Origin of the sequence: Haloarcula sp. CGMCC 1.2071 (genome assembly GCF_037078445.1) — an archaeon.
Taxonomy (GTDB): Archaea; Halobacteriota; Halobacteria; order Halobacteriales; family Haloarculaceae; genus Haloarcula; species Haloarcula amylolytica.
Map to the genome: position 1 here is coordinate 1 of NZ_JAYMGY010000013.1, position 57069 is coordinate 57069.

The 57069-nt window shown below is 62.4% G+C and carries 53 protein-coding genes, 1 tRNA gene and 3 pseudogenes; 35 read left to right on the forward strand and 22 right to left on the reverse strand.

Going from position 1 to position 57069, the window contains the following annotated elements:
• A pseudogene (locus VI234_RS17520) lies at positions 1–107 on the forward strand (radical SAM protein); the annotation flags it as partial.
• A 1135-nt stretch (positions 108–1242) separates the two neighbouring features.
• Here the strand turns inward: VI234_RS17520 and VI234_RS17525 are convergent.
• Positions 1243–1482 (reverse strand): antitoxin VapB family protein, encoded by a 240-nt coding sequence (locus VI234_RS17525; protein WP_008308973.1) that lies wholly within the window; start codon positions 1480–1482, stop codon positions 1243–1245.
• 369 nt (positions 1483–1851) lie between these two features.
• Here VI234_RS17525 and VI234_RS17530 point away from each other — a divergent pair, with 369 nt between their 5' ends.
• Entirely contained in the window at positions 1852–2373 is a 522-nt protein-coding gene (locus tag VI234_RS17530; protein WP_008308975.1) for a metal-dependent hydrolase, read from the forward strand.
• Between the two features lie 57 nt (positions 2374–2430).
• Positions 2431–3198 carry a hypothetical protein gene (locus VI234_RS17535; RefSeq protein WP_008308976.1) on the forward strand — a complete coding sequence of 256 codons (768 nt, stop codon included), beginning with the start codon at positions 2431–2433 and terminating at the stop codon, positions 3196–3198.
• A gap of 52 nt (positions 3199–3250) precedes the next feature.
• Here the strand turns inward: VI234_RS17535 and VI234_RS17540 are convergent, their stop codons facing one another.
• From VI234_RS17540 to VI234_RS17560, 5 genes and pseudogenes are all read right to left on the reverse strand, one after another.
• Positions 3251–3817, reverse strand: a complete 567-nt coding sequence (locus VI234_RS17540) for a hypothetical protein (protein WP_014040472.1) — start codon at positions 3815–3817, stop codon at positions 3251–3253.
• A gap of 210 nt (positions 3818–4027) precedes the next feature.
• Positions 4028–4513, reverse strand: a complete 486-nt coding sequence (locus VI234_RS17545) for a YbaK/EbsC family protein (protein WP_336330744.1) — start codon at positions 4511–4513, stop codon at positions 4028–4030.
• 57 nt (positions 4514–4570) lie between these two features.
• Positions 4571–4684, reverse strand: a pseudogene (locus tag VI234_RS17550) (transposase); the annotation flags it as partial.
• 129 nt (positions 4685–4813) lie between these two features.
• Complete coding sequence (locus VI234_RS17555; protein ID WP_336330745.1) at positions 4814–5602, reverse strand: succinylglutamate desuccinylase/aspartoacylase domain-containing protein; 789 nt, start codon at positions 5600–5602, stop codon at positions 4814–4816.
• 45 nt (positions 5603–5647) lie between these two features.
• A complete protein-coding gene (locus VI234_RS17560; protein WP_008308981.1) occupies positions 5648–6130 on the reverse strand; it encodes a DUF309 domain-containing protein in 483 nt (160 codons plus the stop codon).
• 206 nt (positions 6131–6336) lie between these two features.
• On the opposite strand from VI234_RS17560, the gene VI234_RS17565 reads away from it, so the two are divergent.
• The 4 genes from VI234_RS17565 (at position 6337) to VI234_RS17580 (ending at position 10666) form a co-directional block, all read left to right on the forward strand.
• Positions 6337–6420, forward strand: a tRNA-Leu gene (locus VI234_RS17565).
• 627 nt (positions 6421–7047) lie between these two features.
• On the forward strand, positions 7048–8322 hold the full coding sequence (locus VI234_RS17570; RefSeq protein ID WP_336330746.1) for a PGF-CTERM sorting domain-containing protein: 1275 nt from the start codon (positions 7048–7050) through the stop codon (positions 8320–8322).
• 328 nt (positions 8323–8650) lie between these two features.
• A complete protein-coding gene (locus VI234_RS17575; protein ID WP_336330747.1) occupies positions 8651–10321 on the forward strand; it encodes a PGF-CTERM sorting domain-containing protein in 1671 nt (556 codons plus the stop codon).
• Positions 10322–10525: 204 nt separating this feature from the next.
• Positions 10526–10666, forward strand: a complete 141-nt coding sequence (locus VI234_RS17580) for a hypothetical protein (RefSeq protein ID WP_008308986.1) — start codon at positions 10526–10528, stop codon at positions 10664–10666.
• A gap of 130 nt (positions 10667–10796) precedes the next feature.
• On the opposite strand, the gene VI234_RS17585 is transcribed toward VI234_RS17580, so the two are convergent.
• Positions 10797–11330 carry a metal-dependent hydrolase gene (locus VI234_RS17585; RefSeq protein ID WP_336330748.1) on the reverse strand — a complete coding sequence of 178 codons (534 nt, stop codon included), beginning with the start codon at positions 11328–11330 and terminating at the stop codon, positions 10797–10799.
• Positions 11331–11448: 118 nt separating this feature from the next.
• Complete coding sequence (locus VI234_RS17590; RefSeq protein WP_336330749.1) at positions 11449–12462, reverse strand: DUF1616 domain-containing protein; 1014 nt, start codon at positions 12460–12462, stop codon at positions 11449–11451.
• Positions 12463–12671: 209 nt separating this feature from the next.
• On the opposite strand from VI234_RS17590, the gene VI234_RS17595 reads away from it, so the two are divergent.
• From VI234_RS17595 to VI234_RS17625, 7 genes are all read left to right on the forward strand, one after another.
• Positions 12672–14747 (forward strand): hypothetical protein, encoded by a 2076-nt coding sequence (locus VI234_RS17595; RefSeq protein ID WP_336330782.1) that lies wholly within the window; start codon positions 12672–12674, stop codon positions 14745–14747.
• Between the two features lie 157 nt (positions 14748–14904).
• The gene (locus tag VI234_RS17600; RefSeq protein WP_336330750.1) at positions 14905–16593 is read left to right on the forward strand and encodes a sodium:phosphate symporter; all 1689 of its coding nucleotides are present in this window, start codon (positions 14905–14907) and stop codon (positions 16591–16593) included.
• Positions 16594–16691: 98 nt separating this feature from the next.
• Positions 16692–17393 carry an ABC transporter ATP-binding protein gene (locus tag VI234_RS17605; protein ID WP_336330751.1) on the forward strand — a complete coding sequence of 234 codons (702 nt, stop codon included), beginning with the start codon at positions 16692–16694 and terminating at the stop codon, positions 17391–17393.
• Between the two features lie 7 nt (positions 17394–17400).
• Positions 17401–20466 (forward strand): FtsX-like permease family protein, encoded by a 3066-nt coding sequence (locus tag VI234_RS17610; RefSeq protein WP_336330752.1) that lies wholly within the window; start codon positions 17401–17403, stop codon positions 20464–20466.
• 83 nt (positions 20467–20549) lie between these two features.
• Positions 20550–20825, forward strand: a complete 276-nt coding sequence (locus VI234_RS17615) for a hypothetical protein (RefSeq protein ID WP_008308996.1) — start codon at positions 20550–20552, stop codon at positions 20823–20825.
• On the forward strand, positions 20825–21919 hold the full coding sequence (locus VI234_RS17620) for a DUF4350 domain-containing protein (RefSeq protein WP_336330753.1): 1095 nt from the start codon (positions 20825–20827) through the stop codon (positions 21917–21919). The genes VI234_RS17615 and VI234_RS17620 overlap by 1 nt, the downstream gene beginning before the upstream one ends.
• Positions 21912–22922: an AAA family ATPase gene (locus tag VI234_RS17625; RefSeq protein WP_008308999.1), complete on the forward strand. Its 1011-nt coding sequence runs from the start codon at positions 21912–21914 to the stop codon at positions 22920–22922. Before VI234_RS17620 ends, VI234_RS17625 begins: the two co-directional genes overlap by 8 nt.
• Before the next feature lie 14 nt (positions 22923–22936).
• Here VI234_RS17625 and VI234_RS17630 read toward each other — a convergent pair whose 3' ends face one another.
• From VI234_RS17630 to VI234_RS17640, 3 genes are read right to left on the reverse strand one after another with little or no spacing between them, the layout of a single operon-like run.
• Positions 22937–23893 carry a hypothetical protein gene (locus VI234_RS17630; RefSeq protein WP_336330754.1) on the reverse strand — a complete coding sequence of 319 codons (957 nt, stop codon included), beginning with the start codon at positions 23891–23893 and terminating at the stop codon, positions 22937–22939.
• A complete protein-coding gene (locus VI234_RS17635) occupies positions 23890–24390 on the reverse strand; it encodes a hypothetical protein (protein ID WP_008309003.1) in 501 nt (166 codons plus the stop codon). Before VI234_RS17635 ends, VI234_RS17630 begins: the two co-directional genes overlap by 4 nt.
• Positions 24387–25832 (reverse strand): DUF58 domain-containing protein, encoded by a 1446-nt coding sequence (locus VI234_RS17640; protein WP_336330755.1) that lies wholly within the window; start codon positions 25830–25832, stop codon positions 24387–24389. The genes VI234_RS17635 and VI234_RS17640 overlap by 4 nt, the downstream gene beginning before the upstream one ends.
• Before the next feature lie 226 nt (positions 25833–26058).
• Here VI234_RS17640 and VI234_RS17645 point away from each other — a divergent pair, with 226 nt between their 5' ends.
• Entirely contained in the window at positions 26059–27045 is a 987-nt protein-coding gene (locus VI234_RS17645) for a hypothetical protein (RefSeq protein WP_336330756.1), read from the forward strand.
• Positions 27046–27073: 28 nt separating this feature from the next.
• Here the strand turns inward: VI234_RS17645 and VI234_RS17650 are convergent, their stop codons facing one another.
• Positions 27074–28288 carry a glycosyltransferase family 2 protein gene (locus VI234_RS17650; RefSeq protein ID WP_336330757.1) on the reverse strand — a complete coding sequence of 405 codons (1215 nt, stop codon included), beginning with the start codon at positions 28286–28288 and terminating at the stop codon, positions 27074–27076.
• Between the two features lie 894 nt (positions 28289–29182).
• On the opposite strand from VI234_RS17650, the gene VI234_RS17655 reads away from it, so the two are divergent.
• The 3 genes from VI234_RS17655 to VI234_RS17665 all read left to right on the forward strand — a co-directional run bounded on the left by VI234_RS17655 (position 29183) and on the right by VI234_RS17665 (position 31546).
• On the forward strand, positions 29183–29383 hold the full coding sequence (locus VI234_RS17655) for a hypothetical protein (RefSeq protein ID WP_004518094.1): 201 nt from the start codon (positions 29183–29185) through the stop codon (positions 29381–29383).
• A gap of 72 nt (positions 29384–29455) precedes the next feature.
• Positions 29456–30295 (forward strand): inositol monophosphatase family protein, encoded by an 840-nt coding sequence (locus VI234_RS17660; protein WP_336330758.1) that lies wholly within the window; start codon positions 29456–29458, stop codon positions 30293–30295.
• A 102-nt stretch (positions 30296–30397) separates the two neighbouring features.
• Complete coding sequence (locus tag VI234_RS17665; protein WP_008309018.1) at positions 30398–31546, forward strand: DUF63 family protein; 1149 nt, start codon at positions 30398–30400, stop codon at positions 31544–31546.
• 42 nt (positions 31547–31588) lie between these two features.
• Here the strand turns inward: VI234_RS17665 and VI234_RS17670 are convergent, their stop codons facing one another.
• The 3 genes from VI234_RS17670 to VI234_RS17680 all read right to left on the reverse strand — a co-directional run bounded on the left by VI234_RS17670 (position 31589) and on the right by VI234_RS17680 (position 36607).
• On the reverse strand, positions 31589–33298 hold the full coding sequence (locus tag VI234_RS17670; RefSeq protein ID WP_336330759.1) for a YcaO-like family protein: 1710 nt from the start codon (positions 33296–33298) through the stop codon (positions 31589–31591).
• 31 nt (positions 33299–33329) lie between these two features.
• A complete protein-coding gene (gene tbsP, locus VI234_RS17675) occupies positions 33330–34148 on the reverse strand; it encodes a transcriptional regulator TbsP (protein WP_336330760.1) in 819 nt (272 codons plus the stop codon).
• Positions 34149–34519: 371 nt separating this feature from the next.
• A complete protein-coding gene (locus tag VI234_RS17680) occupies positions 34520–36607 on the reverse strand; it encodes a hypothetical protein (protein ID WP_336330761.1) in 2088 nt (695 codons plus the stop codon).
• 153 nt (positions 36608–36760) lie between these two features.
• Between VI234_RS17680 and glyA the strand changes: the two genes are divergently transcribed.
• The 4 genes from glyA to VI234_RS17700 all read left to right on the forward strand — a co-directional run bounded on the left by glyA (position 36761) and on the right by VI234_RS17700 (position 40134).
• Positions 36761–38008, forward strand: coding sequence for a serine hydroxymethyltransferase (glyA, locus tag VI234_RS17685; protein ID WP_014040446.1), 1248 nt, complete (start codon positions 36761–36763; stop codon positions 38006–38008).
• Positions 38009–38091: 83 nt separating this feature from the next.
• Positions 38092–38682 (forward strand): hypothetical protein, encoded by a 591-nt coding sequence (locus VI234_RS17690; protein ID WP_023843272.1) that lies wholly within the window; start codon positions 38092–38094, stop codon positions 38680–38682.
• Positions 38683–38757: 75 nt separating this feature from the next.
• Positions 38758–39651, forward strand: coding sequence for a bifunctional methylenetetrahydrofolate dehydrogenase/methenyltetrahydrofolate cyclohydrolase (locus VI234_RS17695; protein WP_008309025.1), 894 nt, complete (start codon positions 38758–38760; stop codon positions 39649–39651).
• Positions 39652–40134: an NUDIX hydrolase gene (locus VI234_RS17700; protein WP_336330762.1), complete on the forward strand. Its 483-nt coding sequence runs from the start codon at positions 39652–39654 to the stop codon at positions 40132–40134.
• 4 nt (positions 40135–40138) lie between these two features.
• Here VI234_RS17700 and VI234_RS17705 read toward each other — a convergent pair whose 3' ends face one another.
• On the reverse strand, positions 40139–40858 hold the full coding sequence (locus VI234_RS17705) for a DUF7117 family protein (protein ID WP_336330763.1): 720 nt from the start codon (positions 40856–40858) through the stop codon (positions 40139–40141).
• Positions 40859–40917: 59 nt separating this feature from the next.
• On the opposite strand from VI234_RS17705, the gene VI234_RS17710 reads away from it, so the two are divergent.
• The gene (locus VI234_RS17710; RefSeq protein WP_004961170.1) at positions 40918–41064 is read left to right on the forward strand and encodes a hypothetical protein; all 147 of its coding nucleotides are present in this window, start codon (positions 40918–40920) and stop codon (positions 41062–41064) included.
• Between the two features lie 177 nt (positions 41065–41241).
• Here VI234_RS17710 and VI234_RS17715 read toward each other — a convergent pair whose 3' ends face one another.
• Positions 41242–41607, reverse strand: coding sequence for an amphi-Trp domain-containing protein (locus tag VI234_RS17715; RefSeq protein ID WP_336330764.1), 366 nt, complete (start codon positions 41605–41607; stop codon positions 41242–41244).
• 185 nt (positions 41608–41792) lie between these two features.
• Between VI234_RS17715 and VI234_RS17720 the strand changes: the two genes are divergently transcribed.
• On the forward strand, positions 41793–42068 hold the full coding sequence (locus VI234_RS17720; RefSeq protein WP_004518082.1) for a PadR family transcriptional regulator: 276 nt from the start codon (positions 41793–41795) through the stop codon (positions 42066–42068).
• 105 nt (positions 42069–42173) lie between these two features.
• Here the strand turns inward: VI234_RS17720 and VI234_RS17725 are convergent.
• Positions 42174–42392: pseudogene (locus tag VI234_RS17725) on the reverse strand (histidine kinase N-terminal 7TM domain-containing protein); the annotation flags it as partial.
• 1 nt (position 42393) lies between these two features.
• Entirely contained in the window at positions 42394–42720 is a 327-nt protein-coding gene (locus VI234_RS17730; protein WP_008309033.1) for a hypothetical protein, read from the reverse strand.
• Positions 42721–42878: 158 nt separating this feature from the next.
• On the opposite strand from VI234_RS17730, the gene VI234_RS17735 reads away from it, so the two are divergent.
• The 3 genes from VI234_RS17735 (at position 42879) to VI234_RS17745 (ending at position 46861) form a co-directional block, all read left to right on the forward strand.
• Complete coding sequence (locus VI234_RS17735; protein ID WP_336330765.1) at positions 42879–44744, forward strand: sensor histidine kinase; 1866 nt, start codon at positions 42879–42881, stop codon at positions 44742–44744.
• 126 nt (positions 44745–44870) lie between these two features.
• Positions 44871–45806 (forward strand): A/G-specific adenine glycosylase, encoded by a 936-nt coding sequence (locus VI234_RS17740; RefSeq protein ID WP_008309038.1) that lies wholly within the window; start codon positions 44871–44873, stop codon positions 45804–45806.
• 47 nt (positions 45807–45853) lie between these two features.
• Positions 45854–46861 (forward strand): sodium:calcium antiporter, encoded by a 1008-nt coding sequence (locus tag VI234_RS17745; protein WP_008309039.1) that lies wholly within the window; start codon positions 45854–45856, stop codon positions 46859–46861.
• Between the two features lie 103 nt (positions 46862–46964).
• Here the strand turns inward: VI234_RS17745 and VI234_RS17750 are convergent, their stop codons facing one another.
• Positions 46965–47504, reverse strand: coding sequence for a GNAT family N-acetyltransferase (locus VI234_RS17750; RefSeq protein ID WP_336330766.1), 540 nt, complete (start codon positions 47502–47504; stop codon positions 46965–46967).
• A 248-nt stretch (positions 47505–47752) separates the two neighbouring features.
• Here VI234_RS17750 and glmS point away from each other — a divergent pair, with 248 nt between their 5' ends.
• The 7 genes from glmS to VI234_RS17785 all read left to right on the forward strand — a co-directional run bounded on the left by glmS (position 47753) and on the right by VI234_RS17785 (position 53053).
• Positions 47753–48199, forward strand: coding sequence for a methylaspartate mutase subunit S (gene glmS, locus VI234_RS17755; RefSeq protein WP_008309041.1), 447 nt, complete (start codon positions 47753–47755; stop codon positions 48197–48199).
• 127 nt (positions 48200–48326) lie between these two features.
• Positions 48327–48497 (forward strand): hypothetical protein, encoded by a 171-nt coding sequence (locus VI234_RS17760; protein ID WP_167320672.1) that lies wholly within the window; start codon positions 48327–48329, stop codon positions 48495–48497.
• 109 nt (positions 48498–48606) lie between these two features.
• Complete coding sequence (locus VI234_RS17765) at positions 48607–49185, forward strand: NADPH-dependent FMN reductase (RefSeq protein ID WP_008309043.1); 579 nt, start codon at positions 48607–48609, stop codon at positions 49183–49185.
• A 152-nt stretch (positions 49186–49337) separates the two neighbouring features.
• The gene (locus VI234_RS17770; protein WP_336330767.1) at positions 49338–49970 is read left to right on the forward strand and encodes a YIP1 family protein; all 633 of its coding nucleotides are present in this window, start codon (positions 49338–49340) and stop codon (positions 49968–49970) included.
• Positions 49971–49996: 26 nt separating this feature from the next.
• Positions 49997–50260 (forward strand): hypothetical protein, encoded by a 264-nt coding sequence (locus VI234_RS17775; RefSeq protein ID WP_004592637.1) that lies wholly within the window; start codon positions 49997–49999, stop codon positions 50258–50260.
• Between the two features lie 64 nt (positions 50261–50324).
• On the forward strand, positions 50325–52523 hold the full coding sequence (locus VI234_RS17780; protein ID WP_336330768.1) for a DHH family phosphoesterase: 2199 nt from the start codon (positions 50325–50327) through the stop codon (positions 52521–52523).
• 41 nt (positions 52524–52564) lie between these two features.
• Entirely contained in the window at positions 52565–53053 is a 489-nt protein-coding gene (locus VI234_RS17785; protein ID WP_336330769.1) for a cupin domain-containing protein, read from the forward strand.
• Positions 53054–53056: 3 nt separating this feature from the next.
• Here VI234_RS17785 and VI234_RS17790 read toward each other — a convergent pair whose 3' ends face one another.
• Both VI234_RS17790 and VI234_RS17795 read right to left on the reverse strand, forming a co-directional pair.
• On the reverse strand, positions 53057–54949 hold the full coding sequence (locus VI234_RS17790; RefSeq protein WP_336330770.1) for a methyl-accepting chemotaxis protein: 1893 nt from the start codon (positions 54947–54949) through the stop codon (positions 53057–53059).
• Between the two features lie 148 nt (positions 54950–55097).
• Positions 55098–55232, reverse strand: coding sequence for a hypothetical protein (locus VI234_RS17795; protein WP_336330771.1), 135 nt, complete (start codon positions 55230–55232; stop codon positions 55098–55100).
• Between the two features lie 107 nt (positions 55233–55339).
• Between VI234_RS17795 and VI234_RS17800 the strand changes: the two genes are divergently transcribed.
• A complete protein-coding gene (locus VI234_RS17800; RefSeq protein WP_336330772.1) occupies positions 55340–56995 on the forward strand; it encodes a tRNA uridine(34) 5-carboxymethylaminomethyl modification radical SAM/GNAT enzyme Elp3 in 1656 nt (551 codons plus the stop codon).
• Positions 56996–57069: the final 74 nt, after the last annotated feature.

Below are 57069 nucleotides of genomic sequence, written 5' to 3' on the forward strand. Positions count from 1 at the left end.
TTCGGAAGGTGCGACGGCGGGCATCGGGGGCCGTGGACGCCCCGACCGTGACCCAACCGACCGCCCGAGGCTATCAGGCCGATGGTCGGATGGGAGTGTCCGACTAAACCACGGGAAGCCTCGGGGCTTGACCCCGAGGCGGTTCACTTACAGTAAACGCCGAACGACTGGCCGAGAATACACAGCTTACGTTCGGTTCATGATCCGCTCATGACGAGTATCTCTCTGTCAACGACGATCAGCGGTCAGTACACTCGGTACTTGGTGCGTGCCTGCGAGATCCATTTGTGGACTATTATAAAATGCAGTCGGGTTGCATATTCGATGCAACCCGCAACTTCACGGCTTTTGTCTCAGTCCGCTTTTCGTCCCGAAACCCGCTTACTTGCCGCTCATCAGAGACGCTGTGGAGATCCGATCTTTCACTCGGTGTGGGGTGTGTCTGAGACGAGAATCTATCGGACAGACAATGACAACCAGCCAGTACACTCGGTATCAGGTGTGTCCGGGACAAGCTTTCCGCCAGTCAGGCAGGACCAGCACACCTGTACCAACGGCAGATCCACCCCAAAGCACCACCCACGGCAGCAGCCGCGTAGTCCATATGAGAGCTCACGAGGGAAGCGATACGACAGTCCGGACACGAGCGATTCGAGCGCGGTACGACGTCATTCACCACCGGGCGGTGACAGGTGCACTCTTCCCTCGGTGGATGCAAGGTTACCTACACGAGCTCGCCATGCTGGGAATCACCAGTTGGGTTGAGTAGGATACAGACGACGTTGGAGGACGGTACTACGAGTACGCTCTTGCTGCGAATCCACTCCCTGTATCGAGACAATCAGCAAAACGGTAGGCCACATGGGTATCTTCAAGGAAGTACAACAGCATCTTGATCGGAGTCACTGAGCTGTCCTCGATACGAGGTCGTCCGGTTCATCACGGCCAACAGCAATCCCCGCGATCATTGCCTCGACAGCACCAATCTGTTCCCCGGAGCGAGCAAGATCACGTTGAACGTCCACGGCACGACGCGCAGCTTCGCTATCGTATGGCACTAACGGACTGTCGTCGAGAATCTCATCGAACTGTTGGCCAGTCGTTGTCGTTGGGTCGATACCGATCCCGACGTCGGTATAGACTAGGGTTGGACAACAAGTAGTTCATCGGAGATCTCATCGAGTTTTGCAACTGCTCCGGCGTCCTCAGCGAGTAAATCAGTCAAAAAGCATACATCGAGAATTACTGTTCAATCTGGCTCTCATCGTTGATGCGTCTATCGACATCATCACGGAATGAGCGGGATTTCTCTTGAATCTGCGCTACTTCGTCATCTTCTGCCAACCCGACCAATCCATACAGTGGATGTTCCTCTTCGGTAAGGATACGATCAATAACGTCGCTAAAGCTCTCACCTTCGCCTTTCTTACGACGCAACCGCTCGTACGTTTCCTCTTTGAGATTAATTGTTTTACTCGGCATTTGTGTATGACTTTCTGTGAATATATCTATTCGGACGACTGTGTACTGTCGTGGAGGTGGCTGAGGGGTCTACTATTCTGCGACAAGGTTGTGATTGCAGTACTACGCTACGTCGTGTGTCCCGGGTTCAGATACCAATACAGGGGACATTCGAGACACTCGACGAGACGGCGACTGGGTAGGAGAGCGATAGAGTACCGCTTCCCACGAGGTCCGTATGAATCAATTGGAACGCACTCGACACGGTGGGGAATCACTACCGCGGGCGCACTGGCTGTTCGTTAAGAGAATGCCATGCGACACGCAGACTTCTCTCCCACACAAGGTATTTCCTCCCACATCAACGTAGCACTACTACCGAGTCAGAGAATGGTCCTCCCAATCGAACATTTCATCATCGCCCTCCTTCCCGTCGCAGTATACGCCCTTCTCCGCGATCGACAGCTCCCAACGCTTCACTTACTGGCAGTGACGTTCTTCGGCAGCCAGTTCCCGGATCTCATCGACAAGCCACTGGCGTACGAACTCCATTTGATTCCCTCTGGACGGGTGTTTATGCACTCGCTTCCGTTCGCGATTCCGCTCTCGATTGCCGTCGTCGCCTATGCGGTCCGAACGGATCGGACTAGACTTGGGGCGGCGTTCGCGTTCGCCCATCTCTCACATCTGGTGGCTGATAACCGACAGCTCCTTCGCCCGGACCCGTACGTGTCGTCGGACTTGCTCTGGCCGCTCCAGCGGCCCGTTATGCGCCCGGCAGTCCCGCAGTGGGTCGGCGAGGGTGCAGTGAATCTCCACCTCTGGACCGGGTTTTCCGTGCTCGTTCTCGCACTGGCGGCGTACATTCTAGTAGCGGACCTGCAGACCCAACTCGACTTCAGATTGTTTTGAGGGGTCTCACCAGTCGGATCCATGATATTTTAGACCGACGGGGAACGACGGTATCGTATGCGACGATTGGTCCTCGCCGTCTGCTTCGTTGCCCTCTTCGCTGGCTGTGGCACATTCGTGGGTGATAGTCCGCCGCCGAGCGACGAACGCGCCGTCGCGGCCGTCGAGGAGGCGAACAGCACTGTCGCCGCCGTCGAAGCGTACCGATTCGGAATGGATATGCACGTAACTGCGTCTGACGGTGAGCAGTCACGGACCGTGCGAGTCGATGGTGAGGGTGCGGTGAACGTCTCGGAAAAACGGATGCAAGCGACGACGCGGACACAAGACCAAACGGTTGAGTCCTATGTCGACGGGTACAAAGCGTACCAGGGCTGTCAGGAACCCTGGGACGGCTACGGCGTCGAGAACGTTTCGCGCTCCGAGCCGTGGGCAACCGCGACACCGCTCCATCGGCAAGTACTGCTCTTCGAACGCTCGAACGTCTACTGGCGGGGCAACGAGACGCTCGACGGCAACCGGACTGTCCTCGTCACGGCGTCCCCGAGCGCCGAGACTATCGAGTCACTGATGAATCGCCGACAGGCTGGCGACATGGCGCTCAACCGCGGCTCGCTCGAGAACGCGACGGCGCGACTCTGGCTCGACCCGGAAACGAACCAGCCAGTAAAATCGGAACTCCGACTAAAAATCTCACAGCGAGGCGCGACCGCAACCGCGACAATTACGCTCAGATACACTGACTTCGACGAACCGACCAAAATCTCGGTACCACCGGAGGTGTACGACGACCCCTACGAACTCGGCTGTCCCGGTACCAGTTGACCCACTCGTCAGCAACAGAGAGAAACCGCTGAACGGTGGGCGAGAAACTCGCTCAGTCCGTCCAGTCCTCGTACAGCCCGCGGCCGACGACACCGAGGCCGACGAGCGTTATGAGGTTGAGGAGGAGGCCACCGACGACCGGAATTGCGAACGGGACGGCCAGTAACAGTCCGCCAGCGACGCCATCTGTTGCGCTCACTGTCCCGTCATCGCCGATAACCGAGTTCCCGACCCAGACGGCAGTAATGCCGGTACCGATGATACCCAGGATGCCGATGAGAAGCAGCCCGGGGATCGAGATCAGAGCGCCGATAACCGTCAGCGCGAGTATCACCAGCCCGATGGGGAGGAAAATGCCGACGAGAACTCCCCAGCCGATTGCGCCGCCGAGATCGTTCTGAATCTCCCGCACGGCGTTAGTCGTATACTTCGGGCCGATAGCGGCGGCTGCAGCACCTAATACTGCAAGAATGACGAACCCGACACCGAATCGGAGAACGACTTCGAGCGCCGGGCTAAGACCTCCACCCGGGGCTGTAGGCTGTGCTGTTGCGACCCCGGAGAGTCCGAGTACGGCGAGTAGACTCCCGAGGCTACTAACGGCTTGCTTGGAGGGCATAGTAGCGTCTTCTCGGTTTCATCTGCGGTTGTAAACCTCTTCTGTATGTTCGTGATCTGTCATCGCAGCTGGCGATACAAACGCTCCTGCTATGTTTCGTCCGTCTGTCGGCCGTTGCCCCGAGTACTGACGGCCGGTTCCACGGCCAGGACTCGATCCTCGGTCTGAGTGCCAACAAGCCTGACACGATGGATGGCCGCACCGTCGGCGCTACTCTGTGAGGTCGACGACGTCGGCGTTGGCGAGGTCCACCAACCGGTCCGGTTCGACCGCAAACACCGCGCTCGGCGTGCCGGCGGCAGCGTGGACGACATCATAGTGGGTAAGTGTCGGGTCGACCGTGATCGGGAGGGCCGTATCGTGACAGATCGGGGGGACGCCGCCGATGCTCCAGCCGACGACGCTCCGAATGTCGCCCGGGTCGGCCATCGACGCGGTTTCTGCATCGTAGTGGTTCGCGACCGCGTCAAGGTCAAGGCGGTTCGCACCGCTCGTGATTGCGGCGACGAGGTCACCGTCGCGATTACTGCCTGCGAGTGCGACGACGATGGTCGACGCGATGGCGGCCGTCTCGCAGCCGATGGCCTCGGCGGCCGCTGCGGCTGTTTCCGTTCCCGACCCGAACTCCGAGACATCGAGGTCGACTCCGTATCGGTCACGGGCCCGGTCCGCGAATTCCGCAGCGCGTTCGTGCATACCTCCTCTGTGCACCTCCCCCTGTAAAAACGGGGCCGAAGACGAACAGGACGATAGCTCAATCGTGTCGGTCGAAACGTCGCCTGCCGTCCCAACGTAGTACGATTCCTCCCAGAACCCACCGCCCCACAGATACCCCTCTAAGAACAGTTCGTGCTGTTCCCGCATCTCTCATGCTGTGAGGACGAACTACTCGACCCGGACAAGATCGAGTACACCTCGTACGAAGTCGTCGCCCAGAATGATGCCTAATCCGACGGTGAAGTCACGACCGGACCGAAACCCCGCGGCAAACCCGTCTCAGTCAAGCATCCCGATCCGATCCGCGGTAAAGCCGAACACGTCCTCGTAGCCGTAGGCTGAGAGCAACACCGGGTGGAAGGCCTCCTCCGCGACGACAGTTTCGTCGTCGGCTGCTGCCACAGGGTCCCCCTCTGGCACTGGCTCGAAGTTCCGGACGAACACCTCGTACTGTTCTGCTGCTGCCTTCGGAATCGGCTCGCCAAGCTGGAACACTGGCAGTGGCGTCTCCCGTTGTGGCGGTGACTCGGTGGTGACTCCAGTGGCAGCGAGGAACTCCCGGATGACCTGCTCCGCGTTCTCGGCGGCTTCCGCGGAGCCCTGATAGCCACATTCGACTTCGACGACTGAGTCCACCGTCGCGAACAATCGCCCCTCGTTTGCGCCTTTCGTCTGAACGACGGCGTCCACGGAGAGGGCGCTACAGAGTGCCGCCATTTCCGGCGTGAGATCGTCGACGAGGGCGAACATTCCGTCGTAGGACTGTGTGGAGTGCAGCGAAAGCACGGTACAGTCGTGGAGTTCTGCGGCGAGAGCCGCGGCCAGCCGTGTCTCGTGGGACTCGCTGTCAGCGTCGCCTGGGAACGATCGGTTGAGGTCCGTATCGAGATATCGCTTGTTTGCGTCGAGGGCGGCCTCGTTCGCGATGATGAACTTGACCGGTCGCTCGACCTCCGGCGGGTCGGCAAGGACGGCTTCGATGCCGTCCCGACCGCACGGTTCGTCGCCGTGGATGCTCCCCACGACGGCCACCTCCGGAACCCCGTCTCCCAGTTGCTCGATTCGCATCTGTCCGTGCTAACGCTTCCAGCCTTTAGAATTATCCGGATTCGGTCAATGTTCGAGCGACTCCGCGAACTCGATGTCCTCCGGGCGACACGTCGGGCACTCGCCGTCGAGACGGATCTGCCAGCCCTGGAGCGCTGACGGGTCCGACAGCGCGTTCGTCACCGTCGTCCGCACATCTAACAGGTCGACGCCGTAGTAGTCGTTAGGGACGCCACGGAAGTACTGCAGCGATGTGCGAAACAGCGACCGCATCCCGTCGTCGTCCTCGAAGTCGAAGTGCTTGTACGCGCCGGCGGCGACCTGCACCATCCCGTGGAGGAATTTGCTCTCCGTGTTCCCGCGGCCGTAGTTGTACCATTCGTCCTCGAAACAGTCGTGTGATTCGTGGAACTCCCCGGAGTTGTACAGACGGACGCCGTGGACGACGGCCCGCCTGAGCGTCTCGTGTTCCCATTGACCGTCGGTTCGCCAGCCCGAAGGGTTCCCGTCGGGGGCCTCGACGGTCGGGTCGCGCGTGTGGTCGTCCATGCCTACGCTACTGGTTCACGGTGGGTCAAACCACCGGTTCTATCGGCGACAGTCGCCATTGGAACGCAATGCACACCTGATCGCGCGGCGGCAGTGCGGCCAGTACGCAAACGCTTTCAATTACTGACACAGTGTCCCACCGGCTCTGAGTCGCTTCCGTACGACATTTATACCGTACCGCCATGTGTACCGAATGCACTACGCGTGCGAGGGTAGCCAAGCCAGGAAACGGCGGCGGACTCAAGATCCGCTCCCGTAGGGGTCCAAGGGTTCAAATCCCTTCCCTCGCATCGTATAGGGGCCGCACAACGCGGCGCCGAAGGATGCACACGGAAGGGTTTGAACGAGAGAAGGCGGGGCGGTTGCCCGTCTCCGCGTAGTTCAAATCCCTTCCCTCGCACTGTTGGACCGACGCGGTCCCTCGCAAACAGTGAGCGGCCATCGTCACGGTCGCGAGTACGCCATCGACCCCGATGGTGTCTCGCTCTGAAGACGACGGCCGACCGGTGCCGGAAGACTCGCACGGAGCGATCTTCCCTCGCAATTCTCCGAACCGATCTGCTAGAGACGTGTCTCAGCGATGCGGCACCCTGTGACACCTCCCCGATGAAGCTGGCTCTCCCGTGAATTGCCCAGATCAGTTCAGTAAGTACCGCTCTAAACGCGGGCTACAGTTACTGAGACATTATCTAGACTCTTTTAGCATCGGTTAGTTACCATCTTATTTGTGAATATATATCAAAAACTCATAACTACAGGAAAACAATCAATTATCCCTCAGTTCATATACTATATCGGTCTAGAAGGCTTCTAAAGGCTTCAGAATAGTATCACTGCACAAGAAATATACCACAGGCTTCAGTAATGTTTCAGTAATGGTAAAAACACCAATAATAAAGCCGACTGTCATCTTCGTCATGGCAGTCGCGTTGATACTCGCTGGTCCGTTATCAGTGACGACCACTGTTGAGGCAACCCCCGTCGCTGAGAGCCAGTCGCTCTCGGTGACCGAAAACGTCGACGTGTGGGACCGGTCCCCGCTCACGCTCAGAACGACGTCAGAAGGGCCGACCACGATAGTGGCACCGCGGACGTTCCTCAACGTCGAATCAGCTGCGACTGGCGACTTGCCGCTCAACAAGCAGACGATGACGATCCACGAGCGCAACGAGTCGATAAATATGTCCTTCGAACCCAGAATCGGTGCCGGAACGAGAGCACTTGCCGGCGACGAGGCGCAACTGCTGGCTGTCAAGTTGGATGAAGCACCGACTACGGCAGGGGCAAACGCCAGTAACATCTCCCGCGCTTCTCTCGAAGATGTCTTCGCAAATAACTCGGACACTACGTCGTCGGAGCTACTCGATGACGCGGAAGACGTCGGCACGATAGACGAGGATGGCGAACTGCAGGCGTCCTACACCCCCGAATCGGGCGGCGTATACGGCTTCGTTCTGGTGACTGTCGACGAGGGCGATGAGGGGCTATCGGTATCGGACGGTAACGTCTCCGTCAACGGGAACGTGACCGTCGTCGGTGTCGAACAGGCCGTGGTGCAGGACAACGCCTCGAACGTCGAGCGGACCCAGAACCCGGTCAACCCCGGCGACAACGTTACGCTGGCTGTCGACACTGAGATGGAAGACGAAAACGCCACCCACGCGGTCCTGCTGGTCCGACAGGGCGAACTCCAGCGGCAGTCGAGCACGGTGACTGTGTCGGGCGAGCTGAACGAGAGCTTCTCGGCTGACCAGATCACCGTCGAGAATTCTTTCGATAACATCAGCGGTGTTGGGACGGTTGAGAGCAACACTGGACTGGGGAGTTTCAACCTCTCCGAGAACCAGTCGATACCTGCAATCGGGTTGCAGGGGCTGTTCGGCACGGTGGTTTCCGAGGCCGAATCGGACGCTGGCGGGGACGTTATCCATGCCTCTGCAACGATTGTCAGCGGTGACGCTGACGCCAACGTGACGGTCCAGACCCTGGATTCCTGGCCGAACGGTGCGTATCAGTACGTCCACGTCGCAGTCGGTAACGAAACCGGGACTCTCAACTCGGATACCGGCACGGTGGCAGTGAGTCCGGGCGGCGGCCCTGATAACGGTGGTGGCCCGGGCAACGGTGGCGGTCCCCCGGACAACGCTGGCGGACCGAGTGATGCTGGGGACGACGAAGGGGACGTAGAGTAACTGATCGGGCGGCCTTTACTGGTGGTGTCCACCGAACACAGCACCTCTTTGTGCGCCGACGTGTGCAGATTCTACTCGATGACACGGCCGACTGTTGGCCGATTGCTGTTAAACCCGGGTCCGCTGTCGAGCATTTACTATAAGGAATGCGTCAAACCGGGGACCTGTCATAAATACGAGTAGGGTAATTTGCCGAGACACGACTCACGAGTCGCGCTGCAAAATCCCCAGACAGTGGGTACGTGTTTTGTAACCGTCATATGACACTGTGTAGCGTCGAATGTCACTGCATAAGAATTATACCGCGCCCCTCCGAAAAAATTCAGTAATGTATAAAACAACAAACGGAAAACGCACTGTAATTTGTGCGATGACAGTGCTGCTGGTGTTAGCCGCCCCCCTGTCGGTAACGTCGGCGGCGGCAACGCCAGTCGATGAAGGGCAAACGACAGCGGTGACGGAAAACGTGGATGTCTGGGAACGGTCGCTGCTCCCGCTTCGGACGTCCTCCAGCGGCCCAACGGCGATAGCAGCCCCGGAGACGTATATCAACATCGAGTCTGCTCAGACCGGTGACGTTCCCCTCAACAGGGAGGAGTACACGATTCACGAAACGGGCGAATCAGTTGATCTGACGTTCGAATCAACGACCGGAGCCGGAACGACTGGACTTGCCGGCGACGAGGCGCAACTACTCGCTGTCAGACTCTCCGAAAACCCATCTTCGGCCGGGTTTAGTGAGGGAAGCGTCAGAACTGATCTAGCTAGTATCTTTACGAACGACTCCAACGCTAACTCGGTCGAACTGCTAGACGACGCGGAGGGTGTCGGTTCGATAGATGACAACGGTGTACTCGAAACGTCGTACACACCTGCCTCGGGTGGTGCCTACGGCTTCGTTCTGGTCACTGTCGATGACGGACAGGGCCTGTCTGTTTCGGACAACAACGTCTCGACTGATGGGAACGTGACCGTCGTCGGCGTCGAACAGACGCTGGTTCAGGAAAGCCCGTCCACGGTCGATGCGACCTCCGACGATATCACCGCTGGCGATAACGTCTCGCTCGATATCGAGACCGAACTGGAGGACGACTCTGTCACGCACGCTGTGTTGCTACTCGACGAGGACGAACTCCAACAGCGGACGAGCACCGTCCGTGTGACCGGCGAAATCGATGAGAATTTCTCGGAAGACCAGGTCACGGTCGAGAACTCCTTCGACGGCGTCAACGGCGTCTCGTCGGCCGACGATGACGCTACCCTCACCGGTGAGGACTCGACGGCAGCAGGAGCGATGCCGTCAGCGGGACTGATCGGGCTGTTCGGGTTCGTTCTCTCCGAAGCATCGCCGGATTCGACCGGTGATGACGTGATGCACGCCTCGTCGACGACGGTCTCCGGTGCCTCCGATACCACCGTCGACGTCGAAACACTCGACTCCTGGCCAAACGGGACGTACACGTACGTTCACGTCGCTGTTGGCGAAGACTCAAACGATATCAACTCCGCGACCGGGACAGTCACGCTATCACAGTCGAACGAAACCGATTCCGGCGACGATGATGACGATAGCGACGACGGGAGTGATGGCAACAACGGCGGCGGCGACGACGGAAGTGATGGCAACAACGGTGACGGCGACAACGACAACAACGACAACGACAACGACGACAACAATAACGGGAGCGATGACAGCGATAGCGGAGATAGCGATGACGATAGTGGGAACGACGACTCCGATACCGAGGGGACTGAAGAAGACACTGAGGACGAAGCTACGACCGACACCGACGACACTGAGACAGTCGAGACTGAAGACGGAGAGGTGCCAACGGAAGCAGCCACGACCGCAGGTGGTGGGGCACAGCAACCCGACGAGACAGGCACAACCGGAACGGAGGGCTCGGTCGAGACCACGAGTTCGAGCGGCCCCGGTTTCACCGTCCTCGTCGCGGTGCTAGCATTGCTAGGCGCTGGATTCCTGGCACGTCGGGACTGAGGAACTTCCACAGTTTACGCGGCATTTGTCTATTCTCTGATGAATCTCTTTCTCTGACGAATTTCTCTCCTGTTGTGTACCTAACTGGAGCTAGCTTTCCTGCATAACTGAGTTATCCCCTCCTAGCGGCTGCGGATACAATATTGCTGAAAGGGGTAATTTTATGTTATTTTACATATAACATTGCTATGTAAGGTACATACAATGGGAGACTACGCAAAGCCATCCCGTGCGGCGAAAATCAAGTGCATCAAGTGTAACTCACCGGTCGTGCTCACCGTCGACGAAGAGTATATCTGTGTCAGCTGCGGCGAAGCACCGATCGAATCGGCGACACCGGTTTGAGACAGGCGTTTCAGCTTCACTCCGCGATCCCTATGGGCGGGAACAGTAGCTTCGATATCTGACGGGGAGCCCGAAATCCGCCGCTTGAGACCCACTGCTTCAGTGGCAACGACCGTCGGCCGCGAACGGCTTACCGTTGTGGTATTTCGGCTGGGACCTGCTCGTATCTCCGGTACACCGTCACGAGGCTGTAGCTGATGGCCAGTCCGAAGACGACCAGGGGGACGGCAAGCGAGAGCAGGCTGTCGGGCGAATGCGCCGCAAACGACGGCGTTCTATCGGGGGTTGCCGACAACAGCGGCCAGAACAGGTTCGGAAAGAAGCAGTAGTCCGTCCCGAGTCGCACAATCGGATAGAAGTCGCCGGCGATGTGTGAGAGGTAGCCGGCGGAAAACACCACTGCGTACCGCCCGTAGCCCTGACGTGCAGCCAGCAGTACAAGGATGGTGAGGACGGGTAGCGAGACGACCAGCGAATGGGCCAGCATGCGCCCGCTCGGAAGAATAGCGAACGTCCACGCGAGCGGCTTGTCGATTACGTCCGGGAGTTGCGTCGCAACAAGCAAGAGCAGTACCATCGGCCCAGACGGGAGGTGATGCCACCGAGCCACCGTGTATACCGTCAGCGGAACGGCTGCGAGGAGGAAGTGGCCTGCGGGGTACACGGTGAAACCAATGATCCAGGCAAGGAAAAGCTGTTTGCCGGGTTAGATCTCAAAAGAATGGGCAGTAAGTCGGTCCCTGTTTTACCTGGGGGAGCGCTGCTCGCTACGAGAACCTGGGTCAGCCGGTTACGTTCACCCAGAGGTGGACTTCCCGGTACGCAGTCGATTGGTCCACGGTCTCAGGTGGTGACCCGCGGTACAGCAGGTACTGGAGCCGAAGCCCCTCCCCAGTCATCTCGGGCGTCACCTCGTGCTGACGGTGCCAGGTCTCGTTGTGTCCCAGCGTCGGCTGGAAGCGCCGCAGTTCCGATCGTTCCCGAACCCGGGTCTCGTTGCCGACGCGTTCGACGCGTTGTAACTCGGCGATTACGGTGTACTCACTCCGTTCGTGTTCCTGATTCCCGATACCGATGATCAACGAGCGACCCTCGCCCTGTTGAAACTCCGTCGGATAGCCGTCAGCGACGAGTTCCCCGTCTTCGTCTTCGGTCAGCAGGTAGAACTCGCTGAACCGCTCGCCGTCCTTTGGTACTGTGACCGCGTAGCCGACGCTGGCGGCCGCAAGCAGGATGCTCAGGACCAACAGCACGTTCAGGACCGCGTCCGTCCGCGAGGCCGGCGAGAACAACTCTTCACGGCCGGCACTGAGCCACGCGCGATACGGGACGCGAAACCGTTCGTCAGCGGGTACCGCCCAGCGTCGAACAGCCGCGACAGCGGTCAACACGAGCGTCAGCCCGCTGAGCGACACGAGAATCGGGAGCAGACGGATGCCCCACGGCGTGAAATTCAACACTAGGCCGACCAAGGGAACGAGGGCGATACTGAGTCCGAACGAGAGCGCGACCCGTTCGATACCGTCGATTCCGTCGGCCCGGGGATCCGAAACGGTCTCGTCGTCGGCCGTGGGGCCGCTCCCGGCCTCCGGAAACAGCGCTGCGATGAACGCATAGCCGGGAATGAAGAGGACAAACACGAGCCCGGCGACGATGCGGACCGGCGTGTCGGAGATGACCGGCAGCAGGGCAGCCAGATTCGTCAGAATCACCACGCCGATAACGCCTGCTAGATCGGCCGGGAGGTGGCGGAGTTGACGTGGCAAGAGTAGTTTCCACGTCTGGGTTTCAGCCATTGGCAATGAGTCATGTCGGCACGGTAAAAAAATAGCTGATTGCGTCGCTTTCTGTCTCAGTACACGACTGCAACTGTCTCCGATGAGCCAACCGAACGCATTTTATCAACCCAGCGGAATAACTCGGTGTGTTCCGGAGCCAGTCGTGGGCCGTGTTCGTCACCCTGACAATACTTGGACTTACAGCGGGCGCTGGTGGGGTGGCAGCGATGGGGACCGACGATGGGGGTCCGGCTCTGAACCGGCAGGTGGAGACGCCGACGGACGACAACGAGACGCAACAGGAAAACCCGGATTCGGTGTCGGACGGCGAGTACGGCGATGAAACGGCCGCCTGGTTGGCTCGGACGATGGGGGGGCGGCTGGAGAACAGCAGCATCGCGCTATCGAACGAACAGTACGAGCAAGCGCAGAGCGTCCTCGGCGACGACTACGACAAGCGTCTGGAGCAGTACGTCGACGTTGCCGGTGACACGTCGTCGGATACGGACGACACCGCCGCGAGAGAGTTCGAAGCCGCGCGCGAGAACCAGCGGAATCTCACGAACGAGGTACAGCGGTACCGCCAGCAATATACGGCGTATCAGGCGGCACGCGAGCGCGGTAACGAACGCAAGGCCCGCATCACTGCGCGTGCGATGGAGCGAACGGCGTCGAACATCAGCGACAGGAGCCAAGAACTGAACCGGAACTTCGAACGGATAGAGAACACCACGTCTGTCGACCTCTCTTCGGGACAGACCGAGATCAACGAGACGACAGAGAACGTCACGGCGACGCAGGCGGCTATCCGTGAAGAGACACTCGTCGGGACGACGCTCACAGTTCAGGCGAGAGACTCGACTGCATCGTTCAGTGATCCCGGAACGGTCTCCGGCCAGATCCGGACTGAGAACGGCTCGGTCATCGCAGACGAGGCGGTCGAACTCAGGATCGGGAACCAGACACAAACTGTTCGAACTGATTCCAGCGGTGTGTTCGAAACGCAGTACCGGCCACGCTCAGCCAGACTCGGGTCGCAGTCCGTCCCGGTCGAGTACGTCCCGGATGCCGACTCGGTGTACCTGTCCGACGACACCACGTTCACGATTGACGTGAAACAGGTGACGCCGAACGCGACGAGCGAAATCGCACCGGGTACGGTAGGGTACGGCGACCGACTCAACGCGACGGCGTCCGTGACAGTCGAGTCGAGAGGTGTCGACGGGGTACCGGTCGAGTTCACCGTTGGTGATACTGTCGTTGCACGAACGACGACCGGAGCGAACGGAACGGCGACAGCATCGACCCGAGCCCCAGCGTCGGTAAACGACGGTGAGCGTGTAGTTGTCGCTCGGGTTCCGTACGAAAACCGAGCGATTGTGGGCGTCCAGTCGGAGACCCCTGTTGTCGTCGTCGAGACTCAGACGACCCTCTCCGTGAGTGCGTCACGCACGGATGATGGGACCCTTGCCAGGGGGCAACTCCAGACCGTTGCCGGGGACCCTGTCGCGGGTCGCCCGGTACGCCTGCAGGTCGGTGCTGGCGGCACCCAACTCGTCGAGACGAACCGGAACGGGTCGTTCCAGACCGTCCTCGAATATCCGCAGAACAACGAGACAGTTACCGTTACCGCTACGTACGACGAACCGAGTTCGAACCTCGGTAACGCGACCGCAACGACAACGCTGGCCGCAGGAGCCGGCGGCGGCAACCCACCGGTCGGCTCCGATTCGGATAGCGATCTGCTTATCGATACCCTGGTAGCGATACTGTTCGGCTCTGACGAGAACCCAGAAGTAGCCTTTGGGAACGGGATCATCGGATACAGCTGGCTGCCCGTCCTGGGCGGCGGGGTAGCGCTTGCAGTTGTCGTCGGGGCTTGGTTTATCGTGTCGCGGCGCCGCCAATCCCAGGTGAACACGACTTCCTCGGTGGAGGCAACTGAGGTATCGATGAGTGGATCCGACCAGGCGACGACGCCATCGAACGCGACGAGTCCGACGTTTGCGGACCGCGTCGATACGTCTCTGGATAGCGGGGACTACGATGCCGCAGCGATGGCGGCGTACACCGCAGTCCACGATGAGCTAGCGGTGAAAAACGGTATTGACGAGGGGGCGACACACTGGGAACTCCTCCAGCAGAGCCAGGAGCACGGCGTTCCCGAGGAACGGATGGCGGATATCGAAACGGTGGTCGAAGCCTTCGAGACGGCGGCGTTCGCACCGACATCGGTTGATCCGTCACGCGCGGAGGCAGCCGTCGAACGTGCCCGCAAGATCAAGTCGAACGGGGACCAGTGACTGCTAATCGTCATGGACACTCCGGGTGTGTCTAGAGCCTGGCAGCAATCCCGGATTTCCAACAGGGCTAGCAGTAGACCGAGAGACTGTCAGGGCTCCCGAGTCGGCCGTCGCAATGCGGTAACTATCTTACACCCACCCGCTGTAGGACCCGCCAATGAGTGACGGCCGGAAGGGGCGATTGCTGCTCATCGTGGCTGTGCTGGCCGTGGCAGTCGCGGCCCGGTTGACGACGCTCCACTGGACACCGCTGCCCTCGACGCTAGACGGATTCGGCTACGTCGCTCTGGCCAGGGACACGCTCGAAACGGGGGCGTTTCCCCTCACGCGGTTCCGTGCGGACAACATCGTGTTTACCGCTGTCCTGACGGTCGTCGGCGCACTCACCGGTGAGCGGCCGCTGTACGTCGCCCAGCCGGTCGTCGCGGTCACCGGTGCAGCGTCCTGCCTGACGGCGATGGCGCTGGTCAAACGCCTCGCACAGTCGAGTCGGTGGCGTCACTCGCGGACGACGCTGGCGATGGGCGTGGTCGGGATGGGGCTCGCGGTGGAAGGCATCTATCTCCGGCGGACCGGACAAACGGATGAGGAAGCGCTGGCGTTTCTCTTGCTGCCGCTGTTTGCGATTGCCGTCCATCGGTTGCTCACGACGGAGCGATACGGGCGTCGATGGGGCGCAGTTGTGGTCGTGCTGTTCGCTGCCTTCCCGCTCTTGCATACGTTCAGCTCGCTCATCGCTGCGCTGGTACTCACGGGGGTGCTAGCCGCCCATCTCGCCAGGATTCCGTCGCGTCGTGACGCCGTCACTGCGCTCGTCGCCGTCGCGGGCTTCTGGGTGTACATGTGGGGGTACTACCGGATCGCAGAACGCTCGCTTCTGGAGGTCCCGTACGTCGACCGCATCAGCGCGTATCCGGGGCTGTTTCTGGCCTGGGTCGTCGTTCTGGTGGCGACGCTGGTCTGGTTTCAGCGGACGAGCGCCCGCCTGCAGCGGGTGACCATCGGCGGCGCGGTCGGCCTCTGGTTTCTGACCCTCGGTGCGAACGCGTTGCAGACCGTCTTCCCTGGAACACAGACCACGCCAGCCGGTCTCTTGGTGCTCGTTGCGGCCTTCGCCGTCCCGGTACTGTTTGCGGTCGTCGGCCTGCCGCTTGCGAGCCGCGACCGCCGGCTGATCGGCCCGGTCGTGCTGGCGTTGCTGCTGGCGCCGATTGTCATCGTGTACTTCTCGCTGACCGCCTCGCTGACGCCGGAGTACTACGGGACCGCGCTCCGCGGCCAGACGTTCGTTCACCTGCCCGTGTTCGTGCTCGCCGGCATCGGCGTCGCGTCGGTCGCCTATCGGCAGTCGCCGTCGCCGGATGGCGGGCTTGGAACGTCGAAGGCCCACAGTCACCGGCTCGCAACGGTTCTGACGGTCGTCATCGTGGTTGCCGCAGTTGCGACGATGCCTATCGCCTTCGTCAATCTCGACACGCTCGCGTTCCCGACCGGGGCGACCGAATCGCAGTTCGCGGCCGCGACGTTTACCGCGGACCACGTCGACGAGCAGTGGGCGTCCGACCACCCGTTCAGCCGTATCGTCGATCTGTACTATCCGGGCGCGTCCAACGGAACGTACCAGCCGACCGCCCGGTGGCTCGGTGGTGGGACGGAACCCAACTGTCCGACGCTGTCGCGGGCGTCGTGGGGGACGACAGGGGCGCACCTGTTCCCGGCAGCGAGCGAGAAGACCACGCCCGCGGCGCTGGCGGAGTGGCGCTACGAGAACGACGTGGTCTATGACACGCGCGGCCTCGACTCCGTGTACCTCGTTCGGCCCGGCGGGAACCGAACGAGTTGCTGACGGGTTCTGAACGGACCCGGTTCGATGGTCCCCCCATCTTCACTTCTCCCGGGTATGTAACCGTGGCATACAATACGGGGCCGGCAGAAAGGCCGACAATGACTGACCCCGTCCTCGTCGGCTCGGAGTTGTGTGTCACACGACGGGGCACCAGGATTCTCGACGGCGTCTCACTCACGGTCGGGTCCGACGCGGCGATGCTCGTTCAGGGCCCTAGCGGGGCCGGGAAGTCGACGCTGTTCAACGTCCTCGGACTGCTAGAATCTCCGTCTAGCGGCCGGCTGGAGATTGACGGCCGAGACGCGAGCACGCTCTCCGAACGCCAGCGCGCCAGCCTGCGGCGGACGACGCTCGGGTTCGTCTTCCAGGACTTCCAGCTCATCGGTGACCTGACCGCCCGTGAGAACGCGTCGCTCCCGCAGGAACACGCAGGCGACCGCGACCCAGACTGGCTGGACACGCTGTTCGACCGCCTCGGTATCGCCGGGCTCGAACACCAGTACCCCGCGACGCTGAGCGGGGGCGAGAAACAGCGGGTCGCCATCGCACGGGCGCTCGCGAACCGCCCCGAGATCGTCCTCGCCGACGAACCGACCGGACAGCTAGACCCGGACACCGCCGAGTCGGTGCTGAACCTCCTGTTCAGCATGAAGGAATCGACGGAAACCGCCCTCGTCGTCATCAGCCACGACCCGCAACTGGCCCAGCGGTTCGACGAACGGCTGTTCATCCGCGGCGGCACGCTCGTCTCCGATACCGCCTCGACGCCGAACGCGAGCCCGTCCACGGAGACGAACTAACGAACCGATGGGATACAGAAACGCCCTCCTGTTTCGCTGGTCCAGACGGGACCGGCTCACCGTCGTCGTCGTCGCCGTGACGGCCGCGTTTCTCATCGGTACGGTTCTGCTGTTGTTCACCGCAGTCACGTACTCGGAAACGTTCGCCGAGCCGCTCGCGAACTCCGGGACGGTCACCTATCACGACGCGGGTAACGGCCCGCCCGAGACCGGTGGTGATGTCACCGTGCTCCCGACAGCGACGGCGACTGTAAACGAGACCGACGTTCGTCTTATCGGTATACCACCCGATACGCCCAGGGTGCTCATCGAGGGGTCGGCCCAGTGGCAAGAGGGGCGATTACCGACGATTCCGGACGGCGTTGACGGCCGGGGACCGGTCTCTCAGCAGCGGACCCGAACGGTCAGCGGGTCAGACGGTACCGTCTCGCTCACCGTTGTCCCACAGGAGCGGGGGACGACGTTCCTCTCCAATCAGTGGTACGCGACGAACGCCTCGACCGCACAGCAGGTCGGCGTCACCGGTTACTTCGTCATCGACCACAGTCCGAGCGGGACCGGGCTGGGAAGCCTCCCAAGTGAAGGGGCACCGCTGGTCAGCGCGCTCCTGTACGTCCTCGGCGGTTTAGAGCAGGTGCTCTGGGCGCTGGGCATCGCGGCGGCCGCCGGCGGGCTGTTGGTCCTCATCGTCGTCTACAACGTCACGCGGATGAGCGTCCGCGACCGCCTCGACGCGATACGGGTCATCCGCTCGACCGGCGCACCAGGGTGGCGCGTGGGACTCCTGTTTACGCTTCGAGCCGGCCTCCTCGTGACGACCGGCGTGGTGCTGGGCTACGCCGTCGGACTGATCCTCATCAAGGCGCTGGTCAACGTCGCGATCTACGTCGGTCTCCCCATCGCACTCGACGTTACCGTCACGGGCCAGAGCGCAACCGTCGTCGGTGGCGTCGCCGGAATCTTCGTCTTGATGGGCCTCGCTGCCGGCGCGCTCGCGGCCTACCCCGCGGCGACCCGCCCGCCGGCCTCGCTCGGGAGCCGTCACGCCCGGTCCGGCCAGTCCGAGCAGTCGACGCTTGCGAGGGTCCGAAACTGGGTCGCACCGACGTTCCTGTCGTGGCGCTCGGTCGTGCCGACGGCGGCGACGCTGACCGTCTTCGGAATCACGTTCCTGCTCGTCGTCTCACTGGCTGGCCTCGCGTCCCCGCTCGGCGGTGCGGCGGGCGGCTCCGGGACTATCACCGAAGCCGGCGCGCCCCATCCGCTGAACAGTCGCCTCGACGCTGAGTACGCCGCAGCCCTGCGGGCCGACGGGACGCCGGCCAGCCCGGAAATCATCTACGCCCAGGTTTCGGACGGCCAACCGTACATGGCCCACGGGGCGGAGTACGACGCCTTCGCGAACGTCACCGGGGCCACGCTGGTCGAAGGCCAGCGACCACAGCGGCACGACGAGGCCGTCATCGGGAGCGACCTCGCGCGGACGCTCGATGTCGATGTCGGTGACGAACTGACCGTCAGCGGGAGCGTCAAGCCCGGCGTTCGCCGGGTCACCGTCGTCGGGCAGTACGACGCCCCCAGAACGCTCGATGACCTGCTCGTTCTGCCGCTCGACTCCGCGGCCGACCTGGCGACCGGGCCGGGACAGGTCCACATGATTCGCGTGAAGGGGCCGGTGTCCGAGATCGACGACGCCGACGGCGTCGCTGCCAACCAGTCGGGCACTGTCGTGACGGGGCTATCGGGTCCGGGACGTGTCACGAAAGGTGACGCTGTCAACCTCTCCGTCGCCGTCCGAAACGTCGGCAACGAGCGGGCGGACCGGGAAGTCACAGTTCGGTATCGGGGCGAACAGCGAACGACGACGGTCGCAGTCCCGCCGGGGCAAGAGCGGACCGGGACTGTCTCCTTTACCGCGTCGGAACTGGGGACTGCAAACGCCACTGCCGGGGAGTACACCCATTCTGTGACCGTTGTCTCGCCGGACGCCATCGAGATTCCGAGCCAGCTACCGTCACAGGCCCCGCCCGGGTCGGGGCTCTCAGTTCCTGTCGTCACGAAAACCGGAGACCGCGTTTCGAACGCTACCGTCACGGTGAACGGGCCGTCGCTCAGAACTGGATCGAGCGGTGTCGCTGTCGTTCCCCTGCCACGCGAGCCGGGGAACTACACGATAACAGCTCGTTCGGGCGACCAGACGGCGACACACGACATCCAGATCGTCCGTGGTACCGAGCGGGAACTGTACGGGGAGTTGTCGATATCGCCGTCTTCGGGGTCGGTCCTGACGACACCAACCCTCAGGATCGGGCTCGCAAACCCCTGGCAGGAGCCGATCACCCGTGACGTGCGCGTCGTCGGCCCCGGTGTCTCCCGGAACCGGACCGTCTACATGCCGCCCGGCAACGTCACACAGACGCGGTTCTCCCCGGACGGCGGACGAAGCCAGCCCGGAACGTACACCTACCGAGTGACGGCCAACGGGACCACCCTCTCCACAGCGGAGTACGAGGTGACCGGGGACCGTCGGCTGGCATCCGCGGTAGCAAGTAGCGGGTCGTACGCGTCCGGAACGCCCATCGAGCGCTCCGTCGAGGGCGTGTTCGGGAACGTCCAGTTGATCCTCGGCGTGCTTGTCGTCCTCTCGGCGCTGAGTACCGTCGGCAGTACCACGGCGACCTTCGCACAGGGAGTCCACGCGCGTCGGCAGGCTATCGGCATCCACCGCTCGACCGGCGCGACGCAGTGGCGGGTCCTGCGGACGATTTTGGGCGATATTGCCCGTATCGCGATCCCAGCGACTGGCCTCGCTCTCGGTCTGTCGATCGTCGCGTTACAGCTGCTGGAGCGGGCTGGCTGGCTCGTCTTCTTCGGTTTTCGCCTCTCCGCGCGGACGCCGCCGACCATCCTCGCAGCGATATTTGCCGGCGGCGTCTCGCTCGCCCTGTTCGGTGCCCTCGTCGCAACGGTGCCGTATCTGACAGCGTCACCGGTCTCGTTGCTCCCGAGCGGCGACCGGACGCGGACGCCCGACGACGAGTCGGTCGACGAGAGCCAGCCTAGCGACGACTGAACCGAACTGCTAGGTTAGCTGTATGGCTCAGTCGGCAGCCGTCGGTCGGAACTTTGACTGTCTATCGAGCAGAACGCCGTACCATGGCGACCCGACAGCGCCAGCAGTTCATCTACGGCCATCTCATGTGGGTGCTTGGCACCATCCTCGTGTTGACCCTGCTGGACGCGCTGACGCTTGAGCTGTTCTTTGTCGTCTCGCTGATCGGGTTTCTCGTCACTGTCGAACTGGTCGCACCGCAGGCCGTGTCGCCGCACTGGCGACGGCGGCTCTGGTGGCTCATCGGGATCGGACTGGTGGGCTTTGCCTACGTGGTCATCAAACGGATCCTCGATATTCTACCGCCGGGGCTGGTCTGATGGCGCTGACACCGCTCTCCGAGGACTCCTGGCTACCGTCGCTCACTCTCCCGCAGCTCCTGCTGGCCGCCTACACCGCCCTCACGATCATCGCGGTCGTCTACGCCGCGAGTACGTCCTCAGCAGCGTTCGGTGCGTACAACTCCCAGTGGGACGGGGCAGGTGAACTCCGAAACGTCGCAGCTGACGCCGGTGCAAACGTGACTGTCGGAACGAACGTGAGTCAGTATCCGATGACCGGTGCGAACAGCACTGTTGCGGTCGTTCTCTCGCCGACGGAGCCGTACTCGTCGAGCGAGCGCACACGGCTCGCGGAGTTCGTCCGAAGCGGCGGGACACTCGTCGTTGCCGAGGATTACCGCCCACAAGGGAATGCCCTGCTCGCTGCTGTCGGTGCTGACGCGCGTTTTGACGGTCGCCCGGTGTACGACAACCGAAATTACTACCGTAACTCCTCGCTCCCGGAAGCGACGCCTGCCGGCGACTATCCGGAGACTGCCGGCGTCGATACTGTCGTCCTCAACTACGGGACGACTGTCAGAGCCGGAAACGCGACGACGCTCGTCAACACCTCCGAATACGCCTACCTCGACACCAACGGCAACGGCGAACTCGACGGCGAGGAGCAGTTAGCGTCCCGACCCGTTGTCACGAGCGAATCGGTCGGCGACGGCCGTGTCATTGCCGTCGGTGATCCGAGCATCTTCGTGAACGCGATGCTCGAACGCGGTGACAACCGACGGTTCGTTCGGAACCTCGTCGCCAGCTACGACGACGCACTGCTGGACTACTCACACGCCAGTAGCGTCCCGCCTGTGGCCGCTGCCGTCCTGGCCGTCCAGCGGTCAGACGCGCTGTTACTGCTCTGTGGCGTCGTGCTGGTCGGGGCGCTGCTCGCGTACGACCGCCGTCTCGACGAGCATCTCCGGGATCGCCTCCGGGAATACAGTGGCCGCGAGTCGGACCCGAACCTCTCCCGGGATGGCGTTGAGAAGTATCTCAGAGCCCGCCATCCAGACTGGGAGACCGCACAGGTAGAGCGAGTAACGGAAGCCATTATTAAACAGCGGGCCGAACGTCAACGCAATGACTGATCCATCGGTGCTGTACGACCGTCTCAAGGAGGAGACGGAAACCGTTCTTATCGGTAACGAGGAAGTTCTCCGACACATTACTGTCGCCATGCTTACACGCGGTCATGTGCTTCTGGAGGGGGTCCCCGGTGTCGCGAAAACGACGATCGCCACGCTCGTCGCCAACGCGACGGATCTCCAGCACTCCCGGGTCCAGATGACGCCCGACCTCCTCCCTGCGGATATCACCGGAACAACGGTGTATCACCAGCGAAACGGCGAGTTCGAGCTGCAGAAAGGCCCCGTGTTTACCAATCTGGTCATCGCCGACGAGATCAACCGCGCCCCGCCGAAAACACAGAGCGCACTCCTCGAAGCGATGCAGGAGGGACAGGTTTCCATTGAAGGGTCGACGCTCGAACTCCCGACGCCGTTTACGGTCGTTGCGACCATGAACCCCCTTGAGATGGAAGGGACGTTCAAACTCCCGGAGGCCCAGCGCGACCGGTTTCAGATGAAACTCGTCACCGAGATTCCCAACTCCGAGGAGGAGCGCGCGATCCTCGACCGATTCGACGCGAACCCGACGCTTGACGCGGACTCTATCTCGCAGGTTATCTCCCGGAGCGAACTTCTGGACGCCCGGTCAGTCGTCCCCGAGACGCATATCGAAGACAGCATCAAGGAGTACATTCTCGCTATCGTCGGCGCGACACGGGACCACCGAAACGTCGTTCACGGGGCCTCACCGCGGGCGACAATCGCCCTGCAGAATACGGCCAAAGCAGTCGCTCGTCTGAACGGCCGGGAGTACGTCATTCCGGACGACGTCAAAGAGATGGCGCTGCCGGTGTTGCGGCATCGTCTCATTATGAACAGCGATGCCGAACTAAGCCAGATCAGCGCCGAAACGGTTATCGAAGAAATCCTACAGTCGATTACGCCGCCCGGGTCCGACACCGACCACAGTACGGGTGTCGAGACAGCGGTCGGCGACGGCGGAACGAAACGGAAGTTCGAGTAGCGACTGGACCGCAGTTAGCTGTTTTCCGGGGCTGGTGTCGTCTCTCGTTCTCGGGTCGCCGCGCCATTGGACTGCGCCGATGGTTGTTCGAGTGCGTTCCACGAAACGGTCACGACACCGCTGAACCGGTCGTCATCGCGCGTATCGACAGTAACCGGTCGATCAAGTCCCGTGGCAAACCCCACCGCGAGCAAGGACACCACTGGGTGATCTAGCTGGTGAATGTCGCCGAACGCGGGATTGTCGACGGCAATAGAAGCAGTTCGGTTCCCGCCATCGATTTCGATTGTTGTGTCCTCGACGAGTTCGAACTGCTCGGACAGGGCTGCGGTCAGTTGTGCCGCTATTGCATCGGGATCGTTACCGAATTTGCCGGATATCGTTTGTTCGAACTCGGTGTACAGACGGTCTCCAGTCGGGGGAAGCGATATGCCCTGTTCCGCCTCGGCACCGCTCGTAACGAACAGTTCTCCCACCTGCTCTGGATCGGGCACCGCGTACTCGACGTGCTGGGGGACGAACAGGCGCGCATTCGTCTCCGGACGGGATGCCGTTGGGACATACACCGTCTCGGTCTGGAGTTCCAGTTCGCTGACGAGGTGCTGTTCGACATCGGCCAACGTGTCGAACACCGTGTCACTGACCGACGCCGAGACGAACCGCTCGGGAGTGAGATAGAACGTGACGATGCCGGCAAACACACCGGTTCCTGCGAACGCGACGAAGATGGTCTGCAGGGCTGGAAAGAGGAACGCTGCTATGAGGGATAGTCCACCGACCGCAAAGAAGCCCACTGCGGTCCGTCTGAACGTTGCCCGCTTCGCATGCGCGTAGGAGTCGCGCAACCGGCGGTTCTCCTCCCGTAACACTTCCAACTCTGCTTCGAGTGTCTGGCGGTCCCGTACAATATCCGTCTGTTGGGTGCTGTCATCGGCTGATGCGTCCAGTTGCGTAGGCTCGGGTTGGCTCATAGGAAATCACGGTCCGAAGCTGCGTCTTCAGTCACGATGTCGAGTTCTATCAGCAGATAGCGATGGAAGAGATAGCCGACGATGGCAATTCCGATGACCACGGTGGCCCCGACGCTGAGGGGGGCCAAGTCCCAGCGCCAGAGCGACAGCCAGGCGAGACTGCCGAGCAGCGGAACGACAAGTGCGACGAGGCTGCCGGCGACTCGCCTGTCGGGTGTCTCGATAGTTACCGAAAGCAACGCAAGGAACAGGCCACCTTCGACGAGGACGAGCGGTAGCAGTGATGGTGTATCGACTGTGACGAGCGCTATCTGTCCGAGCACGACCGCGAGAACGGGTGTACTGGACAGGTAGAGACCGCCGAGGACAACACCGACGAAACCAAGCCATACCGGCCCGCCCCAGACGAGTCCGCCTGTGGCCACGACGATGCCCAGCAGGCCGAGCACGGTGGGTAGTGATCGGCGCGAGCGTGCCGTTTTCAGTGCGACGCTCATGCGTACTCCCTCCGGTCTGTGTTCGCTGGGCTGCCGGACAGAATAGCCGAGATCTGGTCCGGGGACCCAACCTCGTAGGCTGTCACCGAATCGACCTCGTTCAGTTCACGCCGGAACTGATCGAAGGTTCGATACCGTTCGTATGCGGTATCGAGATCGGTGAGGAGGTCCGTATCGAAGGCTACTGATGGGGCCATAAACACGACGACCTCCGTTGCGTTGCGTCTCGCCAGTCCAACCGCGTTCCGTAGTTCACTCGGGTTGCTGTCGTCGGTACAGATGACCAGCAGGTTCGCGCTGCGTATCTCGTGTGGTGCCGCCTGGAGCCCGTTGTACAGCGGCTGGTTGGGAAGGTGTCGTTTTGATCCGGCGGCATCTCGATACGCGAGCAACGTCGTTTCCATCGGTGATTGTGTGTCCGCCGTCGGGTTCACCGTCCCTGTCATCCTGCCGGTGTGAGCCGCTTTCGTGGTAGCTGTTGCCGACGTCTCAGTTTCGGTGTCGAGGTCGTTGATCCGATGCCGGCACGACCTGTAGGCCTCGGTTCTCGCCAGAGGGATTCTCGATTCCGTCACGCCCGCGTCGTCAATAGTGAGATAGCCCAGGGGATCACGGATCGTTTCGGCACGCTGCTGGAACGCTGCGGCGACCGCTTTGAGGTGATCTAGCTTCGTTTCGCCAGGTGTCCCATCACCCAGAGTCTGCCGGTGATCGAGGACGAGAACCACGCTACGGTTACTCTCAGCCTCGTAGTTGCGGACGTGCGTCTCGTCTAGTCTGGCAGTCGCCTTCCAGTCGACGTATTTCAGTGCGTCACCCGGGACATATTTTCGAATCTCCTCAGCTGACAGGCCACCCGTCCGCCCCCGGGCATCGTGCTCGCCGACACCGCGTAGCAACTGTTTCCCGCTCTGGCCAACGTGAATCGGACCGACCGACGGCGACTCGACTGCTAGTTCGGGGCCGGGAGCCGTCGTGAACGACTGGGTAAACAGCCCGGTGCCGTCACTGACGGTTACTGTGGCTCCGGGAACGGTGTAGTTGCCAACAGTCTCCCAGGTGAGCGGAAGCGTCACCGACGAGGACTGCATCGACGCATCGAGATTGATATCCGGAGAGGTACCCGCTTCCATCCGCGCTGCGAGTGGAATCCTTGCCTCGACGGAGAGCGGCAGGTGATCGCCGGCGGCGGCAACTGATGCTTCGAGAGTGTACTTCGTTTCGGCGTCGGTCCGTATTCGGGACCGGTCGAGCGACTGGCTGACGGTGAGTTCGTCCTCGAGTCGTGAAACGCCACGGACGAACGCAAACTGCATTGCGAGCAGCCAGCCTGCGAGCCCGACGGCCCCGACGACTAACAGGGGCGCATCGAGCAGCCCACCACCCACGACGAGACTACCGATAGCAGTGATCGTGAGCCAGAACCGCCGGGTGACACGCATTAGCTTCGGTTACTGAACCGAGCCCATTGAAGATACCGACAGACACAGCCGAGTCCTTCAGAGATAGGTCCGCACCTAGTATCGAAATCGATATTGATATTTAGGGGATTATCTACTTAACCGTCACTCGAAAATTCTGAGTCATGAATGGTCTGAGTTCACGTTGTATCGGAATTCGGGAACTCAGCTAAATGTAGCTATTGGAATCAGTATTAATATTAGAACTATGCTCACAGACATCTTAGCTGGCGCCCGCCGTCTCGCGAACAACTGGTTCTGTCGCCTGCCGACGGTTCGCGTCGGTGCCGTCGTCCTCGTGACGCTGCTTCTCGCCGGTGTCGTGTTTCCAGTCACCGGGACGTCGCCGCAGGTGAACACTGCTAGCGGTGGCGGGGCCGATACTCCGGACGTACAGCAGGCTCAGGCCGCTTCGAACGCCACTGATACAGACGGCGACGGGCTGTCGGATTCGCTAGAGCGCTCCGTTTACGGCACTGACCCGACCGACGCGGACACGGACGGCGACGGCTATCCGGACGGCATGGAAGTCCGCTGTGAGCAGGCTCTTCCGGATGCAGACCCGCTCCGAACGGACATCTACGTCGAAGTCGACTCCACACAGTCAACGACGCTCAGGGACCCGGTCCGGACATCCATTGTCGAGACGTTTGAGAATGCACCCGTTTCGAACCCCGACGGCTCCACCGGGATCGATATCCATCTCGTCACAGACGATACGAACCTCTCGGCCAACGGGACAGTACACTCGAAATCCCGTGCTGGTGCCGGGAACGACATCTACGACTTCCGGGCCAACCACTCCGAGCACCGTGCTGACGGCTACTACTACGTCCTGCTAACCGACGACGTCGCCTACAACGGAGACGACTACTTCGTCGGCGCGGGCCGACCTGAAATCGCGGCGATGGAGCGGTTCGATTCACCGAAGATCACCGCTTCGCTGTTCATGCACGAATTCGGGCACGCGATGGGGCTCGACGCCCATCAGGACGGTATCGACGAGGAGCGCTACTCCCAGACAGAGTACGACAGCGTGATGAACTACAACGGGCTGTACAGACAACTTTCCTATTCCAACGGCACCGACAGTGTAGGCCGAAACGAGTGGCAGTTCGTTGCCGAGAACCGAACACAGCCCGACATCGACTGCGTCGAGAACGGAACGTGCCCTAGCAGGTGTACGCAGAACTGACCAATCCCGCTAAAGCGACAGTCAACGGTTAGCTGCTGTCTGCTAGCATACTCATGAAGAACGACCCGAACACTGTCTGTAGCCCCAGCACCACGACTGTCGAGGCCAGAAGGGTCGCTGTAGCTGACGGTAACGCCGCCTCGCCGGCGAGCAGCCACTGTCCGAACACGCTCCCGAGGTACAGAACGCCGACTGCAGCCGCGAGAATGCCGATGGACGCGCCGTGCTCCAACTGGAACCGCTCCCGTATCATGCCGACAAGCACACCCTCGGGCTTGTTTATCGGGTTCGCGGCGATGGAACTGAACAGCGCGAGCGTCCAGACCTGATACCCGACGATTGCCAGCAACGACCCGCCGACCATCGTCTGTATGCCGAAGTTGACGCCACCGATCGACAGCCGAGCGATTGATAGCGACATCAACACTGCCCCGACCGATACTAGCAACAGAGCCGGATACGAAAACAGGTAGTCCGGCGCGTTCACGAGCATGAACCGGACGTGCCGCCAGCCGTCACTGAAACTGTCGAGTGTTTCCTCGCCTTCCCGCTCGTGGTAGATAATCGGGACTTCTTCGATGGTGAGGTCGTTCGCGCCGGCCTCCATAATCATCTCGCTGGCGAACTCCATCCCGGTCGTCTCTAGCTCTAGCGTTTCGAGCGCGTCCTTGGTGAACACACGGAAGCCGCTGTGTGCATCGCTTACACCGGCTCCATAGAACGTGTTCAGGAACCGCGTCAACAGCGGGTTTCCGACGTATTTGTGGAGTGGCGGCATCGACCCGTCCCGGATCTCGCCCTCCAGTCGGCTCCCCATACAGATGTCCGCGTCGCCGTTCTGGACCGGTTCGAGGAGCTGGGGAATCATCTCGAAATCGTACGTCGTGTCAGCATCGCCCATCGCAATGTACTCTCCCCGTGCCTTGTCGAACGCGTAGCGATACGCATAGCCATAGCCCGGTTCATCAGGTGTCACGACTGTCGCACCCCGTTCGCGAGCTAACTCCGGAGTCGCGTCGGTCGAACTGTCGCTCACGATGATCTCGGTCGGCACACGTAACTCCGAGATCGCTGTCTTGATCCGATCAATACATTCGACGATTCCTTTCTCCTCGTTGAGGGTGGGCATCACGACGCTCAAAACCGGCGTGACTTCGCTCTCCGGCGTGACGAGAAACTCGTCTACAGTCTTCGTGATCCCCCGCTGACCCGCTTGATTTGCCTGATTTGCTTGTATCGTCATTCCCGTACCTCGGCTATCGCTGGTGCGTCTGGTAGCATACACTCTCCACTCCCCTGGGCGGCTTTCGATGAATACGGCTAGTAGGCCCCATTTTATCTGAGTTCAATGCCGAATTTCTGATATGTACCGCACGGCCTCCACACAGAGTGTCATGTCAAAGCAGCGTATAATAAAGCTGTCGGGTAGGATAATCCATCATTAATAACAATAGTTCTCATGAGAACCCCTCTCCTCCTCTGAATGTACACGATTTCTTCGACCCATGACCACAGTGTGGCGTGCCATCTATCAATAAAGCACATTATTCACGCACTAATGTACGTTGTGAAGCAGATGTCTATCAGACTAGTAGACTATGTCTCCGCGGGTTCACCGCCGGATAATTCAAGCAAGGTGATAAAACAGGGGCTGTCAACAGGAATCCACGTTTGTGAATGTCGAACTACACCGGGAAACTACTACGACAGGCACTGAGAAACTGTCTCGGATAGTCTGTAATCGGGAAAATGCGTCAATTCAAGTAGACACGCTGCGGGTACAGCCACCTGATTCCATGTGCCGGTCGGTGGCTTTGGTGTCATGGTTGCTGAGCGTCTCACACTGGGCGACGAAGCCGACTCCGTATCTCGCCACCAACAGCGTGTATCCGAGGCAGTCGCTCCTCCGATGCACTGATCAGCGTTGCGACGCTCAGCCCAAGGACGTAGACGACTCCCAAAAGCATGATAACCGAGATGTTCTTGCTGAACCGAAGTGCCCCACGTATCGATGCCATATACGTACATATCTGGACTGAGTATAAGCCGTTGGGGTCTGATTATTAATATTTGTAACTGGACGGCCGCTGTTGTCCAGAGCCGTAGATTTAAGCCGTCCTATGTGCTAAACGATAACATGGCCACAGATCAGTCCGAGGGGGCGAGCCTGCATGTGCCACCGCTGGAGAATACAGCGTTTTTCTCCATTGAGGACGACGACGGCTACGTCCGTATTGAACAGTCACTGGGGAACCAGGTCCTGTACACGCCCAATGAGGCGCGGGACATCGCTGAAGCCATTCTCGACGCTGTTGACGAGGCTGTCGAAGAAGAGTAACCCATCGCTGGCCGTCGGCCCTGTTTTGCTGGAAGGCGAGATGGTTTGAACAAGGCCGGTCCAGCCTCAGGTATGACAGATGCAAGCCACCGGGCGGCAGTCGCCGAGCGAGCGGCCCGCGCTGGCGGTGTCGTTGCTCGGGAGCAGTTCCGGGGCAACCTCAGTGTCGAGTCGAAGGCCAACAAAAACGATCTCGTCACGGAGACGGACCGCGACGCCCAGCGGCAAGTCGTTGCCACGATTCGAGCGGTGTTCCCCCGTGACCGGTTCCTCTGTGAGGAGGACCTCTCAACGTTAGCTGGCCCGGACGCTGACTCCGAGCCTGAAGCGGTCGATAGCATCCCAAATAGCGGCTCTGTGTGGGTCATCGACCCAATCGACGGGACGGCGAACTACGTCCGTGGGATGCGTCTGTGGGGAACGGTCGTCAGCGCAGTTGTCGACGGCGAGCCGGTCGCATCGGTGACCTATCTCCCCTCCTATGGCGACCTCTACGCCGCCGGCCCCGAAAGTGTGACACGAGACGGGACCGAACTGTCGGTAAGTGGTCGAACCGATCCGGAGACGTTCGCCGTGGCTCCTGTCGGCTGGTGGGACCGCGACGACAGGGACGAGTTCGGTCGGCTGTGTAGCGCTGTCGGCGACCGCTTCGGCGACATTCGGCGTCTGGGTTCGTTCCAGGCCACGCTGGCACACGTTGCCGACGGGGCGCTCGAAGGGCTCGTTTGCACGCGCCCGATGGCCCCCTGGGACACGCTCGCTGGCGTCCATATGGTCAGACGGGCTGGCGGCACGGTCACTGACCTCGATGGCGAGCCCTGGACCCACGACAGCGATTCCGTCGTCGCCTCCAACGGCGAGGCACACGAGGCCTTCGTGGCGGCCGGCAACGAGGCACTCGCTGAGGATTGAACACAGTTTCGCCATCAAACCGCGCCGCGTCTGGCTCGCGGAAGTCCGCTCCACGCACATGGGACCGGAACGCTAAAACCGCCTGCCACCGGTCACTCGGCCATGGAAACGTTCGAGCGAGCCGTCGATGAGTACGGGCCCGGCCAGCTCTGGGTGGGCTCTTTCGTTGCCGTCCTCCTCGTTGCGGTCGGAGCTGTCATGGCTGCTCCAAAGGCCGTCTGGGATCGGTTCCTCTGGCAGTACTTCTGGGGGCCAGTGTACGCGGACGCCAAGGCGGCCAGCTGTGCCGAGATGACTGCATCCGGACCACAACCGCTGTACGATGGCTGTAGGGCGGCTATTCAGGAGGGACGGCTCATCGCCGAGCCGGGATACACTATCGTCTCCGAGATCGGCTACATGTTGATTCTGGTGTATATGCTCGTCGGCGTCTACTTCCTCCTCGAGCGACTGGACATCGCCGAGGACCCGAAGCTCTACTTCGCGTTCGTGCCGTTCATGCTGCTCGGCGGCGCGTTGCGGACTGTCGAGGATGCAACCGACCGCGCGGTCGATGCCGGCGTCTCACCTATCGTCGAGTACCCGCTGAGTTCGCTCATCATCAGTCCCGTCATTTACGGCACGGTGTTCCTGCTGACGCTGCTCGTCCTCGTCGTCTGTGTGGACCTCGAACAGCGCGGCGTCGTCGACAGCTACTACTGGACGACCGGCGCTGTTGGTAGCATTTTCGTCGCCGTGACGCTGCTCTATCTTACGGTTGTCGCGCTCACACGCGAGTACGCGACGCTGTACCCGTCGGTCCTCATCACGACTGTTGCACTGGCGTCGGCGTTGTCGTACGGTCTGTACCGCCTGTTCGAGTCCTATCGACCGGCGCTGAACGACGGAACCGGCTATATCGGCTTGCTGGTCATCTGGGGCCACGCCATCGACGGCGTCGCGAACGTCCTGCTGGCCGACTGGCTCGATGCGCTCAACGTCCCGCTGACGTACTACCCGAAACACCCGGCCAACGCATTCATCATTGAAGCCACCGAATCTCTCCAGTCTGCCGGTCTGACTGCTGCTATCGGCACGTCGTGGCCGTTCTTGATTGTTAAGCTCGCCGTCGCCTCGCTGGTCGTTTCGCTGTTCAACCAGGAGTTTATCGACGACAGCCCGCGGTACGCACTGCTGTTGCTCATCGCTGTTACCGCAGTCGGCCTCGGGCCGGGGACGCGGGACATGCTGCGGGCGACGTTCGGCATCTGAATACGGACTGTCCGGTATCTGACTCTCGCTCGTCGGCTGTTGCTACGGGAACGGATGATGCTCCCTGTCGAGCCGCGGCTCGAAGCCCAGGTCAGCAGGCACGGATTCGGCCCGCTCGCCGAAGAACGAATCACCGAAGAACAGCGGCTGTGCCGACGGACAGACGACGTGGACCGCCTCGAATCCGAGCTGTTCGAGGTCGCGCGTCGTCAGCCGCGCTCCGTAGGGCGTGAGTCCTGCGTCAGCTGCCCGGTCACACAACGTCTCTAGCTCCGCCTCGCCGGAGAGGTCTGCGTCGGGGCCGAGCGAGTCCAGCGGGACCGCCGTCTCGGTGGCCGTCAGGTCGGCCCCCTCGCCGGGTGATTCGGCGTAGCGCCCGATTGCACCCTGTGCGTCCATGGCCTCCTCGGGACCCATGCTGTCGAGTTCCATCCAGTTCTGGAGCGCCTCTTCCAGCGCACCGACGGCGGCCGTACCCGGGTCCAGATCCGCATCGGTGCCGAGTGCGAAGCGAGGCCACTCGTCCTGTTCCAGTGCGACGGTGATGACTGGCACGTCCACGTCCTGTGTCAGTAACAGCGCCGTCACGTCGAGCCCCTCGGACGCCGCGCGCCGCAGGAGCGTGTCGTACCGCTCGTGGTCGTCGACGGCAACTCGAAGCGGCTCGAACGTCGAGTACCACGACAGCATCGCGGCGTCGCGCTCGATGACCTCGTACAGCCCGGTCAGCAGTGCCTCTGTGACGGTGTTTCCGAGCCCCAGCCCGGTCGTCGTTGCCGGTCTGACGGCGTCCAATGGCGGCGGATAGTGGACGGTTTCGGCGGGAAGCGACCGCCGTTCGTCGGTCAGCAGATTTTCGGCCGGGACCCAGGGAAGCGCCGTCGAGTCGTCCCATTCGGCTTCGTCCCTGACGAACGCGTCGGGTGCGACGGCATCCGGAACATCGCCGACTGTCCCGTGCCGCAGATTCCCGTCTCGGTAGACGCCGGCCGCGTACCGCTCGTAGTTCTCGCCAAGCGCTTTCATGAACGCCGTGTCCCAGTCGATAGCGACACCGGCGGCCTTGGCGGCGGCCGACACGTCGCTGAAACCGGCGGTGTCGGCGAGCGTCGACAGGTAGTACGGGGCGGGGAACGACTCGACTTCGCCGACCTCCGTGGCGATCCCGACCCGGTCGTCGAGGCCCAGTTCCGCCCGCGATAGCGCCTCGCTGTCGGGGGCTGTCTGGCGACCGTCGCTGAGGGTACGGCTCGGCGTCTCACTGCAGTCACAGCCCGGGACGGGGAGGAACCGGCGCTGCGTATGTGGGAGTTCCGTGACCGTCCCGAGGAGGGCAGCGTCCCCATCGAGAAATCGGGTGACCAGTCGACCAGCCAGCGCTCCCGCGAATCGTTGCGTGGCCGCCGCCGGGGCTTCTGTGATTTCCTCGGTATCGTCGACCGTCGCCTCGACCCGAGTCCGCAGACAGTCGAAACAGCCCGTCTCGGGTCCGAAGCCGCTGATCGCGGCGTCGGTCACCGGGACGCCGCCGACGCCGCCCAGTTCGACGGCGACCCATGGGACGTCATCGCCTTTCGCTCGGTCGTTCCACGCCGCAAACGTCTCTGACCCGACGGTATCGACGACGACGGCGAGGTCGCCACTGCTGTCCGCCGGTGTCGACGGCTGTGCTACTGTAATGTCGATATCAGCGAGAAACGCAGTGAGTGCGTCGACGGCCGGTCCACGCCCGACGACTTCGACAGTTTGCATGCCGAACCCCTCGCGGTGGAGCGGGAAAAACCTACGCGGCGAGGATCGACTGAGCCACGGAGGCCAGCTCGTCCGGCTCGGCGTCTTTGAGCCGGTCGTCACCGAGCATCAGGCGGAGCCGCGGTCGGCCCACGTCGATCGGGACCTTCTCCGTGTCGATGAGGTTCATGTCTTCGAGCTTCGTCTTCGTCCGCGAGAACGTCGCCTTGCTCGCCAGTCCGACGTCTTCGCCCCATTTGCTGATGTCGTACAACAGTTCGCCGTTCCGTGCGGCCACGAGCAGGCTGATGGTGACCTCGTCGAGACCGTCGCCGTCGCCACGAGCCGTCGACAGTGAGTTCAGAACATCGTTGAAGTCCGACGCGGTTTCCGGGCCAATATCGGCTTCCAGCGTGCTCTGGACGCGGTTGAGCGGCGGTGTCCGGAGCGAGTACTCGTCGGCGTCTTCCCAGGTCGAGCCGTAGTAGTCGTAGGCGTTGTCGACGAACGCCGCGTCGTCGGTCCCGAGACCGCCGACCGTGTCGCTGATGGTGACGAGCGCGTACACCGTATCGACAGTTACCGCGACCGAGTGGTTCGGCACGTCGTCGAGCAGTCGCATCGTGAGCCGCTCCTCGTCGATGAGGTCGGCTGCGGTGCTCGCAACGAGGAAGTCGTCCATGACGTCTTTCAGTGCGCGCTCGTCGGCGAGCAGCCGAACTTCGGGAGCGCCCGAATCTGCGTCCAGTGTCGATGCAAGCTCAGAGATGGTCCGCCGCGACGGGTTCACGACGTACACCGGCTCGTCAGTTGCCCCAAATACCGTGGTCAACATAGACCCGACGTCGTCTTGCAGGAGATTTTCAGTCATTGTCCCTTGCCAGTATATAGTGTATTATTATATTTAATTTTACCGGCCAAACTGTGTTGATTTCGCCAACATTCCGACAACACCCACCGGCGGACAGCGATAAAATATCGGTCAGTTGTCCTAAGCAGAAGCCGTTCGCCTCACGGACTGAACCACCTGTTCTGCTCGCTGTCGTCGCGCGAATTCGCTCGAATCAGTGGTTACTGTCACTGTCTCCTACCCGCCGGAAGCCACGACTGGAGCACAGTATCAAATCTGTACCTGAGTGCGTACGGAGAGTGTCGCATCAACACGGCTCCTCGGGTGGCCGGTTCGAAAATAGATGGCGGGCGTCTCGGCTTCCGTCACGGAGTCTGACAGCTTCGCGCTCGTCAGAAGTCCGTCCGGAGACGCGCAGCGAGGTCGTCGGACCAGTGAAACTCCCCGTCGAAGATGACGGGCAGTGAGGTCTGTCCCAGCGCGTCGGCCAACTCCGTAGCGCCGAGCGAGTGGCTCGTCTGTTCGCCGTTCAGCGCGGCGCTGTCGTCGAACGGCAGGCGGTAGCTCTCACCGGGCCGTTCCGGGGACACGACCGTACACTGGACGTCGAATCCCGTCTCCCCTTTGGAGACCCAGACGACTGCGGGGTGTGCGGGATTGGGAACGATAGAGTAGGTCCCGTCGCCGACGACCGCGTAGTCCTTGCACATCATTATCCGCCGGCGAGCGAGTTCCAGCGCTCGCTGAATGCTGAATCCGTTACTGAGCAGTCGCGCGAATGCGGTCCCGACCAGGGCGGCGTGTTTGTCCAGCACGTCGGTGAGTGTCACCGCACCGGCGACCGCGCCCTGTTTGACGAGGTCAAGCCCTTCATCGTAGGAGCCACAGGCGTTCAGGAAGAACGTCTGCGTTCGGGCTTCCGACAGCGACGACAGCGCCAGATTACCGTCGGGACAGCGCAGTCCTTCCTCGTCGCAGTGGCCGATGAAGTGGACGAAATCGGCCGGCTGTTCGAACACGTCGGCCAGTTCGTTGACCGACAGCAGTTCGCTGACCTGGACGTCCATCGGCAGGTCCGCGGCCCGATATATCTCCGTGACTTCCGTGTGTTCGCCGGCCATCTCCTCGTCGTTGAGGACGACCGCGACCCGTTGGCTGTCGGCATCCCGGTTCTGACTCCGGTATCGGTTCACGTACGCCTCCGCCGGCGTTTTGCAGGCGTCTATCGGGTTCCCCGGCGCGAGCCACGAGTGCAGTTGGCCCTCGCGCAGGTTCGGCTCGATGACCGGTGGGCGCTCGGCCGAACCGCGGCTCAGATACGAGTCCGCCAGCGTCCTGTCGAGAAGCTCATCCTGGTCGAGCTGGCTGCTGTCTGGCAGGTAGATGAGGCTGAGCCGGTCGAGAAGAAAGGGCAGGCAGCGGACCCGTTCCGGTTCGGGTGAGACGTACGTCGAGAGGGGCCACTCCGGCAGAATCGAGTTCACGGCCTCGTCGGAGACATCGATGTACCGCTCGAGCCGTCCAGCCGGCGACAGCGACCGAACTGTGTTCGGGTCGAGCGAGAGCGCGGACGTGATACGAGCGCCACTCTCGGCCGGATCGACGCGTCTGACCAGACAGTCGAGGTAGAACACCTTCCGGAGCAGCGCCGCGACGCCGGCCTGTAGCGACGGCCACGCGTCGAAAGAGAGGTGTACCGATGTGCCGTCGGCCGTCAACAGCGCCGCATCCCGTGACTCGACTCTCACTTCGGCCCCGAGATAGTACGCCAGCGGGGCGCTGACGAGTAGTTCAGCCTCGCACTCCGGAACGCGGAGTGTGATGCCGGTCTCCGGACGGTTCTGCCGAACCGGTTCGGGAATACGGGTTGTCTCGCCGGTCGTGACTATCGGCGGATGGCCGCGGAGTTCCGGATGTGAGCGGGACGGCTGCATCGTGTGATGGGCCCCGCTCAGATGAGTAATCGCCGTTGCGAGTCCTGCAGGTGTCGCGGGGACCTGTAGATGCGGTCGCTCCGCGCTCGTCTCCCAGACGAACCCGACGGTAATACTCGTCGGCTCATGGAAACCGAGGACAGAGGTAATGCCGGCCGAGTGGAGCGACGCCGGCCCGTCGAAGCGGACGTGGATCCGAATGTCGTCAACGACGCCCAACGGCGACCCTCGGTCGCTATCCGCAGCACGGGCCTCCATCGTCAGCAGGTACTCCCCCTCCTCTAGGGTCGTCGGTGAATCAACTACTCCAGTATTCGTGTCAGTAGCGACTCGGGTTACCGTGGCATCCACCGCCGGCAGTGCTAACTCGGTGACGGACCCGCTGTAGCAGTCGTCGACACGGTGTGGTAACTGTTCGCCGTCCGTACCTTCTCGATCGTGTAACTGGCGCACCAGTGCGCTCGGGTCGACCGTTTCTCCATCCCACTCCGGCGGGTTACTGCTGTTCCGGTCCACCCGCTCGCCTGCCACCCCCCAGGTGACCATGCATAGACATGTGGAACGTCATCTGATATATACGTACGGGTGTCAGGACGTCGTCACCCCAACTGTACCCGCGGCACCGGACAATGTGCGATAACATTACACATGCGTGGGCCAAAGGGTAGATTATTGTCGTATCGGTCCTGACTCGGATACATGAGCTACGAAACCGTACGGGAAGCGGACCCGGCAGTCGCAGACGCCCTGGAGGGCGAACGAGGCCGGCAGAACGACACGCTGGCGATGATCGCCAGCGAGAACCACGTCAGCGAAGCTGTGATGGAGGCACAGAGCTCCGAACTGACGAACAAGTACGCCGAAGGCTACCCCGGCGAACGCTACTACGGCGGCTGCGAGTACGCCGACGACGTCGAGGAGCTGGCGATCGACCGCGCGAAGGAACTGTGGGGCGCGGACCACGTCAACGTCCAGCCACACTCCGGCTCGCAGGCCAACATGGGCGTCTACCTCGGCGTGCTCGAACCCGGCGACAAGATCCTCTCGCTGGACCTGACGCACGGCGGCCACCTCTCGCACGGTCACCCGGCGAACTTCGCCGGGCAGGTCTACGAGGTCGAACAGTACAAGGTCGACGAGGAGACCGGCTACATCGACTACGAGGGACTGCACGACCACGCCGAGGAGTTCGAGCCGGACATCATCGTCTCGGGCTACTCCGCGTACCCGCGCGAAGTCGACTTCGAGCGCATTCAGGAAGCCGCCGACGCAGTTGATGCTTACCACCTCGCGGATATTGCCCACATCACCGGCCTCGTCGCCGCCGGCGTCCACGAGTCGCCGGTCGGCGTCGCCGACTTCGTCACCGGCTCGACGCACAAGACCATCCGCGCCGGCCGCGGTGGCATCATCATGTGCGACGAGGAGTACGCCGACGACATCGACAGCGCGGTGTTCCCCGGCTCTCAGGGCGGCCCGCTGATGCACAACGTCGCCGGCAAGGCCGTCGGCTTCGGCGAGGCGCTGGCCCCCGAGTTCGAGCAATACGCCCAGCAGACCGTCGACAACGCGGTCGCCCTCGGTGACCGACTCAAGGAACACGGCCTGGACTTGGTCTCCGGCGGCACGGACAACCATCTCGTGCTCATCGACCTCCGTCCGTCCCATCCCGACACCACCGGCAAGGAAGTCGAGGAAGCGCTCGAAGAGGCCGGCATCGTCCTCAACGCCAACACCGTCCCCGGCGAGACTCGTTCGGCGTTCAACCCCTCGGGCATCCGCGCCGGTACGCCCGGACTCACCACCCGCGGTTTCGACGAGGACGCCTGCCGCGAGGTCGCCGATCTCATCTACGAAGTCGTCGACGCTCCACACGACGACGATGTCGTGGCGAAAGTCAGCGACCGCGTGGACGAACTGACCGACGAGTACACGCTGTACGAGTAGCGACAGGCCAGCCCTGTAGCGCGGATTCCGCTGTCCGCCCACTGGCATCTCCCTTTTTGACATCTCTCCCCGACACATCCGGTATGCCCCGCACAACCCGACGCCGGACGCTCTATGCTCTGGGTACCTCCCTGTCGGTGTTCGCTGGCTGTACGCAGTTCGAGGTCGAATCGGGGGCGGAAACCGGGCAAAGCGACGGCGGCGCGAGCGAGCCGACAGCGACGGCCACGGCGGCAGAGACAGACGCCGCTACTGCGACAGACCAGGAGTCGACTGCTGGACAGACCGAAACAGCCACAGAACTCGACCTGCGGGAGGCCAACGTCGTCGGGGTCGAACTCACGGACGAGAGCGGCGGCGACTACCGCTTCGACGTAACACTCTATCACGACGACGACGGCGAGGACGGCTACGCGAACTGGTGGCAGGTCGAGACGCTGGCTGGCGACCGACTTGGCCGCCGGGACCTCCGGCACGCCCACTCGACGGACCCGTTCACCCGCTCGGAGACGCTCCCGGTTCCCGACGAGGTGGCCTGCGTCGTGGTCCGCGGCCACGACCAGACTCACGGCTACGGCGGCCAGGCGATGACCGTAACTGTCCCGGACGGCGAGACGCGGGCCGTCGAGCAGGGAGCGGAGCGCCAGTCAGTCAGCGAATCGGACTGTCCCTGAGCGAGAGCGCGCCTGCCTGTCGCGGCCGGCCGAAATCCGGGACGTTCATACCGCCCCGCGCCGCCGTTGTACCTAATGACAGAGATTATCGACGGCAACGCCGTCGCACAGTCGATTCGGGACGACCTGGTCGCGTCCATCGACCACCTCGCCGACGCGGGCGAGCGCCCGTCGCTGGCGACGGTCCTGATGTCCGAAGACCCGGCCAGCGAGACCTACGTCTCGATGAAACAGAACGACTGCGAGGAGGTCGGTATCGAGGCCATCGACATCGACATCGACCCCGACGCGGACGCCGCCGAACTGTACGACACCATCGAGGATCTCAACGCCGACGACGACGTCAACGGCATCCTGGTCCAGATGCCGGTCCCCGACCACGTCGAGGACAGGTCGGTCCTGCGAGCCATCGACCCGATGAAAGACGTCGACGGCTTCCACCCGGAGAACGTCGGCCGACTCGTCGCCGGTGACGCGCGCTACAAGCCCTGCACGCCCCACGGCATCCAGAAACTCATCGAGAGCGCAGGCGTCGACACCGAGGGCAAGGACGCCGTCGTCGTCGGCCGCTCCGACATCGTCGGCAAGCCGATGGCGAACCTGCTCATCCAGAAGGCACCGGGCGGCAACGCGACGACGACAGTCTGTCACTCCCGGACTGAGAACCTCGCCGAACGGACACGGAACGCCGATATCCTCGTCGCCGCGGCCGGCGTCCCCGAGATGATCGACGGCGAAATGATTGGCGAGGGCGCAACGGTCATCGACGTGGGCATCAACCGCGTCGACGCCGACACCGAGAAGGGGTACGAACTCGTCGGTGACGTGGAGTACGAGAGCGCGAAAGAGGTCGCGGGCGCGATCACGCCGGTCCCCGGCGGCGTCGGCCCGATGACCCGCGCGATGTTGCTGTACAACACGGTGAAAGCGACGGGCCTCCAGCACGACATCGACGTGGAACTCCCCTGAATGCCGGAACTCGCGGCCTTTGAGGACCGTGATGTAGTCACCCGCCGGGTGACCAGAGAGACCGACAGAGCAGGTGTAGAGGGGGTCCGCACTCGTTCCGACCGGGGGCTCCACTGGGCGGTCGGCGCGCTCGTCACCGACCCAACGGACCGGATACTGTTCGTCTACGAGGACGAGATATGGAAGCTCCCGGGCGGCGGCGTCGAAGCCGGTGAGACGCGCCAGGAAGCAGTGGGCCGTGAGGTACGCGAGGAGACGGGCGTCGAGATTACGGTCGACGAACTGGCCGCCGTCACCGAGGTCACAGTGACTGACGACGACCGCGAGGCAACGTTCTTCTTCGGGACGTATCGCGGCACGGCTGAATCGACGACGCTCGCGTCGGACCCCGGACTCGACAGCGAGTCGATAGAGACCGTCGCGTGGCGGGATGCGGTTCCCGAAAACTGTCTGGACGAAACCCTCGTGCGGCGGCTCCGGTGACCGCTTAGACCGTGCCGTCCTCGATTCCGGCGAGCCAGTTCTCGGCTCTGACGAAGGCGCTCTCGTCGCCGGTAATGTACGAGCCCAGGTCCCGCGCCGCGTGGGCGAGTCGGTTGGCGTCCGCGGGGTCGACATTGCCGTCCAGCGCCTCGATCCGCTTTCGATGGTCGCGAATCCGTCCGGAGAGCTGTCGCGCAGTAGGGTCCGAATTGGCGTCCAGATACGTCCGTACGTCGCGCTGATAGCTATCGACGGCGGCCGCCATCGCCAGGCCGTATGGCACTCGAAGCTCCGACGGGACTGACTCGACAGCCGGACGGTCGCCGTCGTCAGCACCGCCGAGAAGTTCGTAGAAGTACCGCTCCGCCGGGTCGCCGCTGCGCAACTCCCGGGAGAGGTGTGCACCGACGTGCTGGAGTTCGACCGCGGCGACGAACGTCGGGTCGAGCGAGCGAAGCTCGCCCGCGTCGATGAACCCCCGCTTGCGTGTATACTCCCGACAGCGCTCGGCGGCCGCGTCAGCGATCTCCCGGGTCGGATCCGCGTCGATCCGGCTCCGGACCGGCGTCAGGTCGAGGGTGGCCGGTGCGTCGGTGTGTTCGGTGTGCTCGTCGATGCCGACGCTGTGGATGCTGCCACAGTCCGGACAGGCGATGCTCCCCGTCTCGTAGTACCGCCATCGCGTGCCACAGTCCTGGCACTCGCGCTCCCCGCGGACTTTCATACGTGATGCTGAGAGGCCAGCCCTCAAGATTGTTCCGTGAGGGCTGTCTACGCCAACGTATGCGCTCGGAAGACGAGATCCGCGAGCAGTACGAGTTCCTTGCTGAACAGCTAGACGACGAGGAGATGGATCACGAGCGGGTCCGTATGATGTTCACCCACTACAAGCGGGCACTTGGATGGGTGCTCGAGGAGGAACATATCTAGGTTAGTTACAGCTTACATTCGCTTCTAATTCGATAACTAACATCTGCTGGACGGGGCCGGTACTTTTAAGTTATTCTGCCCCATTCGACCAAGTGACGCTTCGCTTGGAGGGCCGAAGCGTCAGCGGGGACCAATTCAGGGCGGCAAGCGGTCGCGTTTTTCGCGACCGCTTTCCACTTACTTCGCTGCTAACGACCAGATACGAGCGATTGCTGTACATCCGAAAAGGAACTGCTGGACGATACGACGTACTCGATAGACCACTCTGTGTCTGTCGCGTTCTCGGGCCACTCCGGTTCGACTCCGATGCTGAGTTACCGTCGCTCCCTCCGGACTCTCGCGCTCGGCGTTCACCTCGAACTCCGCCTGTGATGGCGGCGCGACGTGGCCCCGACCCCTCCCTGCGCTGAGCGTGATCTCAGATCCGTCTCCTGGAGAGTCGACCAGCGTTCTGAGATATGCTGCGACGGCGCTGTGGTCGAGTCCTTGCTCGCTTTCGAGCAGGACTATTTCTACAATCCTCTCTGTGTCCTCCAGTGACAAATAATACTGTCGCCATCAGTTTCCGAAGAATGATGATATACTGACTGTATTTACCATTTGAACAAAACGATGACTGAGGGCCTAAATACAGAAAATTCGACACTCCGGACTACCGAAACCACATCAAGTTCTCTGGGCCGATATATTTAACAGTATAGATACTAAATCATTACATAGGAAAATCGATGCACGACTTGACAGGATTCCAGCGTGACCTTCTCTACGTGATCGCTGGCAGGGAAGAGCCCCACGGCTTAGCTATCAAGGAGGAGCTCGAAGCGTACTACGAGAAGGAGATCCATCACGGTCGTCTGTACCCGAACCTCGACACTCTGGTCGACAAGGGACTGGTCGAGAAGGGCCAGCGCGACCGCCGGACCAACTTCTATACGCTTACGCGCCGCGGGCGTCGTGAGATCGACGCCCGCCGCGAATGGGAAGACCAGTACGTCGACCTGTAAGAGTGTCGCACCGCCCCTTGTGCTGAGACCGTCGTTTCGCCGGTAGCGGTGGGTCCGTCTTCAGTGATGGGAGCGGGTAACCCTACGATGACGGCATTCGTCGCTGGAGTCGTTTACGTCGACAAGCCGCTCGTCTTTATCGACGACGAAGACAGGGTCGGACATCTCCTCAACGAGCGTGTGCCGCGCGACGGGCATCAAGTCGAGGAGGTCAAAGCGAAAGAGCGCGATCGCGAAGACAATCCCCGTAAAGGTGAACGCGAACGCCGTCTGGTCGGCGGACCCCATCGGACCGCTACCGAACACTACGCTCGCAATCAGCGGATTAAAACTGGTAGCGCCGGTCGTCCTTGTCCTGTTGCTGGGGGAAGTCGTTCCCGGTCATCTGGTCGAAGGTCATCCCCGAGAGGTACTCGTCGTACGTACAGTCGTAGCTCGACCGGAGGTGGAAATCCAGCGTCCCGCGGTCCACGGTCGACTGAAACAGCATATGGACCGCGCGCCTGACGAGTTCGTCGGGGTCGTCCGGGTCGAGTGCGACTGACAGCATCGCGAGTTCGTTGCGCGTCTCGCGGTCGATGGACAGTTCGAACTCGTCGTCGAAGTCGCCGTACGCCGCTTCGATATCCTCCTGTAGGTCGTCGAGGCTCATACGAACGGGAACGATGAGCGCGAGGAAACCCCTTACGACTCGTCTGGGACCGCTCCATCGAAACGCAGACCACTACGATTATAACATATGATAAATTATATCATGGGTTGAACATAACGATTGGTAGCGGTCGACTACCGAAGGATTCAGATTAGATAATGACAGGTGGTGGGGACGAGACAGCAGCGTCCAGCCAGCCCGACGGGCTGCTAGAGCGGCTTCACACAGTCCTCCCGGACGTGTACACGCGTAACTACGTGGCGAAGTTCGCTGTCGCGCTGGCGGTAATCGTCGTCGTACTCGCAGCCGTCGGCTTCGGCAGCTACCTGCAGATACAGGACCGGGTCGTCAGCGACGCGGTGACGGACCTCGAAACGTCGGCCACGCATCGCGCCGACAGTATCGGGCAGTGGCGGACGACCACCGAGACGGAGGCCATCGCTATCGCAGCCGCAGGGGTGTACGGCACTGGGACGCCCGCAGATATCAGACAGTACCTCACCACAGCAGCCACGGCAGAGTCGTCACAGATTCGTTCGCTCCACTACGTCTCCGCCGTCGACGACTCTCAGATAGTCGTCGCGAGCACTGGGACGAACACAGAAGGCCGGTCACCGTGGGCGGTCGAACCCGCGTGGGAGTCCCCCGTGATGGCGACGATGAACGGCTCCACCGACACTGGCACAGTGATCCACTCGACAGCATACGCGGACGGTGACAACCACTCGATGGCGTTCGTGACTCCCGTCTCCGATGGCGATGGAGCACTAGTGCTGGTTGCCCGGGTCCCGGTCGAGCAGTTTCAGGACGGGCGCGACGGGTTCGAGACGCAACTGCTCACTGGGGACGGAGACCCGCTTATCGGGGGCCAGGGCGGTTCCGCGCCCATCAGTCAGGACGGCCTCCGGGCCGCAACAGCGGGCCGAACGACGACTATCGAAACGGGGTCCCATGTCGCGACGTACACTCCCGTCAACGGTACGTCGTGGGTGGTCACGACAAGTTCGACGCGAGAGACACTGTACGGAACAGGTCGGCTCGTCCGCTGGGGCTTCCTCGCTGTCATCGGGACGGCAGTCGCCTCGCTGGGCATCGCGGGATATCTTTTCGGACGGCATACGGTTCGGCCCCTGAGACAGCTCCGTAACCGGACGCAGGCCATGGAACAGGGTGACCTCGGCGTCGATATCTCGACGACTCGGCAGGACGAGATCGGGAGGCTGTACGACGCCTTCCGAAATATGCGGGACACGCTCCGGAGTCAGATCCGCCAGGCCCAGGCGGCCCGTGAGGAGGCCGAGCGGTCGAGCCACGAACTCGAACGCCAGAACGAGCGGCTGGACGAGTTCGCGTCGACGCTGAGCCACGACCTCCGAAACCCGCTCACAGTCGCTCGGGGACACGTCGAACTGCTTGCGACGCGGCTGTCGGATCCGGAGACGGATGCGGCCGACCTCCAGTCCCACATTGAGAAACTCGAAGACGCACACGACCGTATCGAGTCGATAATCGACGACGTGTTGACGCTGACGAGAAAGGGCGCAAGCGTCGAGGAGACGGCCCCGGTTCCGCTGGAGGCCGTCGTCACCGATGCGTGGGACAACATCGACAACAAAAGCGCCAGCATCGAAGTCGCGGGCAGCCGAACCATCGACGCCGACCGGACGCGGCTCTTGCGAGCCCTCGAGAATCTGTTTCGCAACGCCCTCGACCACGTTGGCCCGGAGGTGACCGTCACGGTCGGGCTGACGGAACACGGCTTCTACGTTGCCGACGACGGACCGGGTATTCCGAGCGAAGCGGTCGACAACATCTTCGAGTACGGTCACACGACGAGCGCGGACGGTACCGGGCTCGGCCTCTCTATCGTCAAGACCATCGCGGAGGCCCACGGCTGGCGGCTGTACATCGATACGACCTACCCCGACGGCGCGATGTTCGTGTTCGCGGACGTGTTCAGCGAGGACGAGCCGGACTGGTACGGGACCGAGTTCGAGTGGGGACGGTCCGAAGTCGACGACTGATACTGTTGGCTGTAACTACTGCAAGAGATCCGCCATCTCAGGGCGGCGATTCTTTCCGGACGTACAGCCGACAGTATGGGCGGCAACGACCGCCACGCACAAATCAGGACAGGGCTAAACGGGGGTATGACTGACCAGTCGACAGCGACGGACCGCTCGGGAGGCGTGCCCGCGGACCCGTCAGCTGTCCAGGACGCGCTCGTGGAGTGGTACGAGGCGGACCACCGCTCGTACCCGTGGCGGGAGACGACCGACCCCTACGAGATTCTCGTTTCCGAGGTGATGAGCCAGCAGACGCAACTGGACCGCGTTGTCGACGCCTGGGAGGACTTTCTGGACCGCTGGCCGACCGCGGCGGCGCTGGCAGAGGCCGACCGCTCGGATGTCGTGGGCTTCTGGACCAGTCACTCGCTGGGCTACAACAACCGGGCGAAGTATCTCCACGAGGCCGCGGGTCAAATTGTCAATGACCACGACGGCGAGTGGCCCCGCGACCCGGACGGCCTCAGCGACCTGATGGGCGTCGGCCCCTACACCGCCAACGCCGTCGCCTCCTTCGCGTTCAACAACGGGAACGCCGTCGTCGACACGAACGTCAAACGCGTCCTGTACCGGGCCTTCGACGTGCCCGACGACGACTCGGCGTTTGAAGCGGCTGCGAGCACGCTCATGCCCGAGGGACAGTCGCGAGTCTGGAACAACGCCATAATGGAACTGGGCGGCGTCGCCTGCGAAAAGACGCCGGATTGTGACGGCGCACAGTGCCCTTGGCGCGAGTGGTGTTCGGCCTACGAGACGGGCGATTTCACTGCGCCGGACGTCCCGACCCAGCCCGAGTTCGAGGGGAGCCGTCGACAGATGCGCGGCCGCGTCATTTCGGCGCTCAAGGAGTACGACGAACTGCAACTGGACCAGCTGGGGCCGCGTGTGCGCGTGGACTACGCGCCCGAAGGGGAGTACGGCCGCGAGTGGCTCCGCGGGCTCTTGGAAGACCTCGCGGACGACGGCTTGGTCGATGTCGAGGACAGCGACGGCGAGACGGTCGCGCGCCTCCAGCGCTGACCGCCAGTGGCATACACCCTTGAACCCATGCGGTCAATACGGTGCCAATGGCTGGCTTGCTCGGTTCGGTCGCTCTCATCGTCGTCGCAACCGCTGTCATCTGGAAAGGGAGCGCGTACTTCGAACGGGCCGCGGAACGGCTGAGCAAGTACTACGGGTTGCCGGTGGCGGTCCACGGCGCAATCGTCGTCGCCGTCGGATCGAGCTTTCCCGAGATAAGTTCGGTCGTCATCAGCACCGTCGTCCACGACGAGTTCTCGCTGGGCGTCGGTGCCATCGTCGGGAGCGCGATATTCAATCTCCTGGTGATCCCGGCCCTCGCGGCGCTGTCGAGCGAAGAACTCCGGTCGACGCGTGACATCGTCCACAAAGACGCCCAGTTCTACGTCATCAGCATCCTCATCCTGTTCATCGTGTTCGCGCTCGGGGCGACGTACGTTCCGGGCGGGACCAATCGGGCGGCTATCCTGACTCCGACGCTCGCGGCCATTCCGCTCGTGACCTACGGCATCTACGTCTTCTTGCACCAGCAGGACGCCAGCGAGCACGTCGCGGACGAAACCAATAGCGTCCGACCGGGCCGTGAGTGGGGGATGCTCGGGGTCGGGCTCCTCATCATCACTGTCGGCGTCGAGGCGATGGTCCAGGGCGCGCTCTCCCTCGGTGTCATCTTCGACACGCCGACGTTCCTCTGGGGGTTGACCGTCATCGCCGCCGGGACAAGCCTCCCCGATGCCTTCGTCAGCGTCCGGGCCGCGAAAAACGACGACAGCGTCACGAGCCTGACGAACGTCCTGGGAAGCAATACGTTCAATCTGCTGGTGGCGATTCCTGTCGGCGTCCTCCTGGCAGGGCGGGCGACAATCGACTTTCTCGTGGCGATTCCGACGATGGGGTTTCTGGGGTTCGTGACGCTGGTGTTCATCGTGTTCATCCGGACAGACCTCGAGCTCTCTGACCGCGAGGCGTACACGCTGCTTGGTCTGTACGTGGTGTTCGTCTGCTGGATGGCCCTCGAATCGGTCGGGCTCATCGAGACGGTCAGTGGCATCTGAGGCGGGACCACATTGCTGTCACTGGCGGAGAGCCAGTACAAGTTTCGGACAGCGGGAGTGATACCAATGGCTGTCAGGATAGACTATCGGCGTCCCGCTCGCGCTACTCGTCGCTGTCCTCGGGCGATATTTTGCGGGAGTAGACGGCCTCGTCGTGGGGATCGCCGCCGATAGTGAGCATCCGAGTGTTGGTCTGTTCGAAGCCGAGGTTCTCGAAGAACTCCCGGCTCCGGTCGTTCGAGGCCAGGTCGAGCGCCCGGAACTGCTCGACGCCGTGTTCCAGAAAGATGTCTTCGAGTCGGTCGTACAGCGCCGTCCCGATACCTTCCCCGTGGTAGTCCGGGTGGACGTACAGCCGCAGCATCGTCCCCATCGTATGCATGGTGATGCCCTGGGTGAAGCCGATGATCTCGCCGTCCTGCTCGGCGACCAGTAACGTCGCCTCGATGTCGTCGAGGTCGTTGGCGGGGACGCCGCCGGCCCACCCGTGGAGCGCGCTGCCCAGCGGGTCGGCGTACCAGTCGGATATCGTCTCGTCGATGACGTCGGACTCCAGCGAGTCGTAGGCGTCGTGCCACGCTGCCCGTGCGACCCGGCGTATGCCGTCGGCGTCGGCGTCGAAGGCTCGGCGGATGGTCGTCATGCGAGTCCCGACGACGGACAGACAGATTGTTCCGAGCGGTTGCTACAGTGGGTAGACTGACGTGATAGGCGACGCAGTACCCGAGGCTCGGCCAGATGCTGAGGCGTGTCGCGTACCATAGATGCTGTGTCTATCGGTTCGTTTGTGCTATCATGGCTAATATCCTCTCCCCGGTGTGTGAACCATTCTCATAATCTATCATGGTTTATCATTAGGTTTATGTAGTTGACACCCATTGGTTGTCTTGTATGAGGACAGTCATCCTCGGTGTCATCGGCTCCGACGCGCACGTCGTTGGGATTACTATTCTGGAACGAGCGTTCGAAGCGGCAGGGTTCAACGTAGTCAACCTCGGTGTCCAGTCGTCCCAGTCGGAGTTCATCGACGCCGCGGATGAACACGACGCCGAAGCGATACTCGTTTCGTCGCTGTACGGCCACGCCGAGCAGGACTGCCAGGGGTTCCAGCAAGAGATCAACGAGGCCGGGCTGGACGTGACGACGTATATCGGCGGCAACCTCGCTGTCGGGCAGGACTCCTTCGAGGAGACGCGCGAGACGTTCAAAGCGCTCGGTTTCGACCGGGTCTTCGATTCGGAGACCGACCCTGAGGAGGCTATCGAGGCGTTGAAAGCCGACCTCGGCCACCGCTCCCGCGAGGAGGCGTCGTCCGAGAAGGTTCAGCTCGGCTCCTGAGCCACGGGCTCCTTTTCTTGCCGCTAGCGCCAGCGCTCCGTGCGTAATCCGGAATACGCTCAGCTACTGCCGTCGGCGACCACGCACAGCCCGGGGTGCTTTACGACCAGGGCGCGTATGGTGTATAATGTCACACATGACAGCTGAGCTGAGTGACGGCACCGAAATCAAGAACATCCACGACGTGGTCGAAGGGTCGAACGGCGTCCATCTGAAGAAGGAGGTCGGCAGTGGCGGGCTCGAACGGGTCGCGTACATCCCGTACCCAAATCTCCTCTACGTATACTACGACAACTGAGCGTCGGCCAGAGCGACCTCCATGGCCTGACAAACCGACAGCGGGAAAGGGACTAGCGCCGCGCCTCGTCTCCCCCATCGATATACCGGCCCCACTCCATAGAGCCGCTATGTCCGAATCACACGTCGTCGGTGTCGTCGGCAGCCTCAGAGAGGAGAGCTACACCAGGGTCGGTATCGAGCGCGCGCTCGCCGCTGCCGAGGAGTTAGGTGCGACGACGGAACTGCTGGACCTTCAGGAGTTCGACCTACCGGTGTTCGATGCCGACCACCGCGAGGCCGGCGACGCCGTCGAGTTCGCCGACAGCGTCCGCGCGGCCGATTCGATTCTGCTCGGGACGCCGGTGTATCACGGGTCCTACTCCGGCGTGCTGAAAAACGCACTCGACTACTGCGGCTTCGACGAGTTCGAACACAAGACCGTAGGGTTGCTGGCGGTCGCCGGCGGGAGCTTTCCGATTACTGCGCTCGAACACCTCCGGTCGGTCTGCCGCGCACTGAACTGCTGGGTCATCCCGCATCAGGCCGCAATCCCGAAGGCGCGAAATCACATCGCGGACGGCCGGATAACCGACGCCGACATCGAAGAACGCGTGACGACGCTCGGCGAGGAAGCGGTCCAGTACGCGAACATCGAGCCGGACCCGGCGTGTTTCGAGAGTACGGAGAACGTCGGAGCGGACGATTAGCGGTGAGGACCGCCGTGCGTGTCCGAGCCGTGAGGGTCCGGTCCGCAGGAGCAGATGATTAGCGGTGAGGACCGCCGTGCGTGTCCGAGCCGAAAGGGACCGCTGATCGAGAGAAGGAAACGGTCAAACCGGCTCGCGCCCAAGTTTCCGGCGTGACTCAGTGGGTCGAGAATCCGACCGGTGGCCGGGACCGCGGGCCAGTCGCGCTGGTGCGCGCGTGGGTCGAAATACTCAGCCGTCCGCGGCGCTTTTTCCGCACCGGCGTCGCGCCGGGCGACCAGGCTCCGGGGCTGGTGTTCGCGGCGACAGTAGTCCTCTTCGAGGAAGTGAGCCGCTACGCCGTCGTCAAACTGGCCCAACGGGGGCTCCTGTCTACGGGGCCGTTCGACTACCCCGCCATCGGTGGCTTCTCGCCCGGCGTCGCGGTGCTGGCGCTGTTTGCAATTCTCGTGTTCGTCACGCCGGCGACAGTGCATCTGACGGCCGCACTGCAGACCCTGCTGTTGCTCCCCGTCGCGTCGGACCGCGGCGGCGTGAGCGAAACCGTCCAGGTGATGTGCTACGCGATGGCCCCCTGTCTGCTGGCGGGGCTGCCGAGCGCAGAGGTCCGGGTGCTCGTCACCGCCTGGGGTGCGGGCCTCTATCTGCTGGGAACCGCTGTGGTCCACAATATCCGACTTCCGGTCGCCGCAGTCGTCGGAGCCGTTCCCGCGGCGATCATCTTTGGCTACGGCTTCCGGGGCTTTCAGGCCGTCTCAGTGCTGGCCGCTAACTACGGGTTTTAGGGTCCGCCGGCGTGCGTTATCGCACGATGCTCAGTATCGACATCGACCAGTTCATGCTGGAACTCAAGGACGGCGCGTTCAAGAGCGTCGGGCCGTCGAACAAGGAAGCGACGATCAAGATGTACGACGTGGAGGGCGTCGACGTTCGCGAGTACGGCGACAAGCGCGTGAAAATTGCCTTCGAAGACGAACAGGGGAGCGAAATCGAGGTCGCACTGTTCCCGGAACAGGCGAAAGCGGTCGCTTCAGGGCTCGAACTGCTGGAAGAGGAGAGCGAGATGTTCGAATAGCGGACCCGTTCAGTTCGTCCGGAATTCGACAACCGTTTTAGGCCCGACATGCTTGCACCGTGTAATGGGTTCGTGTATCATCTGCGGCAAATCTGTCGAAGGACGCATCTGTGACCTCCACGAGGAGGACGCCCTGTTCGAGTTCCGTGGCTCGCGTGCCGACCAGCTATCGGTCGACCGCTACTACCGCGGCAGTGTCGACGGCTTCGCTGAGTTCGGCGTGTTCGTCGACATCGGCGACAGCGTAACGGGGCTGCTCCACCGGAGCGAACTGGACCAGCGGCTCGACTCCCTCGACTGGGACTCGGGCGACACCGTCTACGTCCAGGTCAAGAACGTACGGGACAACGGCAACGTCGACCTCGGCTGGTCGATCCGCCAGTCCGAACGCGAGTTCCGCGGCGTCCTCGTCGACGACCCGGAAATCGGTCACTCCGTCCTGCTTGAGAACGAAGACGACGAAGACGACGAGGAGGACGAGAAAGCAGCGTCCGAATCGACAGCCGACGAGTCAACAAGCCAGAGCGACGACGAATCGAGTTCGGACGACGACGCCGGCGCAAGCCAGTCTGAATCCGAGAGTACCGCAAGCGCCGGTGCTGTCAGCCGGGCCAGCGACGCCGACCGCGTCGAGGGCACTGCGGCCGTCGGCGGCAACGACGGCGGGTCCAACACTGCCGTCGTTACCGAGTCCGACGAGGAAACCGACGCAGAGAGCGACGAAAGCGAGGAGCAGACGGACGAGGCGACCACCGCCGAACCGGTCGCCGCGGCTATCGGCGACCTCGACGACCACGTCGGTGCGGACGTTCGACTGGAGGGCGAAGTCGTCGGTATCCGACAGACCTCCGGACCGACAGTGTTCGAACTGCAGGACGAGACCGGAACGGTCGACTGTGCGGCCTTCGTCGAGGCAGGCGTCCGCGCCTACCCCGAGGTCGAGGAAGACGACTACATCCGACTGTCGGGCGAGGTCCGCGAACGTCGCGGTGAACTGCAGGTCGAAACCGAGGAACTCGACGTACTCGAAGCCGAGGAGCGCGAGGAAGTCGAACAGCGACTCGCCGACGCCCTCGACGACGAGGCCCGACCTGATACGGTCGACCCGCTCGCCGACGATACGGCGGTTGCGGCCCTCTCCGATGATCTGGTCGAAGCCGCGACTCAGATCCGCAAAGCAGTGCTGACGGACCGGCCGGTCATCGTCCGCCACGCCAACACCGCGGACGGCTACCTCGCCGGCAGCGCGCTCGAACGGGCCGCGCTCCCGCTGGTCACCGAGCAGCACCGCCGCGCCGACGCGAAGTACCACTACTTCGACCGGCGACCCATCGAGGGCGGCGTCTACGACATGGACGACGCGACGAAGGACACGACGACGATGCTCGACAACCGGGAGCGCCACGAGGAGAAGCTCCCGCTGTTCGTCTTCGTCGCCGCCGGCGGCACGCGCGAGAGCCTCGACGGCTTCGACCTGCTGAACGTCTACGGCGCGCCGAGCGTCGTCATCGACGACATCGACGTCGACGGCGCGGTCGTCGACACGGTCGACGCCGTTGTCTCCCCCTCGGCCGACGCTGTTTCAGAGACCACGTCGACGGCACTCGCGGCCAACGTCGCCGCACACGTCAACGAGGACGTGCGCGACGACCTGCAGCACCTTCCGGCCGTGAGCTTCTGGGAGGACATCCCGGAGCCGTATCTGGAGGCAGCCAGCGAGGCGGGCTACGACGAGACCGCCGTGTCAGAGCTCCGCGAAGCCGTCGCGCTGGAGGCCCACTACCAGTCCTACGAGGACAAGCGCGAACTCATCACCGACCTCGTGTTCGGCGACGACGAGGAAGACGTGGGCGGCCTCGCCGGCCACATCGCCGAGCAGTTCCGCGAGAAGGTCGACGAAGAGGTGGCCACCGCACGGGCCAACCTCGACCACCGGAGCGTCGACGGCGTAGACATCGCCGTCCTCGACACGGACGCCTTCACCCACCAGTACGAGTTCCCGCCGGAGTCACTCCTGCTCGATGAACTCCACCGGGATGTCCGCGACGAGAGTGACGCCGTGCTCGGCATCTCGACGGACACGATGTACGTCCGGGCCACCGGCGACCTGGACCTGCACGAGCTGGTCAGCGAAGTCAGCGAGCGAGTTCCCGAAGGCGGCGTCGCGACGCGGAGCGTCCGCGAGGGGACCATCCGCTATCTGGCCGGCGAGCGACCGGCCGTTCTTGAGGCGACGCTCGAAGTGCTGGCCGACGAACTGTAGCGCAGGGGACCTTTTTCTATCTGCCGGCAATCTGACCGGGCATGAGCGACGGCCCCGTCAACGAAGCCGACCTCGACTGGACCGACCACGACCACGGCGACCGGACGTTCAAGCGGAAGCAATTGGGTGACGCTGCCGGGGGCGAACAACTCGGCGCGAGCCTCTATGCCGTCCCACCGGGGAAACGGCTCTGGGTGCGCCACTACCACGAAGGCAACGAGGAAGCGATATTTGTCCAGGCCGGGACCGGCACGCTCTGGCTCGGCCCCGACGCTGAGGAACACGCACTCAAGCCGGGCGATTTCGTCGCGCTTCCGGCCGGCGAGGAGAGTGCGCACGAAATCGAAGCCGGCGAGTCTGAACTCCGACTGTTGATGGTTTCGACGATGGAGGAACCGGATATCACCGTCTACCCCGACCGGGAGATGGTCGGGCTGTACGCCGGGTCACCGCCGGGCGGCGAGAAGGCGGACCGGACGTTGTCGACGTATCTCGACATAAACGCGGAAAAAGAGTACTGGGAGGAGTGAGCCTCAGCGGCTGCCGACTTCGAACTCCGACAGCATCGTCTGGAGCCGTTCGGACTGCTCGGCGAGCGATTCGATGCTGGCACTGACCTGCGACATGGACGCGGCCTGTTCCTGCGCGGTCGCGGAGGCGGTCTCGGTCTCCGCGGCGGTCGCCTCGCTGATGTCTACGGCCTCCTCGACCATCGACACCGCTTCCTCGGTCGTGGCGGCTTGGTCGTCGGTCGTGTCGCTTATCTCTTGAATCCCGTTGTCAGTCGCCTCGGCGTTCTCGGCCACTTGCGTGAACGTGTCGACGACTTCTTCGACGGCTTCTGTACTCTCCTGCATATCCTGCTTTGCCCCCCGTGCCTCTGTGACCGTGGTTTCAGTCTGGGCCTGGGTCTCCGCGATGAGCTGTTCGATTTCGGTCGCAGAGGCCTGCGTCTCCTCCGCCAACTGTTTGACCTCGTCTGCGACGACAGCGAACCCGTCGCCGCCCGACCCGTTTCCGGCCCGTGCGGCCTCGATGTTGGCATTCAGGGCCAGCATGTTCGTCTGCTCGGCGATGTCGCCGATGAGATCGACGATCTCGCCGATCTCGGCCATCTTCTCGTCCAGCCGCTCCACGTTTTCGACGGTCGAATCGATCGCTGTCTGGACCTCTCGGGAGCCCGCTATCGCTTCCTGTGCCGTCTCCTCGCCGGCGTCCGCGATTTCGGCCGTCTCGCGGGACCGCTCCGCGACGGTTTCGGCGGAGGCAGCGACCTCCTCGACGGTTGCCGACAGGTCGGTCATCTCGCCCGAGACGGTTTCGAGCATTTCCCGCTGGTCGGCCGCCCCGCTGGCGATGCCCTGAATCGATTCGCTCATGTCCTCGCTGGCCCCCGTTGCCTCGTTGGCACCGGCCGTGGCCTGGTCGCTTGTCGATGCAACCTCTTCGGAGAATGTCTGTATCTCCTCCATCGCCGACTCCGTCTCCGTCATCATCTTGTTGAACGACTCTGCGATCTGTGCCATCGCGTCACTCTCGCTGTCGGGGTCAATCCGGACCGTGAGGTCTCCGTCGGCCGCCCGGGACATCGCCGCGCTGTAAGCGTCGGCCGTGGCTTCGAGGTGCTCGTTGAACTCTTCGACCTCTTGCTGTCGGGCCTCGGCCTCGGCTTTCGCCTCCTCTGCTTCGGCGATAGCCTGTTCCATCTCGGCTTTCTTCTCCTCCAGGTTTTCGACCTCCTGGGTCTTCGCTCTGGCCTGTTCGAGTTGTTCTTCTGCCGCTTCACGGGACCGCTCGGTCGACGACCAGTGCGCCATCAGCGCCGCAGCCAGCATCAGGACGAACCCCGCGTGAATGAACGCCCACACCCACGGGTTGTTGATCGCCGCTGAGTGGTTGTACACCCGGCTCGGGTCGATCATGCCGAAAATCCCGTGCTGGACGGACACGTACCCGATGCCGAGGAAGAACGGCAGCCAGTCTTCGTAGACGGCGACCACAGCCATCACGACGAAAAAGTGGAAGTGAGCCTCGATGTACCCGCCGGAGAAGTGGACCAGGAACCCGGACGTCGTGACGAGTCCCATCGTCGCCAGCGCGGTTCGCGTTCGCCGACCGAACCAGGGCAACCTCGCCAACACGGCGAGGCCGACGACGACCCCGACCTCTGCGAGAACGTGGAGCGTGTCGATCTCGGGAAGCGTCGCGCCCGTGACGAGCGATTCAGTTCCCGAATACAGCCCGAGTGCCAGCAGGAACGGCACATGCGCAAGCAGCAGAATGAGGATATTACGGTGTCGGCCGCGCCACGTCTCGTCCGGGATCGTATCGCCGCTCGGAATGTACGTAATGAACTCCTGGAACCGTTCCGTCAGCGTCAATTCCCGGGAGCGAGTTTGTGCAGACCCACTGGTCGTGTCTGGCATATAGACTCACTGGAGGAGAGCAGCGACTAAAAGACTCCCCCGGCAGTATCATTCTAAATAACGGAGTAGAGGGTCTGAGACGGGCCTTCAACTACTCTGGAGTTGTTTTCAGACGGCTCATTCGCTGCCGACTGCGACCCGGGTCCCGCTACGTATCAGTCGCCGAGACGGATCTGGCTGCCTTCTTCGCACCGTAGTACGCCCACTCCGCGCTGTAACAGAACACGCAGCCGCGGAAGGTCGGCCGGTCGAGGCTCCCGGTGTCACCCGTTTCACTGCTCATACCCACCTTTGGTACGACAGCACAATGAACCCCACGGCCACCCCGGTCGCTGACGATACCCGAGCGACACGCTTATTCGGCCGAGACGCCGATTTCGCACAACGCCGATGAGCACGGAGACGCCGGACCCAGACGAGACAGAGACCTTCCAGCAGGTGTGTGCGGAGCTGGTCGACCGGATTCTCGCAGGCGAGGTCGAGCGCGACGACGTCGAATCGGCCAAGATCGACGTCTGTCGGGAGTACTCCGCGCCGAAAGTGCCGAAAAACTCCGAACTGCTCGACTACGCGCCACAGGAGCACCGCGAGGTGCTGGAGGAGGTCCTCCAGCGCAAGCCCGTTCGGACTGCCTCGGGTGTCTCCCCCATCGCTATCATGACCTCACCCGAGCGGTGTCCCCACGGGAAGTGCCTGTACTGTCCCGGCGGTCCCGACTCGGAGTTTTCTTCCGCGCAGTCCTACACCGGCCACGAGCCAGCGGCCGCACGCGGCGAACAGAACGACTACGATCCGTACGGTCAGGTCACCCTCCGGCTCAACCAACTGCGGGAGATCGGTCATCCCGTCGACAAGGCCGAACTCATCGTGATGGGCGGGACGATGACGGCCCGGAGCCACGACTATCAGGAGTGGTTCGTCAAGCGAGCACTGGAGGCGATGAACGACTTCGACGTGGACGGAGAACCGACGCCCGCGGAGGACGTGAGCTTCGCCGAGGACGACTACGAGTTCCGCTATCTGGAGGACGTCATCGCGGAAAACGAGACCGCTGACGTCCGCAACGTCGCCACGACGTTCGAGACGAAGCCGGACTGGTGTGATCCGGAACAGATCGACCGGATGCTCGACCTCGGCGCGACGAAAGTCGAGGTCGGCGTCCAGACGACCTTCGAGCGGATCAACCGCGAGATGCACCGCGGCCACGGCGTCCAGGCCTCTATCGACGCCAACCGCCGACTCCGCGATTCGGGATTCAAAGTCGGCTTCCACATGATGCCGGGCCAGCCCGGGATGTCCAGGGAGATGTGTCTGGAGGACTTCCGGCGCATCTTCGACCAGACGGACTGGCGGCCCGACTACCTCAAAATCTATCCGACGCTGATCGTCGAGGGGACCGTCACCTACGACTGGTGGCGCAAAGACGAGTTCGACCCGTTAGACAACGACGAGGCCGCCGAGCTGGTCGCCGAAATCAAGGACATGATTCCCCGCTACACCCGCCTCCAGCGCGTCCAGCGAGACATCCCGGCGGACTTCATCGAGGGCGGCGTCTGGAAGTCGAACCTCCGCCAGCTCGCCTGGCAGCGGATGGAAGAGCACGACTGGACGTGTGACTGTATCCGCTGTCGGGAGGCCGGCCACAGCGACGATGCCGCCGAGAACATCGAACTCGACGTGATGACCTACGAGGCCTGTGGCGGCACGGAACACTTCATCTCCTTCGAGGACTTCGAGAACGACGTCCTCGTCGGCTTCTGTCGGCTCCGATTCCCCAACGACCCGGTGCGCCGGGAGCTACAGGACACCGCAATCGTGCGCGAACTCCACGTCTACGGCAACGCCGTCGGCGTCGGACAGCAGGGTGACGACGAGGACCACCAGCACAAAGGCTACGGCAAGAAACTGCTGGAAAAAGCGGAAACACTGGCCCGGGACGCCGGCTACCCGAAACTGGCCGTCATCTCCGGTATCGGCGTCCGGCAGTACTACCGGGAGAAGCTGGGGTACAAGCAGGACGGGCCGTACGTGAGCAAGCGTCTCTGATAGCCTCACAGCTGCAGTCTAATCCTTACCGGCCTCAGGTGTGTCCCTGAGCGTCTCATCGATAGATTACAGCC

Coding starts and splice junctions, on each gene's coding strand:
- glyA (WP_014040446.1), top strand. CDS start 36,761: ATGAGCTACGAAACCGTACGGGAAGCGGACCCGGCAGTCGCAGACGCC.
- VI234_RS17590 (WP_336330749.1), bottom strand. CDS start 12,462: ATGGCTGAAACCCAGACGTGGAAACTACTCTTGCCACGTCAACTCCGC.
- VI234_RS17665 (WP_008309018.1), top strand. CDS start 30,398: ATGGAAACGTTCGAGCGAGCCGTCGATGAGTACGGGCCCGGCCAGCTC.
- VI234_RS17580 (WP_008308986.1), top strand. CDS start 10,526: ATGGGAGACTACGCAAAGCCATCCCGTGCGGCGAAAATCAAGTGCATC.
- VI234_RS17785 (WP_336330769.1), top strand. CDS start 52,565: ATGAGCGACGGCCCCGTCAACGAAGCCGACCTCGACTGGACCGACCAC.
- VI234_RS17720 (WP_004518082.1), top strand. CDS start 41,793: ATGCACGACTTGACAGGATTCCAGCGTGACCTTCTCTACGTGATCGCT.
- VI234_RS17575 (WP_336330747.1), top strand. CDS start 8,651: ATGTATAAAACAACAAACGGAAAACGCACTGTAATTTGTGCGATGACA.
- VI234_RS17595 (WP_336330782.1), top strand. CDS start 12,672: ATGGGGACCGACGATGGGGGTCCGGCTCTGAACCGGCAGGTGGAGACG.
- VI234_RS17545 (WP_336330744.1), bottom strand. CDS start 4,513: ATGCACGAACGCGCTGCGGAATTCGCGGACCGGGCCCGTGACCGATAC.
- VI234_RS17600 (WP_336330750.1), top strand. CDS start 14,905: ATGAGTGACGGCCGGAAGGGGCGATTGCTGCTCATCGTGGCTGTGCTG.
- VI234_RS17560 (WP_008308981.1), bottom strand. CDS start 6,130: ATGGACGACCACACGCGCGACCCGACCGTCGAGGCCCCCGACGGGAAC.
- VI234_RS17540 (WP_014040472.1), bottom strand. CDS start 3,817: ATGCCCTCCAAGCAAGCCGTTAGTAGCCTCGGGAGTCTACTCGCCGTA.
- VI234_RS17795 (WP_336330771.1), bottom strand. CDS start 55,232: ATGAGCAGTGAAACGGGTGACACCGGGAGCCTCGACCGGCCGACCTTC.
- tbsP (WP_336330760.1), bottom strand. CDS start 34,148: ATGACTGAAAATCTCCTGCAAGACGACGTCGGGTCTATGTTGACCACG.
- VI234_RS17620 (WP_336330753.1), top strand. CDS start 20,825: ATGGCGCTGACACCGCTCTCCGAGGACTCCTGGCTACCGTCGCTCACT.
- VI234_RS17690 (WP_023843272.1), top strand. CDS start 38,092: ATGCCCCGCACAACCCGACGCCGGACGCTCTATGCTCTGGGTACCTCC.
- VI234_RS17735 (WP_336330765.1), top strand. CDS start 42,879: ATGACAGGTGGTGGGGACGAGACAGCAGCGTCCAGCCAGCCCGACGGG.
- VI234_RS17775 (WP_004592637.1), top strand. CDS start 49,997: ATGCTCAGTATCGACATCGACCAGTTCATGCTGGAACTCAAGGACGGC.
- VI234_RS17660 (WP_336330758.1), top strand. CDS start 29,456: ATGACAGATGCAAGCCACCGGGCGGCAGTCGCCGAGCGAGCGGCCCGC.
- VI234_RS17640 (WP_336330755.1), bottom strand. CDS start 25,832: ATGCGTGTCACCCGGCGGTTCTGGCTCACGATCACTGCTATCGGTAGT.
- VI234_RS17615 (WP_008308996.1), top strand. CDS start 20,550: ATGGCGACCCGACAGCGCCAGCAGTTCATCTACGGCCATCTCATGTGG.
- VI234_RS17605 (WP_336330751.1), top strand. CDS start 16,692: ATGACTGACCCCGTCCTCGTCGGCTCGGAGTTGTGTGTCACACGACGG.
- VI234_RS17555 (WP_336330745.1), bottom strand. CDS start 5,602: ATGCGAATCGAGCAACTGGGAGACGGGGTTCCGGAGGTGGCCGTCGTG.
- VI234_RS17800 (WP_336330772.1), top strand. CDS start 55,340: ATGAGCACGGAGACGCCGGACCCAGACGAGACAGAGACCTTCCAGCAG.
- VI234_RS17765 (WP_008309043.1), top strand. CDS start 48,607: ATGTCCGAATCACACGTCGTCGGTGTCGTCGGCAGCCTCAGAGAGGAG.
- VI234_RS17655 (WP_004518094.1), top strand. CDS start 29,183: ATGGCCACAGATCAGTCCGAGGGGGCGAGCCTGCATGTGCCACCGCTG.
- VI234_RS17670 (WP_336330759.1), bottom strand. CDS start 33,298: ATGCAAACTGTCGAAGTCGTCGGGCGTGGACCGGCCGTCGACGCACTC.
- VI234_RS17710 (WP_004961170.1), top strand. CDS start 40,918: ATGCGCTCGGAAGACGAGATCCGCGAGCAGTACGAGTTCCTTGCTGAA.
- VI234_RS17750 (WP_336330766.1), bottom strand. CDS start 47,504: ATGACGACCATCCGCCGAGCCTTCGACGCCGACGCCGACGGCATACGC.
- VI234_RS17740 (WP_008309038.1), top strand. CDS start 44,871: ATGACTGACCAGTCGACAGCGACGGACCGCTCGGGAGGCGTGCCCGCG.
- VI234_RS17635 (WP_008309003.1), bottom strand. CDS start 24,390: ATGAGCGTCGCACTGAAAACGGCACGCTCGCGCCGATCACTACCCACC.
- VI234_RS17530 (WP_008308975.1), top strand. CDS start 1,852: ATGGTCCTCCCAATCGAACATTTCATCATCGCCCTCCTTCCCGTCGCA.
- VI234_RS17680 (WP_336330761.1), bottom strand. CDS start 36,607: ATGGTCACCTGGGGGGTGGCAGGCGAGCGGGTGGACCGGAACAGCAGT.
- VI234_RS17625 (WP_008308999.1), top strand. CDS start 21,912: ATGACTGATCCATCGGTGCTGTACGACCGTCTCAAGGAGGAGACGGAA.
- VI234_RS17780 (WP_336330768.1), top strand. CDS start 50,325: ATGGGTTCGTGTATCATCTGCGGCAAATCTGTCGAAGGACGCATCTGT.
- VI234_RS17645 (WP_336330756.1), top strand. CDS start 26,059: ATGCTCACAGACATCTTAGCTGGCGCCCGCCGTCTCGCGAACAACTGG.
- VI234_RS17700 (WP_336330762.1), top strand. CDS start 39,652: ATGCCGGAACTCGCGGCCTTTGAGGACCGTGATGTAGTCACCCGCCGG.
- VI234_RS17705 (WP_336330763.1), bottom strand. CDS start 40,858: ATGAAAGTCCGCGGGGAGCGCGAGTGCCAGGACTGTGGCACGCGATGG.
- VI234_RS17650 (WP_336330757.1), bottom strand. CDS start 28,288: ATGACGATACAAGCAAATCAGGCAAATCAAGCGGGTCAGCGGGGGATC.
- VI234_RS17570 (WP_336330746.1), top strand. CDS start 7,048: ATGGCAGTCGCGTTGATACTCGCTGGTCCGTTATCAGTGACGACCACT.
- VI234_RS17695 (WP_008309025.1), top strand. CDS start 38,758: ATGACAGAGATTATCGACGGCAACGCCGTCGCACAGTCGATTCGGGAC.
- VI234_RS17525 (WP_008308973.1), bottom strand. CDS start 1,482: ATGCCGAGTAAAACAATTAATCTCAAAGAGGAAACGTACGAGCGGTTG.
- VI234_RS17630 (WP_336330754.1), bottom strand. CDS start 23,893: ATGAGCCAACCCGAGCCTACGCAACTGGACGCATCAGCCGATGACAGC.
- VI234_RS17760 (WP_167320672.1), top strand. CDS start 48,327: ATGTCACACATGACAGCTGAGCTGAGTGACGGCACCGAAATCAAGAAC.
- VI234_RS17790 (WP_336330770.1), bottom strand. CDS start 54,949: ATGCCAGACACGACCAGTGGGTCTGCACAAACTCGCTCCCGGGAATTG.
- VI234_RS17730 (WP_008309033.1), bottom strand. CDS start 42,720: ATGAGCCTCGACGACCTACAGGAGGATATCGAAGCGGCGTACGGCGAC.
- VI234_RS17745 (WP_008309039.1), top strand. CDS start 45,854: ATGGCTGGCTTGCTCGGTTCGGTCGCTCTCATCGTCGTCGCAACCGCT.
- VI234_RS17535 (WP_008308976.1), top strand. CDS start 2,431: ATGCGACGATTGGTCCTCGCCGTCTGCTTCGTTGCCCTCTTCGCTGGC.
- glmS (WP_008309041.1), top strand. CDS start 47,753: ATGAGGACAGTCATCCTCGGTGTCATCGGCTCCGACGCGCACGTCGTT.
- VI234_RS17610 (WP_336330752.1), top strand. CDS start 17,401: ATGGGATACAGAAACGCCCTCCTGTTTCGCTGGTCCAGACGGGACCGG.